The sequence below is a fragment of the Pseudoalteromonas sp. PS1M3 genome, assembly GCF_016865405.1.
GTDB classification, from domain to species: Bacteria; Pseudomonadota; Gammaproteobacteria; order Enterobacterales; family Alteromonadaceae; genus Pseudoalteromonas; species Pseudoalteromonas marina.
This window is the reverse complement of sequence record NZ_AP022624.1, coordinates 3,516,996-3,574,666: the sequence shown is the minus strand read 5'-3', so window position 1 is coordinate 3,574,666 and position 57,671 is coordinate 3,516,996. Positions and strand designations below refer to the sequence as shown.

General features: G+C 40.9%; 49 protein-coding genes and 3 rRNA genes (2 of these 52 cut by a window edge). 40 read left to right on the top strand and 12 right to left on the bottom strand.

Annotation, left to right across the window (positions count from 1 at the left end; translation table 11 throughout):
* Positions 1-579 carry the 3' portion of an IS21-like element helper ATPase IstB gene (gene istB, locus PS1M3_RS16640; RefSeq protein ID WP_203984839.1) on the top strand. Its footprint begins 177 nt before the window's first position, so only the last 579 of its 756 coding nucleotides appear in the window; the start codon falls outside the window, past its left edge; the stop codon is at positions 577-579.
* A 67-nt stretch (positions 580-646) separates the two neighbouring features.
* Positions 647-1,480 carry a site-specific integrase gene (locus tag PS1M3_RS16635; protein WP_203985579.1) on the top strand — a complete coding sequence of 278 codons (834 nt, stop codon included), beginning with the start codon at positions 647-649 and terminating at the stop codon, positions 1,478-1,480.
* A 350-nt stretch (positions 1,481-1,830) separates the two neighbouring features.
* Here PS1M3_RS16635 and PS1M3_RS16630 read toward each other — a convergent pair whose 3' ends face one another.
* Together PS1M3_RS16630 and PS1M3_RS16625 are read right to left on the bottom strand one after the other, a co-directional pair.
* Entirely contained in the window at positions 1,831-4,017 is a 2,187-nt protein-coding gene (locus PS1M3_RS16630; RefSeq protein WP_203985576.1) for a S8 family peptidase, read from the bottom strand.
* Positions 4,017-5,138 carry an AAA family ATPase gene (locus PS1M3_RS16625; protein WP_203985573.1) on the bottom strand — a complete coding sequence of 374 codons (1,122 nt, stop codon included), beginning with the start codon at positions 5,136-5,138 and terminating at the stop codon, positions 4,017-4,019. The genes PS1M3_RS16630 and PS1M3_RS16625 overlap by 1 nt, the downstream gene beginning before the upstream one ends.
* Before the next feature lie 303 nt (positions 5,139-5,441).
* Here PS1M3_RS16625 and PS1M3_RS16620 point away from each other — a divergent pair, with 303 nt between their 5' ends.
* Complete coding sequence (locus PS1M3_RS16620; protein WP_203985571.1) at positions 5,442-5,675, top strand: hypothetical protein; 234 nt, start codon at positions 5,442-5,444, stop codon at positions 5,673-5,675.
* A gap of 95 nt (positions 5,676-5,770) precedes the next feature.
* Positions 5,771-6,637 carry a phage integrase N-terminal domain-containing protein gene (locus PS1M3_RS16615; RefSeq protein ID WP_203985568.1) on the top strand — a complete coding sequence of 289 codons (867 nt, stop codon included), beginning with the start codon at positions 5,771-5,773 and terminating at the stop codon, positions 6,635-6,637.
* Between the two features lie 18 nt (positions 6,638-6,655).
* Here PS1M3_RS16615 and PS1M3_RS16610 read toward each other — a convergent pair whose 3' ends face one another.
* Positions 6,656-7,471 (bottom strand): FRG domain-containing protein, encoded by an 816-nt coding sequence (locus tag PS1M3_RS16610; RefSeq protein ID WP_203985565.1) that lies wholly within the window; start codon positions 7,469-7,471, stop codon positions 6,656-6,658.
* A 290-nt stretch (positions 7,472-7,761) separates the two neighbouring features.
* Between PS1M3_RS16610 and PS1M3_RS16605 the strand changes: the two genes are divergently transcribed.
* The 4 genes from PS1M3_RS16605 to PS1M3_RS16590 all read left to right on the top strand — a co-directional run bounded on the left by PS1M3_RS16605 (position 7,762) and on the right by PS1M3_RS16590 (position 11,743).
* Positions 7,762-7,962 (top strand): hypothetical protein, encoded by a 201-nt coding sequence (locus PS1M3_RS16605; RefSeq protein ID WP_203985561.1) that lies wholly within the window; start codon positions 7,762-7,764, stop codon positions 7,960-7,962.
* A gap of 132 nt (positions 7,963-8,094) precedes the next feature.
* A protein-coding gene (locus PS1M3_RS16600) for an IS3 family transposase (RefSeq protein WP_203985558.1) occupies positions 8,095-9,275 on the top strand; the annotation gives its coding sequence in 2 pieces (ribosomal slippage) (positions 8,095-8,353 and positions 8,353-9,275; 1,182 coding nt in all).
* 117 nt (positions 9,276-9,392) lie between these two features.
* Positions 9,393-9,623 (top strand): hypothetical protein, encoded by a 231-nt coding sequence (locus PS1M3_RS16595; protein ID WP_239104469.1) that lies wholly within the window; start codon positions 9,393-9,395, stop codon positions 9,621-9,623.
* Between the two features lie 452 nt (positions 9,624-10,075).
* The gene (locus PS1M3_RS16590) at positions 10,076-11,743 is read left to right on the top strand and encodes a DUF927 domain-containing protein (protein ID WP_239104468.1); all 1,668 of its coding nucleotides are present in this window, start codon (positions 10,076-10,078) and stop codon (positions 11,741-11,743) included.
* Here the strand turns inward: PS1M3_RS16590 and istB (PS1M3_RS16585) are convergent.
* Together istB (PS1M3_RS16585) and istA are read right to left on the bottom strand one after the other, a co-directional pair.
* Positions 11,712-12,467, bottom strand: a complete 756-nt coding sequence (istB, locus tag PS1M3_RS16585) for an IS21-like element helper ATPase IstB (protein ID WP_008108839.1) — start codon at positions 12,465-12,467, stop codon at positions 11,712-11,714. The genes PS1M3_RS16590 and istB (PS1M3_RS16585) overlap by 32 nt on opposite strands.
* A 14-nt stretch (positions 12,468-12,481) precedes the next feature.
* Positions 12,482-14,026 carry an IS21 family transposase gene (istA, locus tag PS1M3_RS16580; protein WP_024600838.1) on the bottom strand — a complete coding sequence of 515 codons (1,545 nt, stop codon included), beginning with the start codon at positions 14,024-14,026 and terminating at the stop codon, positions 12,482-12,484.
* A 413-nt stretch (positions 14,027-14,439) separates the two neighbouring features.
* Here istA and PS1M3_RS16575 point away from each other — a divergent pair, with 413 nt between their 5' ends.
* The 17 genes from PS1M3_RS16575 to glmU all read left to right on the top strand — a co-directional run bounded on the left by PS1M3_RS16575 (position 14,440) and on the right by glmU (position 30,872).
* Entirely contained in the window at positions 14,440-14,784 is a 345-nt protein-coding gene (locus PS1M3_RS16575) for an excisionase family DNA-binding protein (protein ID WP_203985555.1), read from the top strand.
* A 214-nt stretch (positions 14,785-14,998) separates the two neighbouring features.
* The gene (locus tag PS1M3_RS16570; protein ID WP_203985552.1) at positions 14,999-15,916 is read left to right on the top strand and encodes an Abi family protein; all 918 of its coding nucleotides are present in this window, start codon (positions 14,999-15,001) and stop codon (positions 15,914-15,916) included.
* Between the two features lie 1,075 nt (positions 15,917-16,991).
* Positions 16,992-17,441, top strand: coding sequence for an FMN-binding protein MioC (mioC, locus tag PS1M3_RS16565; RefSeq protein ID WP_006793961.1), 450 nt, complete (start codon positions 16,992-16,994; stop codon positions 17,439-17,441).
* Positions 17,442-17,867: 426 nt separating this feature from the next.
* On the top strand, positions 17,868-19,757 hold the full coding sequence (gene mnmG, locus PS1M3_RS16560; RefSeq protein ID WP_006793960.1) for a tRNA uridine-5-carboxymethylaminomethyl(34) synthesis enzyme MnmG: 1,890 nt from the start codon (positions 17,868-17,870) through the stop codon (positions 19,755-19,757).
* 15 nt (positions 19,758-19,772) lie between these two features.
* A complete protein-coding gene (rsmG, locus tag PS1M3_RS16555) occupies positions 19,773-20,393 on the top strand; it encodes a 16S rRNA (guanine(527)-N(7))-methyltransferase RsmG (RefSeq protein ID WP_008130761.1) in 621 nt (206 codons plus the stop codon).
* A 14-nt stretch (positions 20,394-20,407) separates the two neighbouring features.
* Positions 20,408-21,193 carry a ParA family protein gene (locus PS1M3_RS16550; protein ID WP_006793958.1) on the top strand — a complete coding sequence of 262 codons (786 nt, stop codon included), beginning with the start codon at positions 20,408-20,410 and terminating at the stop codon, positions 21,191-21,193.
* 20 nt (positions 21,194-21,213) lie between these two features.
* Positions 21,214-22,140 carry a ParB/RepB/Spo0J family partition protein gene (locus tag PS1M3_RS16545; RefSeq protein WP_039038497.1) on the top strand — a complete coding sequence of 309 codons (927 nt, stop codon included), beginning with the start codon at positions 21,214-21,216 and terminating at the stop codon, positions 22,138-22,140.
* Between the two features lie 142 nt (positions 22,141-22,282).
* The gene (locus PS1M3_RS16540; protein WP_006793956.1) at positions 22,283-22,663 is read left to right on the top strand and encodes an ATP synthase subunit I; all 381 of its coding nucleotides are present in this window, start codon (positions 22,283-22,285) and stop codon (positions 22,661-22,663) included.
* Positions 22,664-22,678: 15 nt separating this feature from the next.
* Positions 22,679-23,536 (top strand): F0F1 ATP synthase subunit A, encoded by an 858-nt coding sequence (gene atpB / locus PS1M3_RS16535; protein ID WP_006793955.1) that lies wholly within the window; start codon positions 22,679-22,681, stop codon positions 23,534-23,536.
* A gap of 50 nt (positions 23,537-23,586) precedes the next feature.
* Positions 23,587-23,829 (top strand): F0F1 ATP synthase subunit C, encoded by a 243-nt coding sequence (atpE, locus tag PS1M3_RS16530; protein WP_006793954.1) that lies wholly within the window; start codon positions 23,587-23,589, stop codon positions 23,827-23,829.
* A gap of 41 nt (positions 23,830-23,870) precedes the next feature.
* Positions 23,871-24,341, top strand: coding sequence for a F0F1 ATP synthase subunit B (atpF, locus tag PS1M3_RS16525; protein ID WP_006793953.1), 471 nt, complete (start codon positions 23,871-23,873; stop codon positions 24,339-24,341).
* Positions 24,342-24,357: 16 nt separating this feature from the next.
* Positions 24,358-24,891 carry a F0F1 ATP synthase subunit delta gene (gene atpH, locus PS1M3_RS16520; protein WP_006793952.1) on the top strand — a complete coding sequence of 178 codons (534 nt, stop codon included), beginning with the start codon at positions 24,358-24,360 and terminating at the stop codon, positions 24,889-24,891.
* A 14-nt stretch (positions 24,892-24,905) separates the two neighbouring features.
* Entirely contained in the window at positions 24,906-26,447 is a 1,542-nt protein-coding gene (gene atpA, locus PS1M3_RS16515) for a F0F1 ATP synthase subunit alpha (RefSeq protein ID WP_006793951.1), read from the top strand.
* Between the two features lie 60 nt (positions 26,448-26,507).
* Entirely contained in the window at positions 26,508-27,368 is an 861-nt protein-coding gene (gene atpG / locus PS1M3_RS16510) for a F0F1 ATP synthase subunit gamma (RefSeq protein WP_008130741.1), read from the top strand.
* Between the two features lie 33 nt (positions 27,369-27,401).
* Entirely contained in the window at positions 27,402-28,787 is a 1,386-nt protein-coding gene (gene atpD / locus PS1M3_RS16505) for a F0F1 ATP synthase subunit beta (protein WP_006793949.1), read from the top strand.
* A gap of 13 nt (positions 28,788-28,800) precedes the next feature.
* Positions 28,801-29,223: a F0F1 ATP synthase subunit epsilon gene (locus tag PS1M3_RS16500; protein WP_006793948.1), complete on the top strand. Its 423-nt coding sequence runs from the start codon at positions 28,801-28,803 to the stop codon at positions 29,221-29,223.
* A 290-nt stretch (positions 29,224-29,513) separates the two neighbouring features.
* Entirely contained in the window at positions 29,514-30,872 is a 1,359-nt protein-coding gene (gene glmU, locus PS1M3_RS16495; protein ID WP_203985548.1) for a bifunctional UDP-N-acetylglucosamine diphosphorylase/glucosamine-1-phosphate N-acetyltransferase GlmU, read from the top strand.
* Between the two features lie 28 nt (positions 30,873-30,900).
* Here the strand turns inward: glmU and PS1M3_RS16490 are convergent, their stop codons facing one another.
* Entirely contained in the window at positions 30,901-31,743 is an 843-nt protein-coding gene (locus tag PS1M3_RS16490) for a LytTR family DNA-binding domain-containing protein (protein WP_039038494.1), read from the bottom strand.
* Between the two features lie 143 nt (positions 31,744-31,886).
* Here PS1M3_RS16490 and PS1M3_RS16485 point away from each other — a divergent pair, with 143 nt between their 5' ends.
* From PS1M3_RS16485 to rrf, 5 genes are all read left to right on the top strand, one after another.
* Entirely contained in the window at positions 31,887-33,116 is a 1,230-nt protein-coding gene (locus tag PS1M3_RS16485; protein WP_203985546.1) for an acyltransferase family protein, read from the top strand.
* 85 nt (positions 33,117-33,201) lie between these two features.
* The gene (locus PS1M3_RS16480; protein ID WP_203985543.1) at positions 33,202-34,995 is read left to right on the top strand and encodes a choice-of-anchor I family protein; all 1,794 of its coding nucleotides are present in this window, start codon (positions 33,202-33,204) and stop codon (positions 34,993-34,995) included.
* A 596-nt stretch (positions 34,996-35,591) separates the two neighbouring features.
* Positions 35,592-37,127, top strand: a 16S ribosomal RNA gene (locus PS1M3_RS16475).
* 296 nt (positions 37,128-37,423) lie between these two features.
* Positions 37,424-40,310 (top strand): 23S ribosomal RNA (locus PS1M3_RS16470).
* A 145-nt stretch (positions 40,311-40,455) separates the two neighbouring features.
* A 5S ribosomal RNA gene (gene rrf, locus PS1M3_RS16465) occupies positions 40,456-40,570 on the top strand.
* Together the 16S, 23S and 5S rRNA genes form the textbook arrangement of a ribosomal RNA operon.
* A 265-nt stretch (positions 40,571-40,835) precedes the next feature.
* Here rrf and PS1M3_RS16460 read toward each other — a convergent pair.
* The gene (locus PS1M3_RS16460; RefSeq protein WP_008131857.1) at positions 40,836-41,363 is read right to left on the bottom strand and encodes a sugar O-acetyltransferase; all 528 of its coding nucleotides are present in this window, start codon (positions 41,361-41,363) and stop codon (positions 40,836-40,838) included.
* A gap of 154 nt (positions 41,364-41,517) precedes the next feature.
* Here PS1M3_RS16460 and PS1M3_RS16455 point away from each other — a divergent pair, with 154 nt between their 5' ends.
* The 5 genes from PS1M3_RS16455 to PS1M3_RS16435 all read left to right on the top strand — a co-directional run bounded on the left by PS1M3_RS16455 (position 41,518) and on the right by PS1M3_RS16435 (position 47,875).
* Entirely contained in the window at positions 41,518-42,282 is a 765-nt protein-coding gene (locus PS1M3_RS16455) for a DeoR/GlpR family DNA-binding transcription regulator (RefSeq protein WP_008131858.1), read from the top strand.
* A 46-nt stretch (positions 42,283-42,328) separates the two neighbouring features.
* Positions 42,329-44,149 carry a glutamine--fructose-6-phosphate transaminase (isomerizing) gene (glmS, locus tag PS1M3_RS16450; protein ID WP_008131859.1) on the top strand — a complete coding sequence of 607 codons (1,821 nt, stop codon included), beginning with the start codon at positions 42,329-42,331 and terminating at the stop codon, positions 44,147-44,149.
* A 112-nt stretch (positions 44,150-44,261) separates the two neighbouring features.
* Positions 44,262-45,452: an alpha/beta hydrolase-fold protein gene (locus PS1M3_RS16445; protein WP_008131861.1), complete on the top strand. Its 1,191-nt coding sequence runs from the start codon at positions 44,262-44,264 to the stop codon at positions 45,450-45,452.
* Between the two features lie 159 nt (positions 45,453-45,611).
* Complete coding sequence (locus tag PS1M3_RS16440) at positions 45,612-46,919, top strand: DEAD/DEAH box helicase (protein ID WP_008131863.1); 1,308 nt, start codon at positions 45,612-45,614, stop codon at positions 46,917-46,919.
* 104 nt (positions 46,920-47,023) lie between these two features.
* Positions 47,024-47,875, top strand: a complete 852-nt coding sequence (locus tag PS1M3_RS16435) for an alpha/beta hydrolase (protein WP_008131865.1) — start codon at positions 47,024-47,026, stop codon at positions 47,873-47,875.
* A gap of 168 nt (positions 47,876-48,043) precedes the next feature.
* Here the strand turns inward: PS1M3_RS16435 and PS1M3_RS16430 are convergent, their stop codons facing one another.
* The 5 genes from PS1M3_RS16430 to PS1M3_RS16410 form a co-directional block, all read right to left on the bottom strand.
* Positions 48,044-48,946: a homocysteine S-methyltransferase family protein gene (locus PS1M3_RS16430; RefSeq protein WP_008131867.1), complete on the bottom strand. Its 903-nt coding sequence runs from the start codon at positions 48,944-48,946 to the stop codon at positions 48,044-48,046.
* A gap of 166 nt (positions 48,947-49,112) precedes the next feature.
* Entirely contained in the window at positions 49,113-49,358 is a 246-nt protein-coding gene (locus tag PS1M3_RS16425; RefSeq protein WP_006792550.1) for a DUF3297 family protein, read from the bottom strand.
* A 161-nt stretch (positions 49,359-49,519) separates the two neighbouring features.
* Positions 49,520-49,729, bottom strand: coding sequence for a cold-shock protein (locus PS1M3_RS16420; RefSeq protein WP_006792549.1), 210 nt, complete (start codon positions 49,727-49,729; stop codon positions 49,520-49,522).
* 187 nt (positions 49,730-49,916) lie between these two features.
* A complete protein-coding gene (locus tag PS1M3_RS16415; protein ID WP_006792548.1) occupies positions 49,917-50,126 on the bottom strand; it encodes a cold-shock protein in 210 nt (69 codons plus the stop codon).
* Positions 50,127-50,530: 404 nt separating this feature from the next.
* Positions 50,531-51,280, bottom strand: a complete 750-nt coding sequence (locus PS1M3_RS16410; protein WP_008131874.1) for a GntR family transcriptional regulator — start codon at positions 51,278-51,280, stop codon at positions 50,531-50,533.
* 170 nt (positions 51,281-51,450) lie between these two features.
* Here PS1M3_RS16410 and PS1M3_RS16405 point away from each other — a divergent pair, with 170 nt between their 5' ends.
* The 5 genes from PS1M3_RS16405 to PS1M3_RS16385 form a co-directional block, all read left to right on the top strand.
* Positions 51,451-52,218, top strand: coding sequence for a sulfite exporter TauE/SafE family protein (locus tag PS1M3_RS16405; protein WP_008131875.1), 768 nt, complete (start codon positions 51,451-51,453; stop codon positions 52,216-52,218).
* Positions 52,219-52,739: 521 nt separating this feature from the next.
* Positions 52,740-54,323, top strand: coding sequence for an alkaline phosphatase (locus PS1M3_RS16400; protein WP_203985540.1), 1,584 nt, complete (start codon positions 52,740-52,742; stop codon positions 54,321-54,323).
* 11 nt (positions 54,324-54,334) lie between these two features.
* Positions 54,335-56,125 (top strand): alkaline phosphatase, encoded by a 1,791-nt coding sequence (locus PS1M3_RS16395; protein WP_006792538.1) that lies wholly within the window; start codon positions 54,335-54,337, stop codon positions 56,123-56,125.
* A gap of 112 nt (positions 56,126-56,237) precedes the next feature.
* On the top strand, positions 56,238-56,966 hold the full coding sequence (locus PS1M3_RS16390; RefSeq protein ID WP_203985537.1) for a hypothetical protein: 729 nt from the start codon (positions 56,238-56,240) through the stop codon (positions 56,964-56,966).
* Positions 56,967-57,259: 293 nt separating this feature from the next.
* Positions 57,260-57,671, top strand: partial view of a hypothetical protein gene (locus PS1M3_RS16385; protein ID WP_203985535.1) — the 5' portion only. Its footprint extends 20 nt past the window's final position; only the first 412 of its 432 coding nucleotides appear in the window; it begins with the start codon at positions 57,260-57,262; its stop codon lies off the right edge, out of view.

Genomic DNA, 57,671 nt, shown 5'->3' with positions numbered 1-57,671 from the left:
GTGCGACAAGCAAAATTCCGCGTACCGGGTCAGTTAAATCAACTCATTTACTCGCCGAAGCGTAATCTAGATAAAGCACAAATACGCGGCCTCAGCCAAAGCACCTGGCTGAGTTTACATCAGAATATATTAATTACAGGCGCCACAGGCTGTGGCAAAACCTACCTCGCGTGTGCATTGGGTCACGAGCACTGTTTACAAGGAAAAAGTGTCTTCTATATTCGATTAAAAGAATTACTTGAAAGTCTATTTCTAGCACAGGCCGATGGCAGTTATCGAAAATTATTGGGTAAACTCATTAAATACGACTTACTTATTTTAGACGATTGGGGGCTAGAGCCACTCAGTGCTCAGCAACGAAGCGACTTACTTGAATTAATCGATGCTAGATATGGTTATAAATCACACATCATCATTAGTCAGTTACCACAGGAAAACTGGCACCAAATGATCGGCGAATCAACGCACGCTGATGCTATTTTAGATAGGCTGATTCATGGTGCAATTAAGTTGAATTTAAAAGGAGAATCGATACGAAAACAGTTAAATGAATTGACTGATGATGATCAGTTAAGTTAATTTAAAAATGGCTCTACAAAATGATAAATCAAGCGATCAAAGCTGATGAGAATCGGTGATCAAAGTCATGAGAATACGCAACAAAGAGCACACAGACAGCAAATCAAATGTATCGCTGTGGGAATCAGCATTAATCCATTTGCAAAAATATTGTGAGGGTAACCCTTTATCCTTTGCTGACTTCGATGCTGATGTATTATTAGGGTTCAGAACATACTTAATAAAACATGCACGAACAAAATCAGATAAGCTACTTTCTTCAAATACTACATCATGCTATTTCAATAAAGTGAGAGCGGCTTTAAACAAAGCATTTCACGAAGGCATTATTCGTCGAAATCCTGTAAATGAAGTAAAAAGCATCAAGATAGAACAAAACCCTCGTAATTACTTAGAAGAGGAAGAAGTAATAGCTCTTTATAGAACAGAGTGCCGATATGATGTACTCAAAAGAGCATTCTTATTCAGTTGCCTCACAGGTATGCGTTGGAGCGATATTCAAAAACTAACGTGGGATCAAATAGCTTTAAAAGAGCAACGCGCGACGTTCAGACATACGAAAACAAAACACCTACAGTACCTTGATTTACCCGATGATGCGATCAGCTTATTAGGTTCACAAGGAGAAGCCCATGAACGTGTTTTTAAAGGCTTAAGATACTCGAGCTATACTAACGTAGCCCTAACCCAATGGATGCTCAGAGCAGGCATTACAAAGCACATAACCTTTCACTGCGCGAGACACACATTTGCAGTCCGTATGTTAACTAATGATATCGATATCTATACGGTATCAAAGCTACTAGGCCACTCAGAGTTGAAAACAACACAAATTTACTCTGATATAGTTGAGCGTAAGCGAAAAGAGGCGATGACCACCCTACCTAGTTTATTTCAATAAAGGACATTAGGTTGGGAAATATGGGAAATTGGGAAAATATAATAAAAACATATAAATATAAATTCATTCACCTCCCTCTTTCCCGCTTTATTTGAAATGCCAGTTGTATCCAGGAGGTGTGAAAGCGTCGAGTGCTTGCCACTCAGAGCGCCGCATACCTCTTGGATAACCTTCACTACGCAGAGAAAATCCAGTCAAGCTAGAAATCGCCCGAAGGGTTGCGAAGCAAGGGGGCCCCGCTTGCGGGGTTCCGATTTATGGCTTGACGGGGTTTGAAAGGAGTTGTTACGCATATAGGTATGTGTTGACCACTAATTCAACTTATAATTTACGTTTACTTTTCTCTTTTTTTATAGTTGTAAAGGTACTTGCTGATCAATTACCAGATCTGATACTTCCCAGTTATAAGCATCCATCAAATTAATCATTTCATTATATACAGGCTGCTCTTTGTCAATGTCTCGGATTGTAAGTAATAAAGTAAACGGGATTTGAACCCCCTTTGCCTCGTAGCCGTCTCGATCTAAAACCTTAATTCTTAAACGCCAATTTTCAATATTGACACCTCTAGGGAAGCTCTTCTGATAAACTTTTATTGGTGACCACTTGTCACCGTTTTTCACTAAGTCTTCTTCATACAAATGGGAGTCATTTTTTGGAGGTATTCTAGAAGTAAACTTTCCTTCCTTATCTATTTCACCAAATCCGACTTTTACATCTAACTGGCAGTATTCAAATGCCTGATTTGGATCAAGGTCAGGTTGATATACTAGCGTCATAAAAAATTCACCTCTAACCTTTCCATCTTCAGTCCTAAGACAATCAGGTATAGGAAATGGTAGTTTCTCAACTTCGAAACTTTTTTGAGCATGCCCCTCGAAAGCTAATGTTGTTTCATAGTCAGCAACACTTAAGATCTCTGTAATATCTTGTGGGAGTCCCCATCCATAGTATGGGCGATGTTCATCAATTACGTTACTGCCAAATGATTTATTCGCATTATGTATAAGAAGCGCTTTAACCAAATTAGGCGTAGCACGCTCTCCGAGTTCTTGGAATAAATTTGCAGCTAGGGTAGATATAATAGGTGTTGCGTAACTCGTTCCTATATCGTTTCGTTTATTGCCATCAGGACATATAGAATTCACGCCTAGTGCTATTGGATTACCACCCACAACTAATTGATTACCACCAAAGTGAACTAAATCCGGTTTCTGCACATAATTTGATACGGGACCTTTTCTAGAAAATGGTGATGGTTCCTCATTTTTAACAACACCGTCCACATGTGCAATTGAGCCTATTGTTAAACCTCTAACTGAATCGCCTGGACTAGAAACACCATCGTTTAATTTAGTCGAAGGAGGCCATACTCTTGGTGAATCACAATAGTTTCCAGCTGCAATAATGCATAAACAGTTATATTTATCTTGAAACTCATCTAACATTAGTGCCATAGCCGATATCTCAGTCTGAGATACAGGTTCACTGGTGCCTAATGATAAATTCCAGACCTTAATTTCAGGGTGTTCGTCTGCCGTTTCGTACATCGAATTCACTATGTTATAAATGTCACCAACATTATTACCAAGTACTTCTACACTGACGACTTTTGCTTGGCATGTAGGAAATCTAGGGTCTTGATTGAATAAGTAACTATTAGTAATCATACCGCTAACAAATGTACCATGATTTAAATCCCTTAAGGCTTCAGGAACGGTCTTCTTTTGGCTTATTAACCAATCAGTTAACGGAGCACAATTCTGACTTACGCCACTATCAACGACCCCTACTACAGGGTAATTTACTAAAGGATCAGGGGATTTAATATCTGCGGGTGAAGGTGTAACACCAGAGTTTTCCATTGGTTGAATAATAATACTATTAGATACAATGGCACTTTGAACTGTTACGATATTAGGAAGTCTCTCTAACAAACGCTCTATATTTGAGCTTACTTTATATAATCTTACAGATTCAGAGCGGTGCTTTTCCCATTCGCATTCAAGGTGATTTAGTGTCAATTCAAAATCTGCATCTACTTTTTTATTTAGCTTTTCTGCAGAATACCGAAACAAACGAACGATAATTCCATCACTTTTGTCTTCAGGAACTGAGATTGGAGCCTTATATGCTTTGATTGTTTTTATTGCAGACAAAGCTTTAATACCGTTCTTAGTATTAATGCTATATATTTCTCGCTCGAGCTTATTTAACCCAGAACTATGTACCTCAATCAACATATTCCCATAACCAGCATCCCCAAAAAAAGGGCATGTTCGCTCGTTGAATATATCTGTTGGCCGATGAGACTTTGCAATAGCATTATCTTCTAGCTCTACTACAGCAGTACATACATCTAAATTACTTGATGATAAGCTCTTTTTTATTGAAGTAAGTGAACTAACTAACTCTTCTCTAAAATCATCACTAACTTTTTTTAAAGGAGCGTTACTACCACCACCATTTACATCAGGTTGGTAGTAGTCTTCAGCTGAAAACTCAACATGCTTTATCGGATTTTTCCCTTTACTCATTATTTGTTTTCCTTAAGTAATTTGCTGATGTAACTAGGAGAAACCCCCCATAGTTCAGCTAATAGTTTTCCAGTAAATATACTTGGGTTAACAGCTTTTAATCTAGGTATTGAGGTTTGCTTAGATTCTAGATCATTAAAGTTTAACCATATGTGGCTCACCATAAGTAGCTCTTTCAATAATCCTAAATACGAAGGAAGCTCATCATTTATTACTACATGCCTCAAATACTCAAATGCAGCTATTTCAATTTCAGCACCAGTCATACCTTCTGAAGCTTTAACACAAATATCAAATACGCCCATGTCGATATCAAAATTTTGAAATATTGATTCAATTAACCTTCTTCTTTCCCTCTCTTTTGGAGGTATTAATTCAAGTTTGTAATGAAAGCGCCTTCCTACTGCAGGATCTAGCAAATGAACGTGATTCGTTGCAGCAACCAAAACAGTATCACCCAAATTATCTATATTTTGTAATAGACTCACTACTACACGCTTTAACTCACCAATCTCATTTTTGTCGTCTCGAGCCTTGGCAATAGCATCAAACTCATCAAGAAATAGAACACAAGGCTCATTTTGAGCATATTCTAATAATAAACGAATGTTTTTAGATGTAGAGCCCAAATAAGATGATATCAAGGCATCAGCTCTTGCAGTAACTAATGGAAGGTCAAGTTTTGCAGCCAGAAAATTAGCTAGTTTGCTCTTACCTGTTCCTGGTTGGCCGTGCAGTAAAAGAGTTGGATTTAATGGAATTCCAACAGCTTTTAACTTCTCCTTTTTATGCAGATACTCAATAAATGCATCTACTGTTTTTTCATTCTCATTAGAAAGAAAAACGAGCGAATCTTCAATGCTTGGTGTTGTTTTATCAGCTAAGGAAAATCTATTATCTTTTTCAACAGGAACAGGCCTATCTAACTTAGTTAACGAAAATGATGCTGCTTTAGTTTTAGCTGTAAGACTAGAGATATTATCACTTAATCCCTTTGCAGCTAACTTTTCACCTTCTTTGGATAGCTTTTCGATCAACTGTTGAGTGTAAGCTGTAACCAAAACTTTATCTTCACTCATTGCACCACGAACGATATGAGATATTTCATTAAAATACTTCATTATTAACCATAAAAAGAAATTAATTAACTTATTGTACAATAAAATAAACCAACATTCTTCATAAATAAACCTGCATATAAAATAAAAGTAAATTTATAGGCTACTTTCAATTGAGTCGTCCCTACTCGAAAGAGGTAGGGACGACTCGCAGAGTCGCCCGTCGAGGCCACTGCTCATGATGCCTCGATACCCTATCTGCCCTAAAAAATTGCAGGGCCAGAAGAGGGATGGAGATTTGAGCACATCAAAAAGGTGTTGCAATCTCTGATCACTGTGATAATTTTAATTATGAACTAGCTCGAAATGAGCATAAAGAAAAAGGGCGTATTTCACTGCCCGCAACACGTTCCTGAAGAGCTGCATTCGCAGCATTATGGGTCACACGACCACCCCACTATAAACAACACAAATATAAACCACAGTAGTTCGCGCTGTATTTCAACAGAAATCACACGGCTCAGCTTTGTTGCTTTAGACCAGTTAGCCTTTATGTCTTATGACAATATGCTCGGTTACGCACCGTTCATATGGCTTTAAAACTTACCTATTTTGGCGTTTCGCCCCCTGGTCTTCGGTTTGGTGTTTTTCTCAATACTTTCAAAATTACTTTTTAAATTTATGAGGAACATGAAATGAGCCAATTAGGATATCGACTTCACCAAATGGTGAACGACACACACCGTGAAAGTAGCTTTAGCACTAGAGCTACACGAAGCAACGTTTTAAACCTTGCAGCAGCACAGCTACTTAGCCATGGTTATAGATTAAAAGACCCGTCCGGCCTTAAAACCAAACATATTAATCACCTTGTAACGCGTTGGCAAGATGAAGGTTTAGCACCAAAAACAATAAAAAACAGAATGGCCGCACTGCGTTGGATTGCCGTAAAAATAGGTAAACCTAATATCTGTTCACGTAGCAATGATGATTACGGCATTCCAAGAGTTCGCAACAACCCCATTGGCAAGTCAAAAACGTTAGACATGGATAAGCATGACAAGATCAAGAGTGACTTGATCAAGCTTTCCCTGCGTTTACAACAAGAGTTTGGGCTTAGAAAAGAGGAGTGTATGAAATTTAGCTTATCCTATGCTTTGATAGATGCTAACACTCTGCAAATAAAAGGCTCATGGGCTAAGGGTGGCAAATACCGCAAAATTCCGATCTTAAAAGAATCTCAACGACAGCTCATTCGTGATATTGCTGCCGTTACCAAAGGCGCACTTATCGAACCTGACAAGAACTATAAGTCACAAATGGAACAGTACGACCGCGAAACAATTCGAGTTGGATTAAATAAAAATCACGGATTGCGTCACCATTACGCAAGGGAGCGTTATTTAGAGCTTACAGGTTGGAAATGCCCTGCCGACGGTGGCCCGCATAGAAGAGAGCTGTCGCCAACCAATTATGAGCACGATACCAAAGTCCGTGAGCAAATTAGCCAAGAGTTAGGTCATGAACGTTTGAAGATAACCTATTCGTACTTGGGCAGTTAAAATTAGGCATGCCTAATTTTAACTTTCCTGTATTATTTCAGAGCAAACCTTACCAATTACATCATCATCGGGATACAAAGCTGAATCTGGGATTGCATGGAAATCTCTATTCCAAAAAGAACCTTTTTGTATTTCAAACTTTGCAACTAACCTTCGCCCAAAATCGAAAGATGCTTGTTTACTTTCTACATGAGAAGGAAAAGAACCTAACAAGTAACCTTCTTGAAAGTGAGGGCGAAGTGCGTCAGCAGGGCAAGCACTAAGTAACCTAACATTTAGTAACTCTTCTTCTGTAGAATAAGTTATGGTTCCATTTGGATAAGGGAATGCAAAGACAAAAATATATGCTTTATCATCAGCATTATTTAATGCGAATGAAGCAGCTACACGGAGCGAGTGAGTAAAATCTAAAAGAGGTGTACCACAAACCTCATAGTGTTGAAGAATCGACCATAGTAACTCTGGAAATTTTTTTAACTTATCAATATTATCTACGTCTAATTCTTCCAACTTATCTAGCAGTTTGTTAGAGCAAATTGCTAGCCTTTCATACCTACTTTTCAACTCCTTAGCTAATAAAGACCTTCCTGGACTTCTAAAAATGGTTGGATAAAATGAGCTTGCTTCAGACTTAAGCTTATAATCTTTTGCTTGTCCTCTGAAAAATAAACTATAGTCTGGATTATGGTTAGCTATTTTAGCCACGGCTTTAACCAAGTCCTGAAAGTTATTTATTTTTTTGGGTTCACTTTCTCTAATTTCCTTATTAGTGTGCTTTTCTTTATCATCTAACGTTAAATGACACCAAATTTTCGAATTGCTAAAGCTTCTCACTATATTCCCTTATTTATCCATCATGTACTTTAACCATAGAATTTATAATCTCAAATTAACACAGTAGCCACAACATGTGGTACAAACCAATCTCAACAAAAAAAATTTTTTATTATTTTTTCTTCGAAAACATCTCTTATCAAATTCAACTACCTGATTATTATTAATATTCTATTATTCCTCTTTTCAGCGTAAGACATATCCTATTGATTTACTTCCCCCATTAAACTTAACTAAAAGCAAGTTCAATTATCGACCAAATTAGGCATGCCTAATTTTAGGAGCCTCCTATGTGGAAAAAAGCGTTAAAAGTAACAGGGTTGGTGGCACTAGGTGTTGTTGATGTTTTGCTATCAGTTTCTGAAGAAAATAACCAGCTAGATGAATTAGATGATGGTATGGGTAATATTATCGCTGATGGTGAAGAAATGACTCGCGCAGAAGCTGAAGACGTTAAAGCGCGTGGCGAGCTCTACGATACTTATCTATAAATTAGGCATGCCTAATTTTGAAAGGGGAAATGATGACAAATAAAGAGCTTTGGCCTGTAGTGGCATAGTTAATTTGGCCACCCATTAAGAAAGAAATGTTATGCTAATAAGCATACAAATTTGGGTGAAAAAATGACGAAATTAAAACGCGCAACGTATTCTGCGGCAATCAAGTTAGAAACAGCTCAGCTTGTAGTTGACCAAAGTTATACTCAAGAAGAAGCAGCCAAAGCGATGGGGGTGGGTAAATCAACCGTCAGTAAGTGGGTTACTCAATTAAAGCAAGAGCGGAATGGCCAGACACCATCTGCTTCACCAATGACGCCCGAACAAATTGAAATCCGCGAACTTAAAAAGCAAATCCAACGCATTGAATTAGAAAAGGATATATTAAAAAAGGCTACCGCTCTCTTGATGTCCGACTCCCTGAACAATTCTCGTTAATCGAGAAGTTAAATCAACGAGAGCGTTATCCAATTAGTGTGCTATGTAGTGTATTCAATGTGCATCGCAGCAGCTATAAGTACTGGGTCATACGGGATACAACGCCGACGCCAGAGCAAGTAAGGCTAGAGGCTGAAGTTAAAGCAATACATGCAATGAGCGGTGGCTCAGCTGGGGCACGGACAATCGCAGCAATTGCAACGAATAACGGTTTTGAATTAAGCCGTTATCGCGCCGCTAAGCTCATGATTAAACTAAAACTAGAGAGCTGCCAAGTACCACAACATCAATATAAAAGGGGTAGTAATGAGCATCTTGAAATCCCAAATTTGCTAGATAGGCAGTTTGATGTTGTTGAGCCAGATACCGTGTGGTGCGGTGATGTGACGTATATTTGGGTAGGTAATCGCTGGGCTTATTTAGCCGTTGTTATTGATTTATTTGCACGTAAAGTCGTTGGTTGGGCCATGTCGTTGTCGCCAGATACTAATTTAACGCTAAAAGCACTTGAACTCGCGTATGAAAGTAGAGGAAAACCGACAGGACTGATGTTTCATTCAGACCAAGGTAGTCATTATACAAGTTTAAAATATCGTCAACGTTTATGGCGCTATAAAATTACACAAAGTATGAGCAGGCGCGGAAATTGTTGGGATAATGCGCCAATGGAGCGATTTTTTAGAAGCTTTAAAACGGAGTGGATGCCAAAGGTTGGATACGAAAACTTTAAAGATGCTAAATATAGTGTGAGTGATTATATCAACGGATATTACAATAATGTTAGACCACATCATTATAATGCTGGTTTAGCGCCGAATGAATCTGAGGTTAGATATCAAGATTCTAAAACTGTGGCCAAAATTAGTTGACCACTACAGCCCTTTAAGCCTGTATATGATGAACTGAAGATTCGCTTAGCTGGTATCGAGGCCGAGTGTGAACCATTAGGTTTAGAGGTTAATCTTCGCAATGAAACAGAAGAAGAAATGTTCATAGCTTTAACCACACAAAAAGCGTTTGTATTTGATGTAATGAACGAACATGACGATATTTGGGATATTCGATTGGAACCCTTCTCAACGTTCAAAAAGCGTAGCGCTCAGATTTTCTTTCCTTTCACAGGCCTTAACCCAACTAAACGCTTGAAAATTAGTAACTGGATTTTAGAGCTTTGCAATTGGGAAGGTAATATCTACTTGGGTAATACAAGACATTAAGGTGTTCTTATGGCTGACTATGAATGGTTTCAAATGTGGGTATTAATGGTGCTGGCTATTCGAGCTACTCGTCACTACGACAAACTAAAACGTGATCTATTTAAAGCAATTAAAGAAAGGAAAATATAGATATGGCTCCTTTACTAACAGGCTGTGCTTTAATTCTAGCAATAGTGATATTTTGCTGTTCTATTCTATTTAAATCGAAAAGCCCTCAATAAATTCTACTGATACCTAATCATTCCTAGCAAAAAATTAGGCATGCCTAATTTTTTTCGTTCAAAAACGTCATTTTTATACAAAAAAGAAGTACCTATCATGTCAACACCGCATTTTTAAAGGGCTGAAAAACCCACTGAAATTCCCCCTAGTTTTTCTCAGCATCCCATGAAATTTCTTGCTCAAATAACTCCAAACGAAACTAAAAGAAATCAAAGTAAAGGAGCTTTATTATGTTTGAGCTTAGAGAAACAGGTTTATTTTACATTCCGACAACTGACTCAGAACCGAGGTTCTTGTGTGGCCCAATTCAAGTACTTGGCATTTCAAGAGGAGGTAACAGTACTCGAGACTATGGCTTGCTTGTTGAGTGGAAAAATTTAGACGGTATTTGCATACGTAAGCTGATACCACGTCGCCACATAATTAATGATCAAGGTAAGGTTTTAAAAGAATTGCTTGTGGATACAGGGCTTGCACTATCAAGCCGTAAAGGTATTTGGGATCCAATAACTTCTTACCTGATTCAAGCAAGACCAGAAAAACGATATAAAAGCTCGACTAAAACAGGCTGGCTTAATAATAGCTTTGTTACACCCAGTTGGTGCGTAAGTAATGGAGCAGAGCAAGTTATTTACTCAGGCGGAAAAGAAGCTGATTTTTTAAGTTCCGCAGGTACCTTATCTAGTTGGCAAAAAGAGGTTGGTAGTCTTTGTATAAATAACCCATTACTTGCATTTACTGTTTGCACTGGCTTATGTGCCCCTCTACTTCACTGGTTAAATTGGCCCAGTTGTGGTGTTCACCTGTTTGGTAAGTCCAAAGTATCTAAAACAACGATCTTAATCATGGCTGCAAGCTTGTACTCAGGTACTGACTTCTATTATGCATGGAGAAGCACCGCTAATGGGTTAGAAGCAATAGCGGTGGAACACAATAACTTACTGCTTTGCTTAGATGAACTGCATCAGGTTGACCCTGAGGTGGTAGACCAATCCATTTATACAATAGCTAATGGAATGTCAAAATCACGCAGTAATAAAGATGGCTCCCAAAGCCATCGAAAAAAGTGGCGACTTATTTTTTTAAGTACCGGTGAAATGGGGCTAGAAGAAAAGCTTTCATCAATACACAAAGGCGTAAAAGCAGGTCAAGAAATCCGCTTCTTAGAAGTGCCAGCCCAAAGGCAGCATGGTGCCTATGACGATCTTTATGGTCATAACAACATGAATGACTTTTCTGAATCTATTTGGAAAGCCGTTAACGAAAATCACGGCACTGTTATGCCAAAATGGGTTGAATACTTAAGCACTATTGACGATCTCCCGACTCTTTTAAATCGCAATATCAAAGCGATGTTAACCCATTGGGACATAACAAAAGAAAATAATGGCAATCAGGTTATTGAAGCAGCAAAAAGATTTGCGTTACATGGTGTGAGTGGTGAATTAGCAACTTCAGCAGGGCTTATGCCTTGGCCTAAAGGCCTTGCTGAAAAAAGCGCAAAAGAAGCATTTGATGCTTGGCTCGAAATACGTGGCTCTTCTAGTGACTCCGAAGATGACAAGTTGATAAAACAATTACCCTATGCATTAAAACATTGGCGACGAAAACTATTACCTGAAGGTAAGTTTTTGAGTGACAACTACGGCTACGCAATAGAAAAAGATGGTCAACTTGCTTGGTTCATTACTCGTGATGCATTTATGGAAGGATTAAAGGTTAGTTATAAAAATGATATTTCTCATACGGTTAAATTGATGTGTAAAAATCATTGGTTGGAAAGTCGTGCGTATTCCGGTGATGGTGAACACCGATTCCGGTTTTATCGTGAACACTTAAATTCCACGCATTGGGTTCATGACATTTTTAACCTAAGTGTTCACGATGGTCAATTTTAGATTGAATTTTTCTCATAGACTCCCCCTTTAATTTTATCCGATGAGCATTGTGCATTAGTCGATCTAAAATGGCATCGGCTAAGGTATTATCGCCGATGGATTGATGCCATTCTTCGGTGGGTAATTGACTGATGATGGCGGTTGATGAACTGCCGTGCCTATCATCCATGATCTCCATTAAGTCATTTCGTTGTGCCGCTTTAAGTGGCTCAAGCCCCCAATCATCTAAAACGAGTAAGTCGATCTTAGCGAGTGACTGTAACATTCGACTGTAAGTGCCATCTGCTTTGGCTTGTGTCAGCGCAAGCATCAACCTTGAGAGTCGGTAATATTTAACGCTGTAGCCTTTCATGCATCCTGTATGCGCAAGCGCACAAGTGATATAGGTTTTACCGCTACCGCAAGGGCCTGTGATCAGTAAGTTTTGTGATTTATTCAGCCAATCACATTGCAGTAGCGATGCCATCATCGATTGATTGAGACCTCGCGGGTGATGATAATCTATGTCTCTGGCGTTAGCGGCTAATTTAAGTTTTGCCGCTTTAAGTAAGCGTTGTTGTTTTCGGCTCTCTCGGTCTTGGGCTTCACTGTCTGCTAGCAGTTGTAGTCGCTCATCGAAGGACAACCCTTCATAAGTACTTGGTTGTTCCATTTGGCTCACTAAGGCGTTGGCCATACCACTGAGTTTGAGTTGACGAAGCTGAGTTATCGTTTGTTCTAACATAGAATTTCCTTACCTTAATGGAAGCTTTTAGGACCACGGATATTTTCATGGGATTGTGGCAATAACGTCGACGGCTCTTCTTGCGTTCGCGGCAATTTATCTTGGTTGCTACTGAGTATGTCTTTGATATGTTTTAACCGATATAAACTGTATTGATTGGCTATCGCACAGGCGTTATTGAGCCGATCGGCGGGATAGCTTCTTGATAGGTTGAGTAAGCCTAAGCACACACGATACGCTTGTTCTTCATGTTGTTTCTGTGCCAATTGTGCTTTCACCCAGAGCAAAACGTCATCTCCAATATCTTTCGCCCAATTCATTAAACGCCCTGGTGACCATTTATGATGCTTCTCATGCTTTACAGGCATGTGCTCGGATGTGGTGGTCATGCCCGGATGATATTTTCTCGGGTGACTGGTGATGCGTTTATGCTTGAAATAAGCCTCAATCAAGTTGTCTTTGGCATGAAGTTCAAGCTTTTCACCCACCAAGTGATGGGGTACCGAGTAAAGATGGTTATCATACTGAACGTGATAATCAATATTCACTTTGACGTGTTTAATATCCGTGAATTGATAAGCTAGTTTGGGCATAGGCGCGAGGGCGGGTTTGTCGATTGACTCGAACCATGATTGTCGTGTCCCACTCAGTTGCTTAAAGGGCTTATTATTGACCTCAAGCAGTAAGGCTTTGATGCAATGGTTTAGCTCAGCTAATGAGAAAAAGGTTTGGTGTCGTAACTTGGCGAGTATCCAGCGTTCAATGATTTGCACGCCCACTTCGGCCTTGGCTTTATCTTGTGGTTTTCTGGGACGAGCAGGCACAATCACGGTGCCATAATGCGCGGCCAATTGCTGATAACTCGGGTTAACATCAGGGTCGTAGCGACACGCTTTACTGACACCACTGCGTAAATTATCGGGGATAACCATGTCAGGTATACCGCCGATAAATTCAAATGCTCGCACGTGACTGCCGATCCAGTCGGGTAGACTTTGGCTCCAGGTTGCTTCACAAAATGTATAATTTGATGCGCCCATCACCGCCACGAATATCTGGGCGAACTTCACTTCACCCGTCGCATTACAAACAATGGGCATCGTTTGACCCGCATAATCGACAAAGAGTTTTTCTCCTGCTTTATGCACTTGTCGCATCGAACGTTTTTGCTTTTTAAGCCAGGTCATATAGCGATCGCAGAACTGAGAATAGCTGTAACAACGATTCGGATATTGCTGAGTATATTCTTCCCAGAGTAAGTTCTTGGTGACGCCTTTGCCCGTTAATTCTTTTCGAATGGCTGGCCAATCTGGCACTTCAAATCGCTGGGATGGCCGAGTGTCGGCGCGAGGATAGAACTGACTAGCAAGCACAGAATCATCAAGCTCGTCGGGCAGTGGCCAACTTAACGATAAAGCTCTGGCTTTAGTGAGTAGTTTTTGAATACCACCGACACTGATCTTAGTGCTGGCACTTATTTTTCTGACACTGAGTTGGGCAGCAAAATGTAGCCTCAACACTTCTCGAATTTTACGCATTGTGATCCTCTTAGTCGCCATATCCCTTCCTCAGTAATACAAAAAGGAAATAGCTTAACAAAGTAATTAATAATCAATGCGTTGAAATTGTACTGGTTTGGTGTGAACACCGATTCCGGAAAATCAGTCAAAAGTGTTCACGATAAAACCGGAATGAGCGTTCACGCTAAAACCAGAACGGGTGTTCACGATGGGCCGGAATCACTGTTCACGATGCTCCGGAATATGCAAGTCGCGAAGGTCGAGGAACATTCAAGAAAGTAATCGCAGGTGGGCCTACTGGTGGTCGCTACTTTAAAGTTCTGCCACAGCAAATAGTGGCAGATTTATCCTTAGATGAGGCACTTTCCCAAGTTTATTTCCCAACTTAAGGTTATGAATTAATTTGATTTTCCCGACATTCCCGTTTTCCCAAAGATTTTAGAGAGTAGACCATGAAAAATGATATAAGTGATGCACTACGTAAGAATGACGAATTACCAGATATCCGAAATACAATTGAAGAGATGATCTTGAAAAGTCACTTAAGCAACAAAGCCGCATTAACTGTAGACGAATGCGCGCTTTATACTGGCATGGCAAAAAGTTATATCTATAAACTAACCCATGAAGGTATTATTCCTTACTCAAAACCTAATGGTAAAAAGATCTTCTTCGATAGATTAGAGCTAGATCAGTGGTTGCTTGGTAACAAGATAGAGAGTGACAGAAGCCTAGGTGATTTTATCAAAAAGACAGCAACAGATCTGAATAATAAAGCTTCTTTTAGCTACAAGTAACTTGAAAGTATTTCAATGCTTTTAGATGAAGTATTATTGATATTAGGTTAATCTAGTCATTAAAAATGAAAACCCCAGCTCGATGGCTGGGGCGAAATCTTTAGGTCTTTGCGAACGGTCGTAAACTTGAGTTCATTGGATCCATACGCCAACCTTGAGTTAAGTTTAAGCTCCATTGACGATTTCGTCAATGGAATATTGACAAGAAAACACAATGCCAAAAAATATACTTTATAGACCAACACTTATCGACGAGTTAATAACTAATGAAAGATTGGATAGCTATTCACCAATATTTCAGCACTCTAATGATGTAGAATTAGTTGGAGCCTACCTTTGGAATATCCAAGTTTGTTCCGCTCTGTACCCTTTACTTACCGCAGCAGAAGTTACTCTGAGAAACTCAATTAATACTGCTTTAACAAATGATTTAGGGCGCTTTTGGTGGAGGAGAAATACCCTTCACTATAAATCATTTACCCCAGGCGGCACTGAACCATTCGCAGTTAGGGCAATAGTAAGTAATTTTTCAAAAGCAGCAGATCAAGTTAGAAGAGATAAGCGTTCCCGCTACAATATAAGGAATGCAAGGCCAACTCATCATGAAATAATAGCTAAAACAGAGTTCTCGACTTGGGAGTTTATCTTAGATACTGAGTTTATGGCTCCTAACTTAATATGGCCAACTAACTTAGGATTAGTGTTCAAAGGAGAATGGCCTACATCAAGCGCATCAAGAATGTTGAGTTCTACAAAAGACCTTGTTAAAACTATTCGAGAGTTTAGAAATAGAGTTTCACATCATGAACCTGTTTGGAAGAAGTTTGGGGTTCGTTCCGAATTAGAAGCTATCAACCATCTGCATGAAAAAATAAATAAAATAATGCAACTTATTAAATTAATTTCTCCAGAGAAAGAGCAACTCGTTATAAAAAACGGAATACTATCTAAAGCTCAAAGAGTTTGCTCACTGAATGAATTAAGGCATTGTCAACATGCACTTGAATCAAAGAAAGTTAAGTCAGTGACAAAATTATGTAAGCTGGCAAGTCAAGTAAGTATAGATAATAAAACTGAAAAGATTACTCTTTATAAACATGGAAAAACTAAATTATTAATTCATCCAATATAGAATTAATGAACTATAGTTTCCTTTAGTTTACTTGCACGATATTTTCTAATGCGAAAGTGGGCCACCACAGACCCACCACTAAAACATAAAACTACTGTTTTTATTAGTTTTTTCACTTATTGTATTGGTAAATAAGAGACCTAACAATTAAATAATTAAAAATTAAGGGCGTAAAAACGCCCTTTTTTACTGCCTTAATTAAGCCTTCCTATATCAACATATGGATATTTTTTAGATAAGCTGAGTGCTATTTTAGGCTCTCATTTTCACTAAATTAGTATCTTTAAAAGCTTATTAATGACCTACTTTACAAGATATAACCGCCTATTTAAGGTGATATATCTCCCATATACGAATAAGTTAAGCCACTATAATTAACCTTAAAACAAGCTGAAATCACTGTTTTTAATATTTTATTAGCTAAAATTGCAGCCTTAATTGGCTATATATCAAAAAATAAGGCGATCACAAGTGTGTATTGATCGCGCTATCCACCAGCTCAAACATGTAAATGCATGATCGAATATCACAAAAACTTTAAATTTAGTCAGATCAGTTATCCACAATTTCCATTTTTTGGACAAAAATCCAAAATTTTTTAGCTGAAATACACGTTATTAGCTCTATTTTTAGTAAAAAGCGGCCGTTATAAAAACTATTTTGATATTTATTTAATAAGATCATATTTAATTGATCGTTATTTAAAATTATTTTCGATCTAAATAATCGGTTATCAACACCCTTTATATCCACACAATGATCAACATTACTTCTATATTAAACATTCATCATAATTGGACTTACAAAAGCTTAAAATCAATAACTTACAAAATTTTAGTTACATAGAACATAAAGTTAAACAGAACTTCCCCCAATCTTATTAACAGTTTGATCAGAAGGTTGCATTTGAAGGTATTATTTTACATCTATATAAATCAACAACTTAAAAAAACTTTAAACAATGATCTAAAAATTAGCCTAAAAATAGTTATCCAAACCCACACTCTACCCTTTACTGCAGTTTGTACTCGGCTATCATAGGCAGCAATTAAAACTAATGCGATCATAACTAATCATGAGTTCAGTAAATATTATTGTGGGCAGCCAAATGGGATCGGCCGAGTATGTTGCGGAGCAATTAAGCGATGAGCTAAATAACCAAGGTATTACAACCCAACTCCATGATCAGCCAAAATTTAATGAAATAGATCAACACAATACGCTCTGGTTAATATGTACATCTACTTATGGCGCAGGTGATTATCCCGATAATCTTTTAAGCTTTGTAGAACAAGTAGCGCAATCAACTGATTTAAAGCATTTAAAGTTTTCGGTTATTGCATTAGGTGATACCAGCTACGACACATATAACTTAGCAGGGCGCAATATAGAAGCACTACTAAGCAAAAAAGGCGCTATAAAAGTGGCTGAACGCTTAGAATTAAATATATTAGACGAGTCACTCCCTGAAGACACAGCCCTCGCTTGGTTAGACACTTGGGTTACCCAAACAGGTTTAAAATAAAGAGATCAAGTAAAATCTCATATAAAAGTTACTCACAATTTACTAATAATTTAATTAATAATGTGGATAAAGTTTGAATAAACTGCATTTTAAAGCATGCTTATCCATGGGATAAGATCTAACTAATCGCCCCCTGTGCATAAAGTAGCTTTTTGATCAGTGCTTATTTGTGGGATGATCCGATCATATTAACACCTTTAGATCTGATCTAATTTAATGTTTTTAAACAAGATCTAAAGCTTATCAACAGAAAACCCGATCAGTAGTAGTAATAGTATTAAAAGATCTCTTTAAAAGATCCTTTATATTATTAGAGATCACTTACTTAGATCTGAGCACAGTTTAATCATTTATCTTCTGCTCATTTCTAGGTAGAATACGCTCCCTTTTGAAGTTTACCGGTTTGATTTAAGTAGGATCCCATTAATGATTTTTCATGAAAATTTTGACGTTATCGTAGTAGGTGGTGGACATGCAGGCACTGAAGCCGCATTGGCAGCTGCCCGTATGGGGATGAATACCCTGCTACTAACTCACAATATGGATACCCTTGGTCAAATGTCTTGTAACCCAGCAATTGGTGGGATAGGCAAAGGTCATTTGGTAAAAGAAATCGACGCGCTTGGCGGTGCAATGGCACAAGCTATTGATAAAGGCGGGATCCAATTTCGTACTTTAAATTCTTCAAAGGGACCTGCGGTTCGTGCAACCCGTGCACAAGCTGATCGCGCTTTGTATAAAGCGGCTATTCAAACCACATTACAAAATCAAGAAAACTTAAAAATATTTCAGCAGTCGTGTGATGATCTTATTGTTGAAAACGATCGAGTAACCGGCGTAGTAACTCAAATGGGGTTACGTTTTAGTGCACCTAGTGTAGTACTTACCGTAGGTACATTTTTAGGTGGCCAAATACATATTGGTTTAGAAAATTACAAAGGCGGACGTGCAGGTGATCCACCATCAATAGCTTTAGCACAACGATTACGTGAACAGCCTTTTAGAGTAGATCGTTTAAAAACAGGTACTCCACCACGTATTGATGCGCGTACGGTTGATTTTAGCAAAATGCAGGAGCAACCTGGCGATGCACCTACACCTGTATTTTCATTTTTAGGTAAACAAAGTGACCACCCGCAACAAATACCGTGTTACATCACTTACACAAATGAAAAAACACATGATGTTATACGCAAAAACTTGCATCGTTCACCTATGTACTCAGGTGTTATTGAAGGCATTGGTCCACGTTACTGCCCATCTATTGAAGATAAAATTGTTCGCTTTGCAGATAAAGATAAACACCAAATATTTGTAGAGCCAGAGGGTTTAACATCTTACGAGCTTTACCCTAATGGTATTTCGACAAGTCTACCGTTTGATGTGCAATTAGAAATAGTGCAATCGATCACCGGTTTTGAAAATGCACATATTTGTCGACCAGGTTATGCTATTGAATACGATTACTTTGATCCACGTGATTTAAAACAATCACTAGAAACTAAATTTATTGAAGGCTTATTCTTTGCAGGCCAAATAAACGGAACTACTGGTTACGAAGAAGCAGGAGCCCAGGGCTTAATTGCTGGTATGAACGCGGCACTTAAAGTGCAAGGTAAAGATTCGTGGACGCCACGTCGTGACGAAGCATACGTTGGTGTATTAATTGACGACTTAGCAACGCTTGGTACAAAAGAACCTTACCGTATGTTTACCAGCCGTGCTGAATACCGTTTATTGTTGCGTGAAGATAATGCCGATATTCGTCTAACTGAAAAAGGCCGTGAGCTAGGTTTAGTTAACGATGAGCGCTGGCAGGCATTTAACGAAAAAATGGAAATTATTGAAAAAGAAAAACAACGTATAAAAGACACGTGGATTCACAAAGATCATACAGTTGTTGATCAAGTAAACGCTTTATTAAAAGCTCCATTAACGCGTGAAGCAAGTTTAGAAGAATTACTACGCCGTCCAGAGATCCGTTATGATGATCTAATGGCTATTGAAGGCTTAGGATCTGAATTTACAAATAAAGCGGCTTTAGAGCAGGTTGAGATCCATACAAAATACGCAGGTTACATTGCGCGTCAGCAGGATGAGATCAATAAACAGCTTCGCCATGAAGAAACAATCTTACCAAAAGAGTTTGATTATAAAACCGTATCAGGTTTATCAAACGAGGTAGTGGCAAAACTAGAAGAGTCTCGTCCAGACACTATTGGTCAGGCTTCGCGTATTTCTGGTATCACACCAGCAGCTATTTCGTTATTATTAGTGTATCTGAAGAAGCAAGGCTTATTACGCAAATCTGCGTAACGGTAAGGGCACCTAGTGTTACAACAACAATTAACTACATTGTTAGCGCAAACTGATATTGCGCTAACAGAAAAACAACAGCAACAGCTTGTTCGTTACGTTGAACTATTGGATAAGTGGAACAAAGCGTATAACTTAACCTCAGTACGTTTACCTCAAGAAATGATGGTAAAGCATATTATGGATAGCCTTGTTGTTGCACCTCATTTACCCGGTCATCATTATATTGATGTTGGTACAGGCCCTGGGCTTCCTGGTATTGTATTAGCTATTGCACTTCCTGATACCCAATTTGTGTTACTCGACAGCTTAGGTAAACGTGTACGCTTTTTAATGCACGTAAAGCATGAACTTGGGCTTGATAATGTTACCCCGGTACAGTCAAGAGTTGAAGAATATCAGCCAAGTGTTAAATTAGATGGCGTACTCAGTCGTGCGTTTGCATCATTACAAGATATGGTTGATTGGTGTTCACACCTAATTGATCAATCTGGCCATTTTATTGCGCTTAAAGGCGTTTACCCTAGCGAAGAGTTAGAGTCATTACCCGCTGGCGTAAAGTTTGAGAAAAAAATTGCATTAGAAGTACCAGAGTTAGATGCACAACGACATTTAATTATTCTTTCTAAAGACTAGGGATCAGAGACACTGTGGCAAAAGTCATCGCATTAGCAAATCAAAAAGGGGGTGTAGGTAAAACTACGACCGCTGTTAATCTCGCTGCGTCTATGGCCGCAACGAAGCGTAAAGTGCTGTTAATTGATCTCGACCCGCAAGGTAATGCCACTATGGGCAGTGGTGTAGATAAATATGGCGACGTGCCCACTATTTACGACCTACTTATTGAAGATAAGCCCATTGAAGACGTGATCATTAAAGAAACATCTGGCGAATACCATATGATTGCAGCAAACGGAGACGTAACCGCTGCCGAAGTTAAACTAATGGAATTATTTGCCCGTGAAGTGCGTCTTCGTAATGCACTTGAAAAAATTCAGGACCAATACGAGTTTATATTTATAGACTGCCCGCCTTCATTAAACATGCTAACTGTTAATGCTATGGCCGCTGCAGATTCTATTTTAGTACCAATGCAATGTGAATATTATGCACTGGAAGGCCTAACAGCATTAATGGATACCATTACGCAATTGGCTAAATTAGTAAATCCTGAATTAAAAATTGAAGGCATATTACGCACTATGTACGATCCGCGTAACCGCCTAGCAAACGACGTTTCAGAACAATTAAAACAACATTTTGGTGATAAAGTGTATCGCACTGTGATCCCACGAAATGTTCGTCTAGCTGAGGCGCCAAGTTTTGGCGCACCTGCTATGTATTACGACAGAGCATCAAGTGGCGCAAAAGCGTATTTGGCACTTGCCGGTGAAATGCTGCGAAGAAAAGAAAAAACAGCGTCCGTTGTCGCCTAACTTTGAGGTAAAAAAATAACATGTCTGCTAAAAAACGAGGTTTAGGCCGAGGACTCGATGCACTTTTAAGTTCGTCTAAGCCTGCACCGAGCGCCAGCAAGGAACAAGACACACAAAACGTAACAGAGGTTGTCAAAAGCACAGTTAGTGCTACAGATAACCCGTTACAAACATTGCCTATTGAGTTTTTGCATTCAGGCAAGTACCAACCTCGTAAAGACATGTCTGAAGAGGCACTCGAAGAACTCGCCAGCTCTATTCGCTCACAAGGCATTATTCAACCTATCGTTGTGCGCCCTATTGCCCACAATAGCTATGAAATTATCGCCGGTGAACGTCGTTGGCGCGCAGCGCAAATTGCAAAACTAGACGCAGTTCCGTGTATTATTAAAGATGTACCCGATGAAGCCGCCGTTGCTATAGCACTGATTGAAAATATTCAGCGTGAAGATTTAAATGCAATGGAAGAAGCGGTTGCGCTTAATCGTTTATTAAATGAGTTTGAATTAACACATCAGCAAGTGGCTGATGCAGTTGGCAAATCAAGAACCACCGTAACAAACTTATTACGTTTAAATAATTTAAATAGTGATGTAAAAATTCTGTTAGAACATGGTGACATAGAAATGGGCCATGCGCGTTGTTTACTAGCACTTGAAGGCGAAGCGCAGTCTGACGCAGCACGAACCGCCGTTGCAAAGGCACTAACAGTAAGAGAAACTGAAAAGCTAGTGCGTGCAATTTTAGAGCCAGCACCCGCCAAACAAGAACACCAAAAAGACCCAGATGTTAAACAGTTAGAACAACAATTAGCTGAAAACCTAGGTGCTAAAGTAGAGATAAACTACAATAAAAAAGGCAAAGGTAAATTGGTTATTTCATATACTAATTTAGACGAGCTTGACGGCATTTTGAATCGTATTAATCACGACAATACCCACCATTGATCTATTACATGTCTAAAAAGAGACATTTGTAGCAAATTTGTGTTACAAACACTCTACTCAAGTTGCAAAACTGGCAGGATACAGTATAATTTCGCCAGTTTTCACACCCTAACGATTTGAACGCCATTAAGGTTAACAAAAAGTGAATAATAAGTTAGCAAGTCCGTATAGGCTTGCCGCATTTAAACTAATTTGTCTTCAGGGTGTTGTAGCATTATTTGCTGCCGTAATTATTTTTATTGGTTTGGGAGTTGAAGCCAGTCTGTCAGCGTTAGCTGGTGGTGCAGTTGCGATACTTCCTCACTGTGTTTTTGCACTTTACGCATTCCGATTTATGGGGGCGAGTCGTGCAGAACAAGCGTATAACGCGTTAAAACGCGGTAACGCACTAAAGTTTATGCTGACAATCATATTGTTTGCGCTAGTACTAAAGCATTTTCCGGTAGTTTTGCTGCCCTTTTTTAGTATCTATGTACTGGCTTTATTCACTGGATTGTTTGCACCCGTTTTTTTTAAACATTAACTTTTGGGATATAACATGGCTGCAGAAGAAGTTACTCTATCTAGCCATATCCAGCACCACTTAACCAATGCTAAGATGTGCTCGACCGACGCCGGTCTAGCCTTCAATAAAGCATGTACGGACAGTGGTTTTTGGACATGGCATGTAGATACCCTCGCATGGTCAATCGGACTAGGTCTTATCTTTTTATGGATCTTCCGTAGTGCCGCTAAAAAATCAACATTGGGCGTACCAGGTAAATTTCAGTGTTTCATTGAAATGATAGTTGAGTTCGTTGGCGACAACGTACGTGATACTTTTCATGGTAAAAGCAAGCTGATTGCACCATTAGCATTAACGATATTCGTTTGGATATTCTTAATGAACTTAATGGATTTAATCCCAGTTGACTTCTTACCTGCATTTGCTGGTTTAGTAGGTGAGCAAGCCTTTGGCATGGACTCACACGACGTATACATGAAAATTGTACCAACAACAGATATAAACTTAACTGCAGCGCTGGCGCTAGGTGTGTTTATATTAATGATTGGTTACTCAATTAAAATTAAAGGTATCGGCGGTTTTATTAAAGAGCTAACACTTCACCCGTTTAGTTCAAACAATACAGCTATGCAGATTCTTTTAATCCCATTCAATCTATTACTAGAGCTTATCGCATTGGTTTCTAAGCCGTTTTCACTGGCGCTGCGTTTGTTCGGTAACTTATATGCAGGTGAACTAATCTTCATCCTTATAGGTGCGATTGGCTTAATGCAACTACCGTTGCACTTTGTTTGGGCTGTATTCCATATCTTAGTAATCGTATTGCAAGCATTCGTATTCATGATGCTAACAATCGTATACCTAAGCATGGCAAGTTCAGATAATCACTAATTTACAATTTTACTTTTACTTTTAATACAATTGAAACTTTGGAGAAATAAATGGAAGCTTTAGAACTAGTAACAGGCTTAAAATACATCGCAGTTGCACTACTAATTGGTTTTGGTGCAATCGGTACTGCTGTTGGTTTTGGTAACATGGGCGGTAAATTCCTTGAAGCATGTGCGCGTCAACCTGAGCTAGCACCATCGCTACAAGTTAAAATGTTTATCCTTGCTGGTCTAATCGATGCTGTAGCAATGATTGGTGTTGGTATCGCGATGGTATTGTTGTTCGTACTTTAATTTTATTTTTTGAACAGCTTACTATTTAAGGAGGAGCGGTTGTGAACTTAAACGCCACTCTTATCGGTGAATTAATTGCGTTTACGGTGTTCGTACTTTTTTGTATGAAGTTCGTATGGCCACCACTAAACGGTGCAATTGAAGCTCGCCAGAAGAAAATCGAAGATGGTTTAGCTGCCTCTGATAGAGCCGAAAAAGACTTAGAACTTGCGCAACAAAAAGCTGCAGAACAGCTTAAAGATGCAAAAGCTCAAGCGGCTGATATCATTGATCAAGCTAAAAAGCGTGCCGTGCTAATTGTTGACGAAGAAACAGTTCGTGGACAAGAAGAGCGTGAAAAAATTATTGCTCAAGGGCACTCTGAAATTGAATCAGAGCGTAACCGTGTGACAGAAGAGCTACGTAAGCAAGTAGCAACACTGGCTGTGGTTGGCGCAGAGAGAATTTTAGAGCGTGAAATCAATCAAGCCGCACATAGTGACATCGTTGAAAAACTTGTCGCTGAGCTGTAATTAGGAGGGTATGAGCATGTCTGAATTGACTACTATCGCTCGCCCATACGCTAAAGCGGCTTTTGAACTTGCCGTTGAAAAAGGCGCTATTGAAAGCTGGAATGACATGTTGTTTTTCGCTGGCCACGTTGCCAGCGACGAGCAAGCATCAGCCATTTTAGCTGGATTGCCTACTGCTTCTGCACAAGCTGAGTTATTTATTAACTTATGCGCAGAGCAGCTCAACGAACAAGGTCAGAACCTAGTGAAGGTGATGGCTGAAAATGGACGTTTGATTGCACTGCCTGAGGTTGCACAGTTATTCGCTGCGTTTAAAGCAGAGTATGACAAAGAAATCGATGTAGACGTGATTTCGGCAACCCCTCTTACTGCAGCGCAGCAAGAGTCATTGGTAGCGACACTTGAAAAACGTTTCGCACGCAAAGTTAAGCTGAATTGTAGTGAAGACGCGTCAGTAGTTGGCGGCCTTATTATTAAGGCAGGCGACACTGTAATCGACGGCTCTGTACGCGGAAAATTAAACCGCTTAGCCACAACACTACAATCGTAATTGGGAAAAAGAGCATGCAACTTAATTCCACTGAAATTTCAGAACTAATCAAACAACGTATTGAGAAGTTCGAAGTTGTAAGTGAAGCTCGTAACGAAGGTACAATTGTATCTGTTACTGACGGTATCATCCGCATCCACGGTCTAGCTGACTGTATGCAAGGTGAGATGATTGAGCTTCCTGGCAACCGTTATGCTATCGCACTAAACCTTGAGCGCGACTCAATTGGTGCAGTAGTAATGGGTCCATACGCTGACCTTACTGAAGGCGTAAAAGTATACACAACTGGTCGTATCTTAGAAGTTCCTGTTGGTGCTGGCTTACTTGGTCGTGTTGTAAACACGCTAGGTGCTCCTATCGATGGTAAAGGCGCTTTAGACAACGACGGGTTTGAACCTGTAGAAAAAATTGCACCAGGTGTAATCGAGCGTCAATCTGTAGATGAGCCAGTACAAACTGGTTACAAATCTATTGATGCGATGATTCCAGTTGGTCGTGGTCAGCGTGAGCTTGTAATCGGTGACCGCCAAACAGGTAAAACTGCACTAGCAATCGATGCGATCATCAACCAAAAAGACACAGGCGTTAAGTGTGTGTACGTAGCGGTTGGTCAAAAAGCATCTACTATTGCTAACGTAGTACGTAAATTAGAAGAGCACGGTGCACTTGCAAATACTATCGTAGTTGTAGCATCTGCTTCTGAGTCTGCGGCACTTCAGTACTTAGCACCGTTCTCGGGCTGTACTATGGGTGAATACTTCCGTGACCGTGGTGAAAACGCATTAATCGTATATGATGATTTATCTAAGCAAGCTGTTGCTTACCGTCAAATCTCATTGCTACTTAAGCGTCCACCAGGTCGTGAAGCATACCCAGGTGACGTATTCTACCTTCACTCGCGTCTTTTAGAGCGTGCATCGCGTGTAAACGCTGATTACGTTGAAAAGTTCACTAACGGTGAAGTGAAAGGACAAACTGGTTCATTGACGGCATTGCCAATCATTGAAACTCAAGGCGGCGACGTTTCTGCGTTCGTACCGACTAACGTTATCTCTATCACCGATGGTCAGATCTTCTTAGAAACTGACTTATTCAACTCAGGTATCCGTCCGGCAGTAAATGCTGGTATCTCGGTATCGCGTGTTGGTGGTGCTGCACAAACTAAAATCGTTAAGAAACTAGGTGGCGGTATCCGTCTAGCCCTAGCTCAGTACCGTGAATTAGCTGCGTTCTCGCAGTTCGCGTCTGACCTTGACGATGCTACACGTGCTCAACTTGAGCATGGTGAGCGTGTAACAGAGCTAATGAAGCAGAAACAGTACGCGCCAATGTCTGTTGCTGAAATGTCTTTGTCGTTATTTGCAGCTGAGAAAGGTTATCTTAAAGATATCGAAATCGCTAAAATCATGGATTTCGAAGCAGCTTTACTTTCTTACGCAAGTAGCACATACGCAGAGCTTGTGGCTCAAATCAATGAAACTGGTAACTACAACGCCGAGATCGAAGCGCAACTTAAAGAACTTCTAGAGAAGTTCAAGTCTACGCAAACTTGGTAATTTAGTTATTAATGGTGCGCTTTAGTTTACTAAAGCACACCTTGATTCGGAGAGAGAGTCATGGCCAGCGGAAAAGAGATTAAAAGCAAGATCGGGAGTATTAAAAATACTCAAAAGATCACTAGCGCAATGGAAATGGTTGCTGCGTCTAAAATGAAAAAGGCGCAAGAACGAGTGGCTTCAAGCCGTCCATACGCTGACAAATTACGCAAAGTGATTGGTCGTGTTGCTCAAGCAAATCTTGATTTTACTCACCCGTTCTTAGAAGAACGTGAAGTAAAACGAGTTGGTTATATTGTTATCTCTACTGACCGTGGTCTATGTGGCGGCCTAAACTCAAATGAGTTTAAGAAAGTTGCATTAGACATAAAAGCATGGAAAGAAAAAGGTGTAGACGCAGAGTTTGCAACTTTAGGCAGCAAAGCTGCTGGTTTCTTTCAACGCTTTGGTGGTCAAGTGCTTGCTAAAAAAGCAGGCCTAGGAGATAAACCTTCAGTACAAGACGTTATTGGTCCTGTAAAAGTAATGCTTGATGCATTCTCTGAAGGTAAAATTGACCGTTTATTCCTGGTATATAACAACTTCGTTAATACCATGAAGCAAGAGCCAACAATAGATCAGTTACTCCCTTTGCCAAAAGCTGAAGAAGAAGTATCTGCCCACACATGGGACTACTTATACGAACCAAGCCCAGACGCTATTTTAGAGTCTTTGTTAGTTCGCTTTGTAGAGTCTCAGGTATACCAAGGTGTGGTTGAGAACGCTGCCTCTGAACAGGCTGCCCGTATGGTTGCGATGAAAGCCGCAACTGATAACGCTGGCGACCTTATGGATGAGTTACAGCTTGTTTACAACAAGGCCCGCCAAGCGGCAATCACACAAGAAATTAGTGAGATTGTTTCTGGTTCAGCCGCAGTTTAATGCTTCAGGCAAAGATTAACGAGAGGAATAGACATGAGTTTAGGTAAGGTCGTCCAAATTATCGGTGCCGTTGTGGATATTGAATTTTCACAAGACAACGTGCCAGCCGTATATGACGCGCTAAAAGTAACAGATGGCGATTTAGCTGGTTTGACTCTAGAAGTTCAACAGCAGCTAGGTGGCGGTGTGGTACGTACTATCGCACTAGGTACTACAGACGGTTTACGTCGTGGTGCAGCAGTATCAAACACAGGTGAAGCGATTCAAGTTCCAGTTGGTAAAGCAACACTTGGTCGTATCATGAACGTACTTGGTGAGCCAATCGATGAAGCTGGCCCAATCGGCGAAGAAGACCGTATGTCTATTCACCGTGCAGCGCCTTCATACGAAGAGCAATCAAGTTCAGTAGAACTTTTAGAAACAGGTATCAAGGTAATCGACCTTGTATGTCCGTTTGCTAAAGGTGGTAAAGTTGGTTTATTCGGTGGTGCCGGTGTTGGTAAAACCGTAAACATGATGGAACTTATCCGTAACATCGCAATCGAGCACAGCGGCTACTCAGTATTCGCAGGTGTTGGTGAGCGTACTCGTGAGGGTAACGATTTCTACCATGAAATGAACGATTCAAACGTACTTGATAAAGTATCGCTTGTATACGGTCAGATGAACGAGCCGCCAGGTAACCGTTTACGCGTAGCGTTAACAGGTCTTACTATGGCTGAAAAGTTCCGTGACGAAGGTCGCGACGTACTTTTCTTCGTAGATAACATCTACCGTTACACACTTGCGGGTACAGAAGTATCAGCACTACTTGGTCGTATGCCATCAGCGGTAGGTTACCAGCCTACACTAGCTGAAGAAATGGGTGTACTTCAAGAGCGTATCGCATCTACTAAGACGGGTTCAATCACATCAATCCAAGCGGTATACGTACCTGCGGATGATTTAACGGATCCATCTCCAGCAACAACGTTTGCTCACTTAGATGCAACAGTAGTACTTTCACGTGATATCGCATCACTTGGTATTTACCCAGCGGTAGATCCACTTGATTCATCTTCACGTCAACTTGACCCATTAGTAATTGGTCAAGAGCACTACGATACAGCGCGTGGCGTTCAAACAGTTCTTCAGCGTTACAAAGAACTTAAAGACATCATCGCAATCCTAGGTATGGACGAGCTTTCTGACGAAGATAAGCAACTTGTATCTCGTGCACGTAAAATCCAACGTTTCCTATCTCAGCCGTTCTTCGTGGCAGAGGTATTTACAGGTGCGTCAGGTAAATACGTTTCACTTAAAGACACAATTGCTGGCTTCAAAGGCATTTTAAACGGTGAGTTTGATGACCTTCCAGAGCAAGCGTTCTACATGGTTGGCTCTATCGAAGAAGCTCAAGAAAAAGCCAAAAGCATGTAATTAGGAGGGTAGTATGGCAGCTATGACTGTACATCTTGACGTAGTAAGCGCAGAGCAGAACTTGTTTTCTGGTTTGGTTGAATCGATTCAAGTATCTGGTAGTGAAGGTGAGCTTGGTGTTAATGCCGGTCACGCGCCACTACTAACTGCCCTTAAACCTGGTATGGTGCGTTTAGTTAAGCAATTTGGTGAAGAAGAACTCATCTACATTGCTGGCGGTACACTAGAAGTTCAACCGAACATAGTGACCGTACTTGCAGACACAGCCGTTCGTGGTGAAGACCTAGACGAACAAGCTGCAGAGCAAGCTAAACGTGACGCTGAAGCGCAAATGGCAAAAGGTGCATCGTCAGAGCTTGATTATAATCAAGCGGCAATGCAGCTAGCTGAAGCGGTAGCACAACTACGTGTTATTCAGCAATTACGTAAAAAGTAAGCCTATCTGGTTTATAAAAAGCCCACTTTATGTGGGCTTTTTTGTGCTTGTTACTAAGGTACGTGTTTTAATTTAAGCTTTTTTTAGTCGTCGAAGTTATTAACTGAGCTTTTCACTTATATCCTTCATCAATCCCCGCTACAATAACGTCATTAAATTAAGTGTGTTTTTCAGCCAAGATTCAGTACTAGCAAATTAGTTTACTGAGTATTTGCACAGGGCGTGACTTACGTAATCTTCTGCATAAACAGACTTGTTAACTAAAACAACGGAAAAAGGAAATTGTTTTAATGGCTCTAACTACTGTAATTCTTGCTGCGGGTAAAGGTACTCGTATGCGCTCTGCTCTACCAAAAGTGCTGCATAAAGTGGCAGGTAAACCTATGGTGCAGCATGTTATTGATAACGCAAAGGCATTGGGCGCAACCACAACTAACTTAGTTTATGGGCACGGCGGCGAACTATTACAACAACAACTTGCCGATAACGATGTAAAGTGGGTACTGCAAGCAGATCAATTAGGTACCGGCCATGCTGTTGCACAAGCAAATCCTCATATTAACGATGACGATACCGTATTGGTTTTATACGGTGACGTTCCTTTAACAAAACAATCAACACTTGAGCGCTTATTGGCTGTAACACCTAAAAATGGGCTAGCGGTATTAACCGTTAACTTGGTTAATCCAAATGGCTACGGTCGTATGCTGCGTGAAAATGGCAAGCTTGTTGGTATTGTTGAGCAAAAAGATGCAAGCGCAGAGCAGTTACTTATTAATGAAGTAAACACCGGTATTATGGCGGTTAACGGCAAACTGTTAAAAACCTGGTTAGGCAACTTATCTAACAATAATGCGCAAGGTGAATACTACCTAACAGATATAGTTGCTATGGCGCACAGTGAAGGTGTAGAAATTACATCGGCTCAGCCAGATCATGCAATGGAAGTTGAAGGCGCAAACAACCGCGTACAACTAGCAGGGTTAGAGCGTGCTTACCAAGCATGGCAAGCAGAAGAGTTAATGTTAAATGGTGCTACCCTCGCCGACCCTGCCCGTATTGATGTACGTGGCAATGTTAAAACAGGCGAAGACGTATTAATTGATATAAACGTTATTTTTGAAGGTAATGTAACTCTTGGCAATAACGTACACATTGGCCCTAATTGCGTCCTTAAAAACTGTACCATTGGCGATAACGTGGTAATAAAAGCGAATACCCTTATTGAAGATGCAAGCGTAGCGGCTAAATGTACCCTTGGCCCATACGCTCGCCTTCGCCCAGGTGCGGTAATGGAAGAAGACTCGCACATTGGTAACTTTGTAGAGATGAAAAAAACCCGCTTAGGTAAGGGTTCTAAAGCAAACCACTTAAGTTACTTAGGCGATGCTGAAATTGGCGAAAAAGTAAATATTGGCGCAGGTACAATTACCTGTAACTACGATGGGGTGAATAAAGCAAAAACCATTATTGGTGATAACGCTTTTATAGGCTCTAACTCATCACTTGTTGCTCCTGTAAACATTGGTTCCACTGCAACTGTGGGAGCAGGCTCTGTGATCACTAGCACTGTTGAAGACGAGCAACTGGCAATAGCACGTTCAAAGCAACGCAACTTAACCGGTTGGAAACGACCAGTTAAAAAATAATAATTAAAGGCTACTTAGGTAGCCTTTTTTATTGCAGCTTAAGTTTAAATTGCTCTTTATAACGCCTAGAAAGGTTAAGCACTTTTCCTGTCGTTAGTTTTATTTCGCTGTCGCCGCTGGGGAGTGGTGTAATGCATTCTACTTTATCGAGTTTTACGCCATGACTTCGGTGAATCCTACAAAATCCCTGCACTTCTAGTTGTTTACTTAATTCAGTGAGCGTCACTCTTAAAGGGTAAATGGACGTGCCAATGTGTAAGTTTACATAATTGCCTGAAGATTCAAGCCAATCCACCTCGTCAATTTTTATAATAAATTCTTTACCCCGCTTTTTAACTAATAAGCGATTAATATTATCAGTATTGTGTTGCGCACCTTCATCAATAGACGAAGCCTCTCCCAACAACTGTTTAACAATATACTGATAAACTTTAATAAGGGTGATAAAGAATAAAAAGCTTATCGCATCTTTTTGGTATTCATATAAAAATTCAAACCAGCTGAGGCCAAAGTTGTAGTGAAGTTCGTTCAACCAATAAATGAGCTTCCGTCCTCCAACCATTACACTAATATGGAATACGCTGAAAATAATAGACGCTACAAAGTAAGTACACAGCGAAAGCGCAATATTATGCCAATTAAAAGGTATTTTTTTTAATAGCCATACTACAGCCGGAAATATAAGTAACGTGCTAAACGCACTGGAATATTCCCATACAAACGGCTCCCATATTAAAAAAGGAAGTGCGCCGTCTCTTTGCGCCTCCATTATTTGAGTTGTCGCATTAACCGTATTGTTTATTACAACGTAGCTAAACAGGAGTAACGCGGCATAAAAAGTTTGAAAACGTTGAAAGTGTTGGAGGTTCATTATGTGTGCTTTTATATTTATAGGCGACAGTTATCCCTGTATACCACCTTTTATCACTATTGCTTGTAATATAAGCACTTATGTATAGTTTTTGCGAGTTATTTTAAGTTAACTACCGGTATCACAAACACATTGGTTAACGTATGAGTACTCAATTAAACGCAATACAATCTAAACACTCTCGCCATTGCTTTATTGATTGGTTGAGAGTAATTGCATTTGCGACTCTCATTTTTTATCACATAAGTATGTTGTATAGCCAAAATTGGGGGTTTCATTTTAAAAGTAATTATACGTCTGAACACGTAGAGTATTTTATGTTGCTGTTTTCCCCTTGGAGAATGTTGCTAATTTGGTTTATATCAGGGGTAGCACTTCGTTTTATGCTTGATAAAGTAAGTGGCTATAAATTACGTGCCTTATTTGTTTTAAAGCGTTCTATTTTCATATTACTCCCCCTGCTGGTGGGGTTATGGTTAGTTGTGCCTTTTCAGCTTTATGCCGAAATGCATCAACAAGGCGTTATAGATATAACGTATTGGCAGTTCTATTTAGCGTTTTTAGATACCAGTAATAGCATATTTGTTAATTACCAATCTGGAGTATGGCCGCATGTTGATGTAAATCATTTATGGTATTTACGCTCTTTGTGGCAGTTTATGCTTATTGTTTTTATATACTCATTAGTAGCAAAGCTTTCTATTTTTTCTTCTTTATTAAATACGATTCAAGTAAACCTATCATTCCCAATACTCACAGGCTTATTAGTAACAGCTATATTACTTATTAATAATTATTTAAAGGGTGATGCAGTACGTGAAGTAAGCGGCTTCATATTTTTATTTACAGGGTACCTGTTAGCTAAAAGCACTTATTTTTGGAAAAGTTTAAATCGATACCTTTGGTTATTGTGTACAAGCTTTACTCTATTGTATGTGTGTATTGCTTTGGCGTATCAAAATGAACTGGATTTGCCAAACTATGTGTGGACTGCAATATACAATATTCAAAGAGTAGTTGGTGTACTTACCATGCTTACCTTAGCGCAGCGTTTTTTAAATTTTAAAGCAGCTTACTTAAACACACTAAATAGCTGGGTGTTTCCCTTTTATGTATTGCATCAAAGTGTATTAATTATTTTATGTTTTATGCTGCAACCTTTTAGTTTTGGCCCCGTGGTTGAGTTATTTTTAATTACAGTGGGTACTTGGGGAGCGTGCGCAGCTATTACATTAGTGGTAATGCGCATTGATATCATTAGGCCCTTGCTAGGTCTTAAAATTAAAAACAACTATTCGAAAGCGCTTAAAAAAATGGGTTATGTATTGGGTATGTTGCTTATTTTACCTTTAGCCTATCAGCTGGTTTTTTAAGGTAAAAAAGCTTTATTAAAAGTGCCACAACTTTGTAATACCTCTGTGTTGATATTTACCTAATACCACACTAAGGAAAAGAACAATGTTAAAAAAATCAATAATAGCGCTTTCACTTTTATCTATGCTGACTGGTTGCTCATTAGATGGCGATGATGGTCAAAATGGCGCACAAGGAGCTCAAGGCGAGCAAGGTACAGCAGGTGAAAATGGAATTAACGGCACTAATGCAAATTCGGCTTTAACTATTAACCTAATAGGACGAGCAGTACTCAATGCGCAAAGCCCTGAAGGTGCTGCCGAAATAGTTGCTTATCAAGCATCTAAAAAATGGATTTACGCTATTAATAGCTCGGGGGATTCTGCGGTTGTAAATATTATTCCTGCCGACACATTTGATACAGCTGCTCTAGTGCAAGACAATGAGGGCATTGTAAGTACAACCAACTTAAGTACGGCAATTACACTTACCTTAAACGACAACACCCCCGGTGACGCAAACAGCATAGCAATAGATGAAAATAACAAATTACTTGCTGTAGCAATGGCTGCTAAAAGTGTTGGAGAGGCAGGTCAAGTTGCCTTTTACGACATAAGCGGCGATACACCAATATTTATAAAAAATGTAACGGCTGGTTTTTTACCCGATATGGTTACATTTAGCCATGATGGAGCAAAAGTAGTTGTTGCCAACGAAGGGGAACCTAACGGCGACTATAGTATTGATCCACAGGGTTCTATCAGCATTATCAATGTTAATGATGGTGTAATTGCCGACAATGCTACCAATATTGATTTTACAGCATACAACGATAAGCAATCTGAACTTGAAGCACTCGGACTGATATTTGCTAATCCAACAGGGCGCACCATAAATGGTAATTTAATCAATACCACCGTAGCAATGGACTTAGAGCCAGAGTACGTCAGTATTTCTAAAGATAACAAATATGCCTACGTATCGATTCAAGAAAATAACGCACTAGCTATCGTTAATTTAGAAGATAACTCTCTTGAGTTAAAAGGGTTAGGCTTTAAAGACTGGTCTAGCTTACAAATAGACGCATCAGATAAAGACGGCGGTGTTAATTTTAAATCATACCCTGGCTTATATGGCATGTATCAGCCAGACACAATTTCAAGCTTTAGCTGGAAAGGTGCAAACTTTATAGTGTCGGCTAATGAAGGTGATGCACGCGAATACTTTTTTGATACAACTGATGAAGCAGATTGCATAGCCAAAGGCGGCGTAGATTTCGATGAAGACGATGGTTGCCTTGCTTACATAGATGAAAGCCGCGTCGAAGACTTAACGCTTGCTGCTAATTTTGATTACTTAAATAACGACGATAACGACATCGGTCGCTTAAAAGTGACAACGGTCAAAGGTGATAATAATAACGATGGTCAATACGAATCGCTTTATGCCTATGGCGCACGTTCGTTTACCATTTGGGACAGTAATGGGCTGGTGGTATTTGATTCTGGAGACGATATAGGGCGTATTACCGCATCAGTTCATGGCGAGGCGTTTAATAATAATGAAGATGAAAATAAAGGCGATACACGCTCAGACGATAAAGGCGCAGAACCCGAAGCGCTAACTATAGGTACAATTGGCGAACGCACCTTTGCATTTATTGGACTCGAGCGTATGGGGGGGATCATGATTTACGATATTACTAACCCATATGATGTGCAGTTTGAAGACTACTTTTATAACCGAGGTTTAATAGCTGGTGCAGAAATTACCGGTGATCTAGCACCAGAAGGAATGACATTCATACCACGCGAACAAAGTGCAACTGGCGAACCGCTACTTATCATAGGTAATGAGATATCTGGTTCTATCGCAGTATGGGAAGTTTCAGCTAATTAACCACTCTATAAAAAGCGGAAAATATCACGCTTTATTTTCCGCTTTTTATATTGATAGAGTATTAGCATTTAAGTAGAGATTAAAAATGCATGTTTTTTAACCTAAAAGCGCCCTTCACCCCTTTATTTGTATGCCTTTCGTACTAAAAGTATTTTTATTCAAAAAAGCATGAATTAAACGTTGACCCCCACTCGAATATCCCTATAATGCGACCCCACTGAGACGGCAGGCGCCAACGCATAGCGAGGCAAGAGTTAATCAGAGAGTTAAGTAAAACTTTACTTTTAAAGATTCTAAAAAGAAATTTGAAAACAAAGTATTGACTCGAAAAATAAAGGATGTATTATACGCATCCCTAGCGACAACGTCGCAACGTTCTTTAACAATATAAAGCAATCATCTGTGTGGGCACTCGTACAGATTGAGTTCTAACAGCCAAGCTACTTAGGTAGTGAGGCAAACAAATTAGAGTCTCAATTGAAACTGAGTGACCAACAGAATAATTACTTAGTAGTTATTCAGCACAGTCAATTCAATATCGAAAGATATTAAATAAATTCAGAATTCATTGAGCTGTCGAAAGACACAAAACTTTTTAATTGAAGAGTTTGATCATGGCTCAGATTGAACGCTGGCGGCAGGCCTAACACATGCAAGTCGAGCGGTAACAGAAAGTAGCTTGCTATTTTGCTGACGAGCGGCGGACGGGTGAGTAATGCTTGGGAACATGCCTTGAGGTGGGGGACAACAGTTGGAAACGACTGCTAATACCGCATAATGTCTACGGACCAAAGGGGGCTTAGGCTCTCGCCTTTAGATTGGCCCAAGTGGGATTAGCTAGTTGGTGAGGTAATGGCTCACCAAGGCAACGATCCCTAGCTGGTTTGAGAGGATGATCAGCCACACTGGAACTGAGACACGGTCCAGACTCCTACGGGAGGCAGCAGTGGGGAATATTGCACAATGGGCGAAAGCCTGATGCAGCCATGCCGCGTGTGTGAAGAAGGCCTTCGGGTTGTAAAGCACTTTCAGTCAGGAGGAAAGGGTGTGAGTTAATACCTCACATCTGTGACGTTACTGACAGAAGAAGCACCGGCTAACTCCGTGCCAGCAGCCGCGGTAATACGGAGGGTGCGAGCGTTAATCGGAATTACTGGGCGTAAAGCGTACGCAGGCGGTTTGTTAAGCGAGATGTGAAAGCCCCGGGCTCAACCTGGGAACTGCATTTCGAACTGGCAAACTAGAGTGTGATAGAGGGTGGTAGAATTTCAGGTGTAGCGGTGAAATGCGTAGAGATCTGAAGGAATACCGATGGCGAAGGCAGCCACCTGGGTCAACACTGACGCTCATGTACGAAAGCGTGGGGAGCAAACGGGATTAGATACCCCGGTAGTCCACGCCGTAAACGATGTCTACTAGAAGCTCGGAACCTCGGTTCTGTTTTTCAAAGCTAACGCATTAAGTAGACCGCCTGGGGAGTACGGCCGCAAGGTTAAAACTCAAATGAATTGACGGGGGCCCGCACAAGCGGTGGAGCATGTGGTTTAATTCGATGCAACGCGAAGAACCTTACCTACACTTGACATACAGAGAACTTTCTAGAGATAGATTGGTGCCTTCGGGAACTCTGATACAGGTGCTGCATGGCTGTCGTCAGCTCGTGTTGTGAGATGTTGGGTTAAGTCCCGCAACGAGCGCAACCCCTATCCTTAGTTGCTAGCAGGTAATGCTGAGAACTCTAAGGAGACTGCCGGTGATAAACCGGAGGAAGGTGGGGACGACGTCAAGTCATCATGGCCCTTACGTGTAGGGCTACACACGTGCTACAATGGCGCATACAGAGTGCTGCGAACCTGCGAAGGTAAGCGAATCACTTAAAGTGCGTCGTAGTCCGGATTGGAGTCTGCAACTCGACTCCATGAAGTCGGAATCGCTAGTAATCGCGTATCAGAATGACGCGGTGAATACGTTCCCGGGCCTTGTACACACCGCCCGTCACACCATGGGAGTGGGTTGCTCCAGAAGTAGATAGTCTAACCCTCGGGAGGACGTTTACCACGGAGTGATTCATGACTGGGGTGAAGTCGTAACAAGGTAGCCCTAGGGGAACCTGGGGCTGGATCACCTCCTTATACGATTTAGAACTTATTTGTTCGTAGTGTCCACACAGATGATTGTTAGTTAGTTAAGCCACTGGCTTAGTTAATTAATATGCTCTTTAAAAATTTGGAAAAGCTGATAATAAAATTCGTATGAATAACATTGTTATTTGTACAGAGTTTTCAAAAGTAAAAAAGAATGATAGCAGTATCATTCAGTGCCATTTAATCACTCTTATGAGTCGATTGATTGGTATCTACTTTAGTATTCAATATTAACTTCTGGCGAAGTTAAACTGTCACAAAACAAAGACCCGTTTGGGTTGTATGGTTAAGTGACTAAGCGTACACGGTGGATGCCTTGGCAGTTGGAGGCGATGAAGGACGTATTAACTTGCGATAAGCCTAGTCAAGCTAGTAAAAAGCACTTGAGACTAGGATTTCCGAATGGGGAAACCCACCTGCTTGCAGGTATCGTTAACTGAATACATAGGTTAACGAGGCGAACGCGGAGAACTGAAACATCTAAGTACCCGTAGGAAAAGAAATCAACCGAGATTCCGAAAGTAGCGGCGAGCGAAATCGGAACAGCCCTTAAGCTTATTATGTGTTAATGGAAGGCTCTGGAAAGTGCCACGATACAGGGTGATAGTCCCGTACATGAAAAGACATTTTAAGTGAAATCGAGTAGGTCGGAGCACGTGAAACTTTGACTGAATATAGGTGGACCATCATCTAAGGCTAAATACTCCCAACTGACCGATAGTGAACCAGTACCGTGAGGGAAAGGCGAAAAGAACCCCTGTGAGGGGAGTGAAATAGAACCTGAAACCGTGTACGTACAAGCAGTAGGAGCAGACTTGTTCTGTGACTGCGTACCTTTTGTATAATGGGTCAGCGACTTATATTTTGTAGCGAGGTTAACCGATTAGGGTAGCCGTAGGGAAACCGAGTCTTAACTGGGCGAATAGTTGCAAGGTATAGACCCGAAACCCGGTGATCTAGCCATGGGCAGGTTGAAGGTTGAGTAACATCAACTGGAGGACCGAACCCACTAACGTTGAAAAGTTAGGGGATGACCTGTGGCTAGGAGTGAAAGGCTAATCAAACCGGGAGATAGCTGGTTCTCCCCGAAATCTATTTAGGTAGAGCCTCGGACGAATACTTACGGGGGTAGAGCACTGTTAAGGCTAGGGGGTCATCCCGACTTACCAACCCTTTGCAAACTCCGAATACCGTAAAGTAATATCCGGGAGACACACGGCGGGTGCTAACGTCCGTCGTGAAGAGGGAAACAACCCAGACCGCCAGCTAAGGTCCCAAAGTCATAGTTAAGTGGGAAACGATGTGGAAAGGCCCAGACAGCCAGGAGGTTGGCTTAGAAGCAGCCATCCTTTAAAGAAAGCGTAATAGCTCACTGGTCGAGTCGGTCTGCGCGGAAGATGTAACGGGGCTAAACTATGCACCGAAGCTGCGGATTCATACTTTGTATGAGTGGTAGGGGAGCGTTCTGTAAGCGGTTGAAGGTGTACCGGGAGGTATGCTGGACGTATCAGAAGTGCGAATGCTGACATGAGTAACGATAATGCGGGTGAAAAACCCGCACGCCGGAAGACCAAGGGTTCCTATCCCATGTTAATCAGGGTAGGGTAAGTCGACCCCTAAGGCGAGGCCGAAAGGCGTAGTCGATGGGAAACGGATTAATATTTCCGTACTTGGTATAATTGCGATGGGGGGACGGAGAAGGCTAAGCAAGCATGGCGATGGTTGTCCATGTGAAAGTGAGTAGGGCGTTTGTTTAGGTAAATCCGGACGAACATTAAACCTGAGACACGAGACGAGCTACTACGGTAGTGAAGTTGCTGATGCCATACTTCCAGGAAAAGCCTCTAAGCTTCAGATTATACCGAATCGTACCCCAAACCGACACAGGTGGTCAGGTAGAGAATACTAAGGCGCTTGAGAGAACTCGGGTGAAGGAACTAGGCAAAATCGTACCGTAACTTCGGGAGAAGGTACGCTCCTATCTGTGATGAGACTTGCTCTCTAAGCGGACGGGAGCCGCAGTGACCAGGTGGCTGGGACTGTTTATTAAAAACACAGCACTGTGCAAAATCGCAAGATGACGTATACGGTGTGACACCTGCCCGGTGCCGGAAGGTTAATTGATGGGGTTATCTTCGGAGAAGCTCTTGATCGAAGCCCCGGTAAACGGCGGCCGTAACTATAACGGTCCTAAGGTAGCGAAATTCCTTGTCGGGTAAGTTCCGACCTGCACGAATGGTGTAACCATGGCCACGCTGTCTCCACCCGAGACTCAGTGAAATTGAAATCGCAGTGAAGATGCTGTGTACCCGCGGCTAGACGGAAAGACCCCGTGAACCTTTACTACAGCTTGGCACTGAACATTGAACCTACATGTGTAGGATAGGTGGGAGACTTTGAAGATGAGACGCTAGTCTTGTTGGAGTCGTCCTTGAAATACCACCCTTGTAGTTTTGATGTTCTAACGTTGGCCCCTGAATCGGGGTTACGGACAGTGCCTGGTGGGTAGTTTGACTGGGGCGGTCTCCTCCCAAAGAGTAACGGAGGAGCACGAAGGTTGGCTAAGTACGGTCGGACATCGTACGGTTAGTGTAATGGTAGAAGCCAGCTTAACTGCGAGACAGACACGTCGAGCAGGTACGAAAGTAGGTCATAGTGATCCGGTGGTTCTGAATGGAAGGGCCATCGCTCAACGGATAAAAGGTACTCCGGGGATAACAGGCTGATACCGCCCAAGAGTTCATATCGACGGCGGTGTTTGGCACCTCGATGTCGGCTCATCACATCCTGGGGCTGAAGTCGGTCCCAAGGGTATGGCTGTTCGCCATTTAAAGTGGTACGCGAGCTGGGTTTAGAACGTCGTGAGACAGTTCGGTCCCTATCTGCCGTGGGCGTTTGAGAATTGAGAGGGGTTGCTCCTAGTACGAGAGGACCGGAGTGAACGAACCGCTGGTGTTCGGGTTGTCATGCCAATGGCATTGCCCGGTAGCTACGTTCGGAACTGATAAGCGCTGAAAGCATCTAAGCGCGAAGCAGGCCTCGAGATGAGTTCTCACTAGACTTTTAAAGTCTCTGAAGGGCCGTTGAAGACTACAACGTTGATAGGCAAGATGTGGAAGTGGTGTGAGCCATTAAGCTAACTTGTACTAATTACCCGTGAGGCTTAACCATACAACGCCAAACGCGTTTTATGTGACAGTTAAGACAGAAGTTAATGACTAAAGTAGATATTACTGACAGAAAGACTTAAAAAATATTATCAGATATTTTCCAAATTCAGTTAGTGCGTAGGAATACGGATTAACAACCAAATTTGCTTGGTGACAATAGCGTTTTGGACCCACCTGATCCCATGCCGAACTCAGTAGTGAAACGAAACAGCGCCGATGATAGTGTAGCATTTGCTATGTGAAAGTAGGACATTACCAGGCTTCAAATAAGAGAAACCCGTTACAGCAATGTGACGGGTTTTTTGCTGTCTGCAGGAAAATAATCTCTAAAGCGTAGCGTCTCTTAAGCGAACCACCTCTTTGTGAGCGGTGTTTTGGTTATTAGTAGCGCACCGACTTCAAATAAGAAACACCCGCTAAATCAATGTAACGGATTTTTTGCTTTCTGGGGTTTAAAACACCAAACCTTCAACACTCAGATCGGGCGAGCAAAGTGACACCTGACACCAAAAAACATCGATTATAATTATAGTGTTCTTATTTCAAGAGCAGGATTACCAGCAACAACTGTATTCTCCTTTACATTTTTGGTGACGAGCGATCCCGCACCAATAACACTGTTATCGCCAATAGATACGCCTGCTAAAATAATTGCACCTGCACCAATCCATACGTTGTTGCCTATTATAATCGGTGCTGCAAAGTTTTCTTTATTCAGTCGCAGTGTAGGGTTAACAGCATGGGATACCGCTAGTAATTGAACATTGGGGCCTATTAAGCAGTCATCACCGATGGTAATTGCCCCCTCACTAATTGGAGCATCTAATACCGTACAGTTAATGTTTATGAAGCTACGATCACCAATAGTTATTTGATTACCATAATCGCAATGAAAACCTGATTCTATAATTACCCCTTCACCGCATTGAGCGAACAGCTCTTTAATGCGTTTTAAATTACCTTTACTTGGGCTTTTATTAAAGAGTCGGCATATTTCGCCAGTTTGCTTTCGTAGCGCTAATAGCGTTTTATCTAAGCTGTTAAATGACTGCATTAAGGCTTCTTTGATTGATTAACTGATCCTAGCGCTATTTTACCTTTATTATTCCTTGTTGAAAGCTGCTTTATTTTTGCTCGTTCACTTGCCATTTAACTAGTTTCGTTTAGAATTACACATCTTTCGAAACGAAACTTAATCTACGAGCTTTATGACTAAACGAAACACACAGCAACGCCGCCATTTAATACTTACTCAGATAAATGAGCTAGGTGAAGTGGCTGTTGAAAAGCTCGCTGAGCAGTTTCAAACATCTGAAGTAACCATTCGTAAAGATTTAACCGCGCTTGAAAAAAGCGGCTTGTTACTGCGCCGTTATGGTGGAGCTATTGCACTGCCTAAAGAAATCGTCACCGACGAAATAGACTCTAAACGCAAAGTAGCAATAGCTAAGGCTGCAGCAGCACTCATAAAAGATCATAACCGCATTATTATTGATAGCGGGCGCACTACGGCCGCTATGATCCCAGAGCTTGCAAATAAGCGAGGGTTAGTTGTAATGACCAACGCGATTAAAGTGGCGAGCCGTTTACTATCACTTGAAAACGAGCCAACACTTTTAATGACCGGTGGTACATGGGATCCACATTCTGAGTCGTTTCAGGGGCAAGTTGCTGAAAACGTATTATGCTCTTATGACTTCGATCAATTATTTATTGGTGCAGATGGCATAGATGTAAAGCGCGGCACGACTACCTTTAATGAGTTAGTTGGCTTAAGCCAAGTAATGGCAAAAGCAGCTCGCGAAGTAATCGTTATGGTTGAGTCAGATAAGATTGGCCGAAAAATACCAAATTTAGAATTACCGTGGAAAATAGTAACCACTTTAATAACCGATACTGGCTTAGCAGATGATAAACGCAAAGCGATTGAGGCGTGTGGTGTAAAACTAATTTGTGCAGAGATTATTGATTAGTAACTAAAAAGCGAGTTACTAGAATTAAAAAATTAATGGAGACACTATGTGTGGAATAGTTGGGGCAGTTGCAGAACGTCCAGTAAACAAAATTTTAGTTGAAGGCCTTAAACGTCTTGAATACCGTGGCTACGACTCTGCCGGTGTAGCACTTTTAGAAGGCTCTACACTAAATACTGTAAAAGCAGTCGGTAAAGTAGTTAACGTAGAGGCTGCACTTGAGAAAGCAGGTGTTAGCGGTCATACAGGTATTGCACACACACGCTGGGCAACACACGGCAGCGTTACTGAAGAAAACGCTCACCCGCATGTATCAAATAACCAGCTAGCACTCGTGCATAACGGTATTATTGAAAATCACGCAAGCTTACGCGCATCGCTTAAAGAAGAAGGCTACGAGTTCCTATCTGAAACCGATACCGAAGTAATGGTGCACTTAATTCATAAGCTTCGTAAGCAACACACTACGTTACTTGCATCTGTTCAAGCCGCAGTTAAGCAATTTGAAGGTGCGTTTGGTACCGTTGTATTTGATAAAGCAAACGACAATGAAATCATCGTAGCGCGCTCAGGTAGCCCACTTGTAATAGGTTTAGGCCTTGGCGAAAACTTTATTGCGTCTGATCAGTTAGCACTATTACCAGTTACACGTAGCTTCATCTTTTTAGAAGAAGGCGACGTAGCCCGAATTACACGTGATACTGTTGAAATTTTTGATGAAAATGGCGACGCTGTAGAGCGCGAAGTTATTGAATCAAATATCACGCAAGACGCTTCAGGCAAGGGCGACTACCGCCACTACATGCTAAAAGAAATTTACGAGCAACCACTTGCGGTACGCAATACCCTTGAAGGGCGTTTAAACGACGACCGCGTAGCAATTGACGCCTTTGGCGACAGCGCTCAGCAAATATTTAAAGATGTAAAACACGTACAAATTATTGCCTGTGGTACGTCATACCATTCAGGTATGGTTGCCCGTTACTGGCTTGAGCAATTTGCAGGCGTTAGCTGTAATGTTGAGATTGCCTCTGAGTTTAGATACCGCCAATCGTATGTACACGAAAACAGCCTACTTGTGACTATTTCACAATCGGGTGAAACAGCCGATACGCTAGCGGCATTACGCTTAGCTAAAGAGCAAGGTTACATGGCATCAATGACCATTTGTAACGTACCGGGTTCATCGCTTGTGCGCGAATCTGACCTTGCCTTTATGACTAAAGCCGGCGCTGAAATTGGTGTAGCTTCTACTAAAGCATTTACAACACAATTAGTTGGTTTGTTAATGCTTACTGCGTCTATAGCTCAAGAAAAACAACTTGATCAAAGTGCTATTGTAGATGCTATAAAAGTACTTCCTGCTAAGCTTGAAGAAACATTACTGCTTGCTGATGGCATTGCAGACCTTGCAGAAGAGTTTGCCGACAAACATCACTCACTGTTTTTAGGTCGTGGCTCGCAATACCCAATTGCAATGGAAGGTGCGCTTAAACTTAAAGAGATTTCGTACATTCACGCAGAAGCCTACGCAGCGGGCGAGCTTAAACATGGGCCACTTGCACTTATTGATGCCGACATGCCAATTATTGTTGTAGCACCAAACAATGAGCTATTAGAAAAGCTTAAATCAAACGTAGAAGAAGTACGTGCACGTGGCGGCATTATTTACGTATTCGCAGATAAAGATTCACACTTTGAGTCAGACGACACAATGCGTGTAATCAACGTAAACCACACTGACGACATTATTGCGCCAATTGTTTACACACTGCCATTACAGTTATTGTCGTACTATGTAGCCGTAATTAAAGGTACCGACGTTGACCAACCACGTAACTTAGCTAAATCTGTTACGGTTGAGTAAAATCAATAAGTTATTGTTTGTTAGTTAAAACTAAAAAGGCGCTCAACGCGCCTTTTTTTGTACCTCAAAGCCTGTTAGATTAAATAACCCACTATTTTCAAAAGGATTAGTAATGCGTTTATTAGCCGTTATTTGTTTTGTTAGCTTTTTTGCTTTTAGTTCACAAAATGCCTTTGCACAATCTGGCACTAAACAGCAAAGTGTAGATTACTCTCAGTTCATGCACTCTATTAAATCGGCTGTTTTAAACGAAGAGCGTACTGTTGTAGTCCAGCTACCAAAGAACTACCAAGCTGAGCCAAACAAAGTTTATCCGGTCATTTATCGCCTTGATGGCGCGGGTAACATACCGCTTATAAGTGCTGTGATGGAGCGCTTGCAAAATGATAATCGTGCGCCCGAGGCTATTATTGTCGCTATTGAAAACAACAATCGACTCAGAGATTTATACCCCACAGTGAATAAAGAGCCACAAGGCCCGGTAGGTGAAGGCGGTGGTGCAGCAAAGTTTTTAGCATTTATTGAGCAAGAACTTATGCCCTTAATTAATAAAAGTTATCGTACGCACAATTATAATGTGATTGCAGGGGCCTCTGCTGCAGGCGTGTTTGCACTTTATACAATGCAAGCTAACCCTGATCTTTTCCAAGCGCATATTGCGTATAGCCCAGCGGTTTGGTGGAACTATGGTGCATCGGTAAAAGCAACTAAGGCGTTTATTAATAAATCAACAGACCTAAATAACTATGTCTACATTAATATAGGCGAAGAAGCAGGCATAATGCGTGAGCGATACAATGAACTTCAGCAAGCTTTGCAATCTAATAGCTTGCCAAATTTACGCTTTTTTAGTGATGCGTTTGATGGTGTCTCGCATAACCTGACTTCGGTTGCTGGTTCATTTAATGCCTATCACAACTTATTTTTGCCTAAAAAAATGCCCATAAGTGCTTTAACTGACGATGTAACCTCTATTGATGCTTATTATCAAAACTTATCTCGACAATGGGGCGAGCAGATTGCGCCATCGGATCGCGCTGTTAGATCACTCGGGTATAACTTAACGGGCAGCAAGCAATTTTCCCGCGCTATTGAAGTGTTTAGGTACAATATAAAAAACCACCCAAAATCAGTCGATGCGTTTTCAGCCTTATCTTATGGCTATGAAATGCAAGGCGATACTCGCCAAGCGCTTGAACAGATGGAATCTGCTTTAGCGATAGCAGACGACTCATATCCTTATATACATTACTTAAAAGAAACAAAAGCTAGATTACAAACGCAGCTAAGCAAAACGCAGTAATGTAAAAGGATAAAGCGCAGAAGGAGCCTGGGCTTACAGTTACCTTTACAACACGCAGCTGTTACCTATGAAAACATTTAAATCACTAATTCCTACTTAATAAGCGCTAAATACGCTAAGATTACAGGCTACTTTTTTAGCAATAAGCCCACAACTTTTATGACCTCAGCAACAAGCCCTAGCACTTTTAACGAACTTGGCCTTATTCCAGAGCTACAAGCTCGTTTAACCGATTTGGAATATAGCCAACCTACGCCAATTCAAGCTAAGGCGATTCCAAGTGTACTGGCTGGTAGCGATTTAATTGCGGGTGCAAATACTGGCTCAGGTAAAACAGCAACGTTTGCTTTGCCTATGTTGCAAAAGTTATTTTTAGAGCAAGGCGCTAAAAAAGCAGCGAGCAAAGGTAATTTTGTCACTGGGCTTATTTTGGTACCTACCCGTGAGCTTGCTACGCAGGTGGCCGATAGCGTTAAATCGTATTCTGCTAACTTTAATGGCGCGATTAAAACGGTGGCGGTATTTGGTGGTGTGTCGGTTAATACACAAATGCAGGCTCTACGCGGCGGCGCCGATATTATCGTGGCAACACCAGGGCGCTTGCTCGATTTAATCTCAAGCAATGCGATTAAGCTCGATAAGGTAACGACCTTAGTGCTTGATGAAGCCGACCGCATGTTAAGCCTTGGCTTTACCGAAGAGCTTACTGAGTTATTAGCGCTTATGCCTGCTAAAAAACAAACTATGTTGTTTTCAGCAACCTTCCCAGAGCAAGTCACACAATTAACGCAAGAGCTGTTAACCAGCCCAGTTGAAATACAAGTTCAAAGTAAAGACGAAAGCACGCTTGTACAGCGCGTATTTACAGTTAATAAAGGCGAAAAAACTACGGTTTTAGCGCATTTAATTAAAGCGCATAAATGGCGCCAAGCACTTATTTTTGTAAACGCTAAAAAAGACTGTGAGCACTTAGCAGGTAAGCTTGAAAAGCGTGGTATTAACGCACAGGTATTTCATGGTGATAAAGGCCAAAGTGAGCGTACTCGCGTAATAGAAAAATTTAAAGCCGGTGAAATAGAAGTACTTATTGCTACCGATATTGCTGCCCGTGGTTTAGATATTGCCAAACTGCCCGTTGTTATTAACTTTAACTTACCGCGCAGCCCCGCCGATTACATGCACCGTATTGGCCGAAGCGGCCGTGCCGGTGAAGTTGGCTTAGCGTTATCGTTAATTGATTATGAAGACTTTCATCACTTTAAAATAATCGAAAAGAAAAACAAACTTCGCTTAGAGCGTGAAGAAGTAACGGGTTTTGCAGTTAACCAAGCAAACCTTGATGCAGCTGATGCGCTTAAAAACGACAAGCCAATGGCAAAACCAGAAGGCACAGGTAAGAAAAAGAAGAAAAACAAAGTTAACCCAGAAGATGATGCATGGAGTGGTTGGCGAAATCGTTCTAAGTAAGGTTTTATAGTCACTTTATATTAGGCAGCTACCTTTATGAGGCGCTGCCTTCTTTACTGTTTGGGCACATAAAAGTGTAACTGTAGTTTATAAAGGGAAATTAAGTGAATTTACCAACCAAATGGCTATTGCTGCTTTGTGTATTAACTTGTTTTAAATTAAGTGCAAATACGCCATATGAAATTCCTAGAAGTAGCGTTATTCAGCTAACAGAACCTTCTAGTAAGCGTGTTTACCCTGTTTTTATTCAACTCCCTAAGTCATATAAAAATAAGCCAGGTAAAACATATCCAGTTATTTATTTAACCGATGCGCCGTATACCTTTCCTATAGTGGCAGGGGCTACACGGTTTCCTATGAATAGCGGCAAAATGCAGCAAGCAATTATTGTCGCCATTGGTTATGAAAAAGGGTCTATTGGATCTGCCAGTCGAATTAGAGACTACACACCTACCTTTGCAAAGGATTGGAAAAAACAAACAGGTAATGCACAAGGGCACATTAAGTTTATTAAAAGCACCGTGTTCCCTTATATTGAGCAAAACTACCGAGCAAGTCACACACAAAAAACCTACATAGGTAACTCGCTAGGCGGCTTATTTGGTGCCACTGTTTTATTTACAGAACCCGATTTATTTAGCCATTATATTATTGGTAGCCCGTCTGTTTGGTTTGATAGCAACGCAATCTTAGCGCTACAAGCAAATAAACCTAAAGTGCCTACAAAGGTTTATATATCGGTGGGAGCAAAGGAAATCCCAGCTTTTGGTGAAGGGCAAAATATGGTTGAGGGTGCCAAGCTATTGGTACAAAAAATTAATGCACTTAACAGTGACAACATACAATTAAAAAGTGTTGTTATTGAAGGGGCGAGCCATGTAACCGCATTTCCTACTACTGCAATACAAGGGCTTGATTGGGTGCTGGGAATAACAACGATCGACTCAAATATTTAATCATTCTAGCGTGCTAAATAGAGCGCTAACAGCGTTATGAATTTCTCATTTAGAACAACTACATGTCGATATTTATGCGTTGTTATCACGCTATTTATCTGTCGCTATAAATGCTTAATAACTTAACACGATTGGTGCAGCCAATAAGCCCTAAAGGGCACTAAAAGCTTAAGCGCTTTCAAGTTCCTGTTTCCAGTTTACCAGCACTTCAATAAACTCTGGGCCTATACCACAGCAACCCCCAATAACAGTTGCACCCTGAGCGTGCCACTTCTTTGCAAAGCCTAGGTATTCTGAAGGTGAAATATCACGATATGCTTGCGAGCCTTGATTGGCTTGATAGTCATGGGCAATAGGCGTAAAGCCGTTTGCAAAGGCGCCCAAAGCCACGGTTTTATTAAGCTTCGATAATACCTTATTAGTATCTATTAAGGCTTGTTCTATTACTTCGGGGATCGAGCAATTAAATAAAATACCTGCAACATTGTGATCAAGCAGTTCAGTTACGGCGTCAGTTACAAATTCGCCTGAGCGCAGGGTTGCTAGTTCGCTAACTTCATCATTTAAGGTAAATGCGTAATAGCATGGTTTGTTTGAATTTTTAAATACGCTTGCCATTACTTGTGCTTCTTCAATGCTAGAAATAGTTTCGCCAATCCATAAATCTACATACTCGTTTTGTGCTTCATAAAGTGTATTTAAAATAGTAAAACCACGCTTACGTTCAAATAGCTCCGGGCGGTAAGAGCCAAATACCGGAGGAAGCGAACCTGCTACCAGTATATTTTTATTTGCACTTTGAGCCGCTTTTTTTGCAATGATTGCAGCTTGGTTAGCAAGCTCGGCACCCTGTGCATCATAAAGCGCTTCGCCTAAATGAAACGGTACACAGGCGTAACTATTTACAGTAATTACTTCAGCGCCAGCATCTATAAACCCAGAGTGTGCTTGAGTAACAAAGTGTGGCGCTTCTATAAGTGCCTGTGCACTCCAAAGAGGTTGCGTAAACGGAGCGCCAATGCGTTTAAGTTCGCGGCCCATGCCACCATCTAAAATAATTACTTTTTTCATAATAAGCTTCCGCTGTTCTATACAATATGACGTCATTCAAGCATGTTTTGCTTAAAAATATAGTGAAACTTCATCAGGTTTAACATGAAAATAGCTCAATACTTTTTAATAGACACAAAAAAAGCGACTGCCTAGAGGAGTCGCTTACTTTTAAATAAGGATTAGCTTATTTGTAAAACGCTTCTACCTTGCCTTTTACTTTCATAAGCAATGGCTGACCGCGGCGATCTAACGCTTTAGGTGCTGCTACTTTAATCCAACCTTCGCTAATGCTGTATTCTTCAACGTCAAAACGTTCTTTGCCATTTAGAGTAATACCAATTTCATGTTCAAATACTTCTTCTACATAAAATTTGCTGCGTGGATTAATAGAAAGTTGATCTGGTAATTCAGGTTTGTTTGTATCAGTCATAATAGGGATCTGTATAGAATATATTGTGCGCTATTGTAGGCAATACAGGAGTTATGCTCAAGCAAGACTGAAATAAATGTTTGAAGGGGTTTTACTAATACTTATAAGAGGTAATTAAGGGGGTAATAAATGCGTTAAAAAACGCATTTATTTAAAACATGTTAAATGCTAACAATGTTTTCAGCTTGTGGGCCTTTTTGACCTTGAGTAACAGTAAACTGTACACGTTGGCCTTCAGCAAGGGTTTTAAAACCGTCGCCAGAGATTGCGCTGAAATGTGCAAACACATCAGGGCCAGACTCTTGCTCGATAAAACCAAAACCTTTTGCTTCGTTAAACCATTTTACTGAACCAGTAGTTGTAGTAGACATAATATGTATCCTAAAAAATTAATATAAGTGTGCCTGAAAAGAGGCGATTGAGCCGGAAAAAATAGTTAACTTGAGGATAACGCGCAGGATTATTACTAAAACAACGGGGTACTAACAAATAAAACAAAACTTCTTTCAAACTAGTATTCAAAATGGGTTATTGCTAACCCATTTAATTGTTTAGCAATTAGATGCTAACAATGTTCTCAGCCTGTGGGCCTTTTTGACCTTGAGTAACAGTAAACTGTACACGTTGGCCTTCAGCAAGGGTTTTAAAACCGTCGCCAGAGATTGCGCTGAAATGTGCAAACACATCAGGGCCAGACTCTTGCTCGATAAAACCAAAACCTTTTGCTTCATTAAAAAATTTAACTGTACCAGTTGTTGTATTAGACATAATAGATCCTAAAAATAAATAAAAGTGTGCCCTAAATAGGCAATTTAACAGGAAGAAAACGTGCATTTAACTGAGGATAACGCGAAGGATTATTACTAATATCAACGAGGTACTTACAAATAAACTGGGTTTTCATCAACCCGATGCCGAGCAGGATAACAGCATGTTTGATAATACACCAAGCTTTATTGTTATTTTATTTTTTAGCCTAGGGTAGTTTACTCTTTGTTGCGCCGTTTTTACTTATTATTACGTGGGTACGAGTCAGTAGATTAATGAAGAAGCAGTTATCGCGTTTACTACGTTACAAACCTCACGCCGCGATTAAATCGCCATTATATTCAACAAACTTCAATCCACAAAGATCAACACACCCTAGTTATTAGCAGTTAAAGCGCGGTTTATTAATCAAGTTGGATTTGGTAATGGTAATGATCGCTACGGCACTTGCTTTGGCGGTATTCTATGCGTTTACCTTCAATTGATTCGGTAATGCGTGACACTAATAACAGTGGTTCGCCAGTTTTAATTGCGAGCATTTTTGCATCAGTTTCGTCGGCTAATACCGCTTTAATACTGTCTTGGGTTTTATGTACGGTTTGATTAAATTTGGTTTGGTAGTAGTGGTACAATGTATGCGGAATATCGCTAATTTGATGTATATCAGGAAAGTAGCTTTGTGGAAGGTATATAGTCTCGCTCATACAAAATTCGTTATCAAGAATACGCCTACGCACAAGCTTGGTTACTTTGTCTTTTTTATTAAGTTGTAAGGCATCGATAACATCGTGTGTTGCGGGGCATAGCTCAACCGATAGAAGCTCTGCCTTGGGTAAGTCTGCACCTTTACCATCGGCCTGAAGCGGGAAAAATCTAAACAGTGCGTCTTGCGCAGTATGCTCAGATACAAAGGTACCAACACCTTGACGGCGGGTGACTATTTTATCGTCGGTTAGTAAGTTAAGGGCTTTACGAACAGTGCCTTGGCTTACATTAAATTCTTCAGCAAGGCGAAACTCGCTAGGTAATGATTCGCCAGGTACCCAGCGTCTTTCAACAACGAGCTGTTTAATATAATCAGCCACTTGTAAGTAAAGTGGTTGAAAAGCCAAGCTTGGGCCACTTAATTTGTGATCAAACATAGAGTTACTCATTGTTATTTACCGTTAAATTCAATCCACCTGTAGTTATAACATAGGTGGTACTTTTTGCGCATCTTTGCGTAAGCCCAATTAATTATGAGCTATTGCAATACAGCTTACATTTACATTGTTATTAAAAACAATTTGTTACGCTACAATAGCGCATATCTAGGAAATTTAAGATGCTCAGTATCTCGTTAGAACTCATATTGCTTATGGCGCTTTTTCTTGGCATTGCCACCATAATGCAAACGCTTAGTGGGTTTGGTTTTGGGTTGCTGGTGGTTGCCAGTTTTACGCTCTTAGATGTATTGCCATTAACGGCAACCACGTTTTTAGTAAGTCTGTTAGGTCTTGTTAACTCAACCATTGTGGTGATTAAAAACCGTAATGCGGTAAAAATCCCCGAACTAAAACTGATGCTGTACACGGGTATTCCGCTAATGTTGCTAGGGTTTGTTTTGCTTGAATATATGTCGGCGCATTTAACGCAGCTTTTAAACTTTATTTTAGGAATTAGTATTTTGCTGTGTTGTGGCTTAATGCTAGTTGGCCGTGAAAAAGTTAATAAGGAGAGCGGGCGTAGCTCATTTTTAATCGCAGGCGGCTTAAGTGGTTTGTTGGGCGGGCTGTTTTCAACCTCGGGACCACCGCTGGTTTTTCAGTGCTATAAACAAAGTTGGTCTATTGAGGCCATACGCAGCACATTGCTTGCTGTATTTACCATTAGCGGCTTAGTGCGTGTAGGTATTGCAACATTTGGCACCTTACCTGAGCCCGACATTATGTTTTTAATTGCAGCGGCAATACCTCTTGTGCTTTTAGTTACACATTTTGCCCGTAAATTAACCCATTACGTTGATGCAAAATGGGTTTATATAATAGCAATTACATTGCTCGGCTTAAGTGGTGTATCGCTGGTGGCCACATCAGCAGCGAGTATATTGTAAATTTAGTGGGTAACTTAACTTAAGTTTATTTACGTTGATATGGGAATTACAGTAGTTTAACTAGTGTCTTATGAACAGTTAGTGGTTGGTTAAGAAGCCCCTTAAATGCATTTGAATTACGTGAGCCAGACTTTGAAGCAACGGCTTGTTAGTACATAAATCAGCAATAAGACGATGCCTTTAGAGTATCGCTTATTGCTAAAAACTTAACAGACGAAAGCTATGCAACAACCTACAGTGGCGATAATTTCCGTTACCAAATACCGCGTGATGCAGAGCGCTACTTTGGGGTGTCGTTTAAGGCGCGCTTTTAATAGTTAAAAAATTTTCCCTTGTATAACAACAAGCGCAGCGTTAAACCGCTGCGCTTTTTTGTGTCTTATTTTTGTAAATCTTTGGTCACTTTTTCTTCATTAAAACGTCCTTTATTAGTCATATGTATTTTCTATAGTGCAGCGGTTACTTATTTGAGGTTTTAGCTTCAAGCAAAAATAACCACTACATAATGGGAATAATAAAGGATGAAAATTAAAAAAGTCGCTGCGGCGGTTGGGCTAACATTTATGTTAAGCGCTGCAAGTCATGCCAATGTATTACCACAAAGCCAAACAGACAATAACTGGTATACAAACGCACAAACTACGTTAGCTACTAAAAATACTCTGGCACAAAGTGCACAAGTTACAAAAGCAAAAAACGTAATTTTATTTGTGGGTGACGGCATGGGTATTTCTACCCTAACGGCAGCACGTATTTTAAAAGGCCAACGAGCAGGCAACCCAGGTGAAGAAGGCTATTTAAGCTTTGAAGAGTTCCCGTATTCTGCGCAAGTTAAAACGTATAACGTAGATGCGCAAACGCCGGATTCTGCAGGCACAATGACCGCAATGATCTCAGGTGTTAAAACTGATGTAGGCGTAATTGGTGTAGATGAAGACATTGAGCGCGGTGTATGTTCAACTGTATCGGGTAACGAGCTTTTAACTGCAACAGAACTAGCTGAAATTAAAGGCCTTGCAACAGGGGTTATCTCTACAGCGCGTATTACCCATGCAACGCCAGCGGCCACGTATGCTAAATCGGCAGACCGTAACTGGGAAGATATTTCAGATATGCCAGAAGGGTCAGAAGCCTGTGAAGATATTGCATCTCAACTGGTTAACTTTGAAAAAAACCTAGAAGCGCGCTTTTTAGGTACCGACGTGGACGGTCTTGATTTTGTAATGGGCGGCGGTCGTCGTCACTTTTTACCAAAAGATGCTGCGGCTAATTCAAGCGATGCAACAAGCGCCGTTGAAGGCGATCGTACCGATGAGCGTAACCTTGTCACTGAGTGGCAAACACAATATCCAAATGCAACGTACGTCATGGATCAAGCTGGGTTTGATGCTATTGCCGATGACGCTACGAAAGTATTTGGCTTATTTAACGAATCGCACATGCAATACGAAGCTGACCGAGCAAACGACGTAGCAGGCGAGCCATCACTGACCGAAATGACCACAAAAGCAATCGACGTGCTGGGTAAAAACGACAATGGCTTTTTCTTAACGGTTGAGTCGGGCCGTATTGACCATGCGCACCACGCAGGCAATGCTTACAACGCACTTAACGACACCATTGAATTTGCCAATGCAGTTCAAGCAGCAATCGATAATACCAACCCAGAAGAAACCCTTATTTTAGTCACTGCCGATCACAGCCACGTATTTACTATTGCTGGTTACCCTAAGCGCGGTAACCCAATTTTAGGCCAAGTAGTGGCCGTAGGCCAAACAGCGCCAAGCCTTGCTGCCGATGACATGCCATACACTACAGTAGGTTATGCAAATGGTTTAGGTTTTAGAGACCTAGGTGATGAAACAAACGCTGATGCAACCTACTTAAGCGGCCCAGTAGCTGGGCGCGTTGAGTTAAATGGTGTTGATACAACAACCCCAGGTTTTCACCAAGAAACAACCGTGCCACTCGGTTCTGAAACACATGCCGGTGAAGATATTTCACTGCATGCTAAAGGCCCAGGTGCACAACTTGCTCAAGGCGTTATTGAGCAAAACGTTGTATTTCATCTAATTAACCAAGCTCTTGAATTAACTCAGCAATAATGGCGGCGAACATGAAAAAATTAACAGTACTTTCTTTAGCAGTAATGGTCGCGCTAGCGGGTTGTTCAAGTGATGACGATAAAAGTGATAACAACATTATCGCAGTAGACAACGCCATAGCCGTGGGCTCAGCGCAATGTATTAATGGCGGTGTAGAAACCCAAGTGGGCGTAGATACAAACGAAAATGGCGAACTCGATAGTGACGAAGTTAACTCATCTAACCTAGTGTGTAATGCGCCGGCAACGTCGCTAACTACAGAGCAATTAGCTAACCTTACAGGTAATGCTTGGTATAGCGACGCGCAAACAAAGTTATCAGCAACGCAGCAAGCTAATACCGAAGCGGTTACAGAGTCGGGCAAGGCGAAAAATGTTATTTTATTTGTAGGCGACGGTATGGGTATTTCTACCGTTACGGCTGCACGTATTTTAGCGGGTCAGCTTGAAGGCGGCATGGGTGAAGACTACCAACTTAGTTTTGAAACCATGCCTTACTCAGGCTTTGTTAAAACGTACAACGTAGATGCACAAACACCTGATTCAGCAGGCACAATGACGGCGATGGTGTCAGGCGTTAAAACTGATGTTGGCGTAATCGGTGTAGACGAAGACATTGAGCGCGGTGTTTGTTCAACCGTTGCAGGTAATGAGCTGGTCACCTCGCTTGAGCTTGCTGAAATAGCAGGTAAAGCAACAGGCCTTATTTCAACGGCGCGTATTACTCACGCAACACCCGCGGCAACGTATGCGAAGTCGGCTGATCGTAACTGGGAAGATAACTCTGATATGCCAGCAGGTTCAGACGCATGTGAAGACATTGCATCGCAACTTGTTAACTTTGAAGCTAACCTAGAAGCACGCTTTGCGGGCATTGATGTAGATGGTATTGACGTAGTAATGGGTGGCGGTCGTCGTCACTTTTTACCAAAAGATGCCGCGGCTAATTCAAGCGATGCAATCAGCGCAGTTGAAGGGGATCGTACCGATGGGCGTAACTTAGTAACCGAGTGGCAAGCTACTTACCCTAATGGCAACTACGTAATGGACCAAACAGGGTTTGATGCAATTAGCGACGATGCTACAAAGGTGTTTGGTTTATTTAACGAATCCCATATGCAATACGAAGCTGACCGTGCAAACGATGTAGCGGGCGAGCCTTCGCTTTCACAAATGACTGAAAAAGCAATCAACGTGCTTAACAACAACGAAAACGGCTTTTTCTTATCGGTAGAGGCCGGGCGAATAGATCACGCACACCACGCAGGCAATGCATACAACGCGCTTAACGACACCATTGAATTTGCTAAAGCCGTTAAAGCCGCTATGGACAGCACTAACCCAGAAGAAACGCTGATTGTGGTGACTGCCGATCATAGCCATGTATTTACTATTGCAGGCTACCCAAAACGTGGTAACCCAATATTAGGTAAAGTGGTTGCAGTTGGCCAAACCGAGCCAAGCCTTGCAGCCGACGACATGCCATATACTACAGTAGGTTACACCAATGGCTTAGGCTACAGAGACTTAGGCGATGAAACCAATGCCGACGCTTCTTACTTAGCTGCACCGGTTACAGGGCGTGTTGATTTAACAAATGTTGATACAACCACACCGGGCTTTCACCAAGAGTCGTTAGTACCACTTAGTTCAGAAACCCACGCGGGTGAAGATGTAGGTGTTTACGCAATGGGCCCTGGTGCACATTTAGTAACAGGCACAAACGAGCAAAGCTTTTTATTCCATGTAATGGACTTTGCCGCAGACCTAGTTAAAACAGCCGATGAAACAGTGGCTCAGTAAATAGAGCCTATTAAAAGCCCGCATTATTTTGCGGGCTTTTTTATGTCATAAAAATGCCATTGTTAGTGGTTATGTTATGGCAATAACAGTGACGTTAAATATAGAGAGCACCATGAAAACAGCATTATCATTACTCGCAACCATGTTGGTTGCCACACTAACAAGCGCCAGCGCAGTTGCCACTCAGTGCAACCTAAATAGCCAGTATTTAAAAGCCGACTACACAATTACCAACACCCACAAAAATAAGCAAAGTAGTCAGGTACTTACACTTTGGCGTAATAACCAGCAAGTCGCACATCAAAGCGATGTTACTACTGAGCTGTGGCAACATTTAGCTAATAAACAAATTCGTCCAATACGTTATTTTAATGCCCAACAACGCGGTATTGAGTATCAGCCATCGGAAGTGCGCGGCGTACAAAATTGGAGTGCTAAAAATCAGCTGGTGGATAATCACTTAATTAAAAAAATGACCCTTACAAAAACGCAAGGCACAGGCTGTGATGAGGTAAAAAACTACACCTACCAAGAGGGAGAAAATACCTACACACTTGCTTTTTATAGCCAAACCCAGCTTGTTAAATCTTTTAGTGTAAACAACACAAAAAACCAAACAATCACGTTACTAAGCTTAAATAACGTAAGCTATAACAAGCAGCAAGTTACTTCGCAATTTGCACAGTGGGACCGCTTTCAAACCACCGATTACGCCGACATTGGCGATAACGAAAACGACCCATTTTTAGCAAAAATGATAAACCTAGGTTTTATAGAGCACGGTGCAACAGGGTTTTACAACCAGCAAGGTGAAGCGATTCAAGGTGGGCACCACCACTAGGGTTTAGATGAGTTTTAATATGGTGTAAAACGAGCTTGCTGTGTTGGGGATAAATTTATACTTCAATCAGCAAGCTGTGGTGAGCTACCAATCACCCTGTAAAATAAAGTGCATTTAAAATACTCCTGCCCAAATAAGGCCTCGAATAATCGGCTCTTCTTATAAATAAGCAGCCACTTACAGCCAAATATTTTTAGTTGGCAATAACTTACGCTATTTGATACAAATAGAAGTCCACTCAATAGGGACGTTTGCAAAAATGCCTCTTAACAAAGCTGTTATATTGGACTTAAATGCGAGCACTTTTAGTTATATGTTTTTTCTGGACTAACTCATTATTCGCCTGCGGTGATGATGAACTAGGTCAACTCGCATCTTTTGCAATAAATGAAGACTATAGCGTAGGTAACGTTACAGGCTATAATGTATATGTGCCTGAAATGTTTAATAATTATTATTTAACGTCATTCACTCTAGTGATAAAAGATACTTTTTTAGGAGACTTAAACTTTACTGAAGCTAATAGTTATAACGGTTATTACAAAGTTTTTTTTCAAGTTAATCCTGAAGAATTAGATTTACTAAATATAGTACTCGGTTACTCAACAACACAGGACAAAAAAGGAATTGTGATGTGTGGTGAAAGAATACAGTTAAATTTAAAAGAGTTGCTCAGAGCAAATCGGCCAGAAGCGATCATAGCAA

Coding starts and splice junctions, on each gene's coding strand:
- PS1M3_RS16635 (WP_203985579.1), top strand. CDS start 647: ATGAGAATACGCAACAAAGAGCACACAGACAGCAAATCAAATGTATCG.
- PS1M3_RS16630 (WP_203985576.1), bottom strand. CDS start 4,017: ATGAGTAAAGGGAAAAATCCGATAAAGCATGTTGAGTTTTCAGCTGAA.
- PS1M3_RS16625 (WP_203985573.1), bottom strand. CDS start 5,138: ATGAAGTATTTTAATGAAATATCTCATATCGTTCGTGGTGCAATGAGT.
- PS1M3_RS16620 (WP_203985571.1), top strand. CDS start 5,442: ATGAGCATAAAGAAAAAGGGCGTATTTCACTGCCCGCAACACGTTCCT.
- PS1M3_RS16615 (WP_203985568.1), top strand. CDS start 5,771: ATGAGCCAATTAGGATATCGACTTCACCAAATGGTGAACGACACACAC.
- PS1M3_RS16605 (WP_203985561.1), top strand. CDS start 7,762: ATGTGGAAAAAAGCGTTAAAAGTAACAGGGTTGGTGGCACTAGGTGTT.
- PS1M3_RS16595 (WP_239104469.1), top strand. CDS start 9,393: ATGTTCATAGCTTTAACCACACAAAAAGCGTTTGTATTTGATGTAATG.
- PS1M3_RS16590 (WP_239104468.1), top strand. CDS start 10,076: ATGTTTGAGCTTAGAGAAACAGGTTTATTTTACATTCCGACAACTGAC.
- istB (WP_008108839.1), bottom strand. CDS start 12,467: ATGTTAGAACAAACGATAACTCAGCTTCGTCAACTCAAACTCAGTGGT.
- istA (WP_024600838.1), bottom strand. CDS start 14,026: ATGGCGACTAAGAGGATCACAATGCGTAAAATTCGAGAAGTGTTGAGG.
- PS1M3_RS16575 (WP_203985555.1), top strand. CDS start 14,440: ATGAAAAATGATATAAGTGATGCACTACGTAAGAATGACGAATTACCA.
- PS1M3_RS16570 (WP_203985552.1), top strand. CDS start 14,999: ATGCCAAAAAATATACTTTATAGACCAACACTTATCGACGAGTTAATA.
- mioC (WP_006793961.1), top strand. CDS start 16,992: ATGAGTTCAGTAAATATTATTGTGGGCAGCCAAATGGGATCGGCCGAG.
- mnmG (WP_006793960.1), top strand. CDS start 17,868: ATGATTTTTCATGAAAATTTTGACGTTATCGTAGTAGGTGGTGGACAT.
- PS1M3_RS16545 (WP_039038497.1), top strand. CDS start 21,214: ATGTCTGCTAAAAAACGAGGTTTAGGCCGAGGACTCGATGCACTTTTA.
- atpB (WP_006793955.1), top strand. CDS start 22,679: ATGGCTGCAGAAGAAGTTACTCTATCTAGCCATATCCAGCACCACTTA.
- atpE (WP_006793954.1), top strand. CDS start 23,587: ATGGAAGCTTTAGAACTAGTAACAGGCTTAAAATACATCGCAGTTGCA.
- atpH (WP_006793952.1), top strand. CDS start 24,358: ATGTCTGAATTGACTACTATCGCTCGCCCATACGCTAAAGCGGCTTTT.
- atpA (WP_006793951.1), top strand. CDS start 24,906: ATGCAACTTAATTCCACTGAAATTTCAGAACTAATCAAACAACGTATT.
- atpG (WP_008130741.1), top strand. CDS start 26,508: ATGGCCAGCGGAAAAGAGATTAAAAGCAAGATCGGGAGTATTAAAAAT.
- atpD (WP_006793949.1), top strand. CDS start 27,402: ATGAGTTTAGGTAAGGTCGTCCAAATTATCGGTGCCGTTGTGGATATT.
- PS1M3_RS16500 (WP_006793948.1), top strand. CDS start 28,801: ATGGCAGCTATGACTGTACATCTTGACGTAGTAAGCGCAGAGCAGAAC.
- glmU (WP_203985548.1), top strand. CDS start 29,514: ATGGCTCTAACTACTGTAATTCTTGCTGCGGGTAAAGGTACTCGTATG.
- PS1M3_RS16490 (WP_039038494.1), bottom strand. CDS start 31,743: ATGAACCTCCAACACTTTCAACGTTTTCAAACTTTTTATGCCGCGTTA.
- PS1M3_RS16485 (WP_203985546.1), top strand. CDS start 31,887: ATGAGTACTCAATTAAACGCAATACAATCTAAACACTCTCGCCATTGC.
- PS1M3_RS16480 (WP_203985543.1), top strand. CDS start 33,202: ATGTTAAAAAAATCAATAATAGCGCTTTCACTTTTATCTATGCTGACT.
- PS1M3_RS16460 (WP_008131857.1), bottom strand. CDS start 41,363: ATGCAGTCATTTAACAGCTTAGATAAAACGCTATTAGCGCTACGAAAG.
- PS1M3_RS16455 (WP_008131858.1), top strand. CDS start 41,518: ATGACTAAACGAAACACACAGCAACGCCGCCATTTAATACTTACTCAG.
- glmS (WP_008131859.1), top strand. CDS start 42,329: ATGTGTGGAATAGTTGGGGCAGTTGCAGAACGTCCAGTAAACAAAATT.
- PS1M3_RS16445 (WP_008131861.1), top strand. CDS start 44,262: ATGCGTTTATTAGCCGTTATTTGTTTTGTTAGCTTTTTTGCTTTTAGT.
- PS1M3_RS16440 (WP_008131863.1), top strand. CDS start 45,612: ATGACCTCAGCAACAAGCCCTAGCACTTTTAACGAACTTGGCCTTATT.
- PS1M3_RS16430 (WP_008131867.1), bottom strand. CDS start 48,946: ATGAAAAAAGTAATTATTTTAGATGGTGGCATGGGCCGCGAACTTAAA.
- PS1M3_RS16425 (WP_006792550.1), bottom strand. CDS start 49,358: ATGACTGATACAAACAAACCTGAATTACCAGATCAACTTTCTATTAAT.
- PS1M3_RS16420 (WP_006792549.1), bottom strand. CDS start 49,729: ATGTCTACTACAACTACTGGTTCAGTAAAATGGTTTAACGAAGCAAAA.
- PS1M3_RS16415 (WP_006792548.1), bottom strand. CDS start 50,126: ATGTCTAATACAACAACTGGTACAGTTAAATTTTTTAATGAAGCAAAA.
- PS1M3_RS16410 (WP_008131874.1), bottom strand. CDS start 51,280: ATGAGTAACTCTATGTTTGATCACAAATTAAGTGGCCCAAGCTTGGCT.
- PS1M3_RS16405 (WP_008131875.1), top strand. CDS start 51,451: ATGCTCAGTATCTCGTTAGAACTCATATTGCTTATGGCGCTTTTTCTT.
- PS1M3_RS16400 (WP_203985540.1), top strand. CDS start 52,740: ATGAAAATTAAAAAAGTCGCTGCGGCGGTTGGGCTAACATTTATGTTA.
- PS1M3_RS16395 (WP_006792538.1), top strand. CDS start 54,335: ATGAAAAAATTAACAGTACTTTCTTTAGCAGTAATGGTCGCGCTAGCG.
- PS1M3_RS16390 (WP_203985537.1), top strand. CDS start 56,238: ATGAAAACAGCATTATCATTACTCGCAACCATGTTGGTTGCCACACTA.